General features: G+C 49.3%; 58 protein-coding genes, 6 pseudogenes and 1 riboswitch (1 of these 65 running past the window's edge). Of the genes and pseudogenes, 54 read left to right on the forward strand and 10 right to left on the reverse strand.

The features are described from left to right. Window positions 1-528: 528 nt before the first annotated feature. The 6 genes and pseudogenes from ACGCCZ_RS07430 to ACGCCZ_RS07455 all read left to right on the forward strand — a co-directional run bounded on the left by ACGCCZ_RS07430 (window position 529) and on the right by ACGCCZ_RS07455 (window position 4548). Window positions 529-998: pseudogene (locus ACGCCZ_RS07430) on the forward strand (CNNM domain-containing protein). Then, window positions 991-1788 carry a hemolysin family protein gene (locus ACGCCZ_RS07435; protein WP_411655692.1) on the forward strand — a complete coding sequence of 266 codons (798 nt, stop codon included), beginning with the start codon at window positions 991-993 and terminating at the stop codon, window positions 1786-1788. The pseudogene ACGCCZ_RS07430 and the gene ACGCCZ_RS07435 overlap by 8 nt, the downstream one beginning before the upstream one ends. Before the next feature lie 107 nt (window positions 1789-1895). Further along, window positions 1896-2201: a glycosyltransferase family A protein gene (locus tag ACGCCZ_RS07440; RefSeq protein ID WP_411655693.1), complete on the forward strand. Its 306-nt coding sequence runs from the start codon at window positions 1896-1898 to the stop codon at window positions 2199-2201. A gap of 75 nt (window positions 2202-2276) precedes the next feature. Then, the gene (locus tag ACGCCZ_RS07445; RefSeq protein ID WP_411655694.1) at window positions 2277-2831 is read left to right on the forward strand and encodes a hypothetical protein; all 555 of its coding nucleotides are present in this window, start codon (window positions 2277-2279) and stop codon (window positions 2829-2831) included. 119 nt (window positions 2832-2950) lie between these two features. Then, window positions 2951-3322 carry a PadR family transcriptional regulator gene (locus ACGCCZ_RS07450; RefSeq protein WP_411655695.1) on the forward strand — a complete coding sequence of 124 codons (372 nt, stop codon included), beginning with the start codon at window positions 2951-2953 and terminating at the stop codon, window positions 3320-3322. Then, window positions 3319-4548, forward strand: a complete 1230-nt coding sequence (locus ACGCCZ_RS07455; protein WP_411655696.1) for a DUF4097 family beta strand repeat-containing protein — start codon at window positions 3319-3321, stop codon at window positions 4546-4548. Before ACGCCZ_RS07450 ends, ACGCCZ_RS07455 begins: the two co-directional genes overlap by 4 nt. Window positions 4549-4599: 51 nt before the next feature. Here the strand turns inward: ACGCCZ_RS07455 and ACGCCZ_RS07460 are convergent, their stop codons facing one another. Both ACGCCZ_RS07460 and ACGCCZ_RS07465 read right to left on the reverse strand, forming a co-directional pair. Continuing rightward, the gene (locus tag ACGCCZ_RS07460) at window positions 4600-4962 is read right to left on the reverse strand and encodes a papain-like cysteine protease family protein (protein WP_411655697.1); all 363 of its coding nucleotides are present in this window, start codon (window positions 4960-4962) and stop codon (window positions 4600-4602) included. An 88-nt stretch (window positions 4963-5050) separates the two neighbouring features. Continuing rightward, window positions 5051-5440, reverse strand: coding sequence for a hypothetical protein (locus ACGCCZ_RS07465; protein ID WP_411655698.1), 390 nt, complete (start codon window positions 5438-5440; stop codon window positions 5051-5053). A 226-nt stretch (window positions 5441-5666) separates the two neighbouring features. Here ACGCCZ_RS07465 and miaB point away from each other — a divergent pair, with 226 nt between their 5' ends. The 16 genes and pseudogenes from miaB to ACGCCZ_RS07545 all read left to right on the forward strand — a co-directional run bounded on the left by miaB (window position 5667) and on the right by ACGCCZ_RS07545 (window position 23006). Further along, on the forward strand, window positions 5667-7058 hold the full coding sequence (gene miaB, locus ACGCCZ_RS07470) for a tRNA (N6-isopentenyl adenosine(37)-C2)-methylthiotransferase MiaB (protein WP_411655699.1): 1392 nt from the start codon (window positions 5667-5669) through the stop codon (window positions 7056-7058). Window positions 7059-7131: 73 nt separating this feature from the next. Next, window positions 7132-7536 (forward strand): YlbF family regulator, encoded by a 405-nt coding sequence (locus ACGCCZ_RS07475; RefSeq protein WP_054323077.1) that lies wholly within the window; start codon window positions 7132-7134, stop codon window positions 7534-7536. Window positions 7537-7640: 104 nt separating this feature from the next. After that, a pseudogene (mutS, locus tag ACGCCZ_RS07480) lies at window positions 7641-10249 on the forward strand (DNA mismatch repair protein MutS). 18 nt (window positions 10250-10267) lie between these two features. Next, complete coding sequence (gene mutL / locus ACGCCZ_RS07485) at window positions 10268-11467, forward strand: DNA mismatch repair endonuclease MutL (RefSeq protein ID WP_411655700.1); 1200 nt, start codon at window positions 10268-10270, stop codon at window positions 11465-11467. A 23-nt stretch (window positions 11468-11490) separates the two neighbouring features. Further along, window positions 11491-12384, forward strand: coding sequence for a hypothetical protein (locus ACGCCZ_RS07490; protein ID WP_411655701.1), 894 nt, complete (start codon window positions 11491-11493; stop codon window positions 12382-12384). Further along, window positions 12275-13240, forward strand: coding sequence for a tRNA (adenosine(37)-N6)-dimethylallyltransferase MiaA (gene miaA / locus ACGCCZ_RS07495; protein WP_054323074.1), 966 nt, complete (start codon window positions 12275-12277; stop codon window positions 13238-13240). Before ACGCCZ_RS07490 ends, miaA begins: the two co-directional genes overlap by 110 nt. A gap of 27 nt (window positions 13241-13267) precedes the next feature. After that, window positions 13268-14656 carry an HlyD family efflux transporter periplasmic adaptor subunit gene (locus tag ACGCCZ_RS07500; protein WP_054323073.1) on the forward strand — a complete coding sequence of 463 codons (1389 nt, stop codon included), beginning with the start codon at window positions 13268-13270 and terminating at the stop codon, window positions 14654-14656. Continuing rightward, window positions 14637-15377, forward strand: coding sequence for a YggS family pyridoxal phosphate-dependent enzyme (locus ACGCCZ_RS07505; RefSeq protein ID WP_054323072.1), 741 nt, complete (start codon window positions 14637-14639; stop codon window positions 15375-15377). Before ACGCCZ_RS07500 ends, ACGCCZ_RS07505 begins: the two co-directional genes overlap by 20 nt. 97 nt (window positions 15378-15474) lie before the next feature. Then, on the forward strand, window positions 15475-15954 hold the full coding sequence (locus ACGCCZ_RS07510) for a cell division protein SepF (RefSeq protein ID WP_054323071.1): 480 nt from the start codon (window positions 15475-15477) through the stop codon (window positions 15952-15954). Then, window positions 15954-16712, forward strand: coding sequence for a YlmH/Sll1252 family protein (locus ACGCCZ_RS07515; protein ID WP_411655702.1), 759 nt, complete (start codon window positions 15954-15956; stop codon window positions 16710-16712). Before ACGCCZ_RS07510 ends, ACGCCZ_RS07515 begins: the two co-directional genes overlap by 1 nt. 16 nt (window positions 16713-16728) lie before the next feature. Further along, window positions 16729-17430: a DivIVA domain-containing protein gene (locus ACGCCZ_RS07520; RefSeq protein ID WP_082402065.1), complete on the forward strand. Its 702-nt coding sequence runs from the start codon at window positions 16729-16731 to the stop codon at window positions 17428-17430. A 21-nt stretch (window positions 17431-17451) separates the two neighbouring features. Then, window positions 17452-20241 (forward strand): isoleucine--tRNA ligase, encoded by a 2790-nt coding sequence (ileS, locus tag ACGCCZ_RS07525; RefSeq protein WP_411655703.1) that lies wholly within the window; start codon window positions 17452-17454, stop codon window positions 20239-20241. A gap of 52 nt (window positions 20242-20293) precedes the next feature. Then, complete coding sequence (gene lspA, locus ACGCCZ_RS07530; RefSeq protein ID WP_411655704.1) at window positions 20294-20845, forward strand: signal peptidase II; 552 nt, start codon at window positions 20294-20296, stop codon at window positions 20843-20845. Further along, a complete protein-coding gene (locus ACGCCZ_RS07535; RefSeq protein ID WP_411655705.1) occupies window positions 20838-21800 on the forward strand; it encodes an RluA family pseudouridine synthase in 963 nt (320 codons plus the stop codon). The genes lspA and ACGCCZ_RS07535 overlap by 8 nt, the downstream gene beginning before the upstream one ends. Beyond that, entirely contained in the window at window positions 21797-22606 is an 810-nt protein-coding gene (locus ACGCCZ_RS07540; RefSeq protein WP_054323068.1) for a Cof-type HAD-IIB family hydrolase, read from the forward strand. The genes ACGCCZ_RS07535 and ACGCCZ_RS07540 overlap by 4 nt, the downstream gene beginning before the upstream one ends. Window positions 22607-22628: 22 nt before the next feature. Beyond that, window positions 22629-23006 (forward strand): ComEA family DNA-binding protein, encoded by a 378-nt coding sequence (locus ACGCCZ_RS07545; protein WP_152918281.1) that lies wholly within the window; start codon window positions 22629-22631, stop codon window positions 23004-23006. A 241-nt stretch (window positions 23007-23247) separates the two neighbouring features. Here ACGCCZ_RS07545 and ACGCCZ_RS07550 read toward each other — a convergent pair whose 3' ends face one another. The 4 genes and pseudogenes from ACGCCZ_RS07550 to ACGCCZ_RS07565 all read right to left on the reverse strand — a co-directional run bounded on the left by ACGCCZ_RS07550 (window position 23248) and on the right by ACGCCZ_RS07565 (window position 28499). Beyond that, window positions 23248-23496, reverse strand: a complete 249-nt coding sequence (locus ACGCCZ_RS07550; RefSeq protein WP_054323066.1) for a hypothetical protein — start codon at window positions 23494-23496, stop codon at window positions 23248-23250. A 20-nt stretch (window positions 23497-23516) separates the two neighbouring features. After that, window positions 23517-24592, reverse strand: a pseudogene (locus tag ACGCCZ_RS07555) (6-phosphofructokinase). Between the two features lie 170 nt (window positions 24593-24762). Beyond that, window positions 24763-26889, reverse strand: a complete 2127-nt coding sequence (locus ACGCCZ_RS07560) for an RNA degradosome polyphosphate kinase (RefSeq protein ID WP_242967264.1) — start codon at window positions 26887-26889, stop codon at window positions 24763-24765. Window positions 26890-26945: 56 nt separating this feature from the next. Beyond that, entirely contained in the window at window positions 26946-28499 is a 1554-nt protein-coding gene (locus ACGCCZ_RS07565; RefSeq protein WP_085532331.1) for an HD domain-containing protein, read from the reverse strand. A gap of 427 nt (window positions 28500-28926) precedes the next feature. On the opposite strand from ACGCCZ_RS07565, the gene ACGCCZ_RS07570 reads away from it, so the two are divergent. From ACGCCZ_RS07570 to ACGCCZ_RS07605, 8 genes and pseudogenes are all read left to right on the forward strand, one after another. Then, window positions 28927-29379 carry a M20/M25/M40 family metallo-hydrolase gene (locus ACGCCZ_RS07570; protein WP_411655706.1) on the forward strand — a complete coding sequence of 151 codons (453 nt, stop codon included), beginning with the start codon at window positions 28927-28929 and terminating at the stop codon, window positions 29377-29379. Beyond that, the gene (locus ACGCCZ_RS07575) at window positions 29376-30164 is read left to right on the forward strand and encodes a peptidase dimerization domain-containing protein (protein ID WP_411655707.1); all 789 of its coding nucleotides are present in this window, start codon (window positions 29376-29378) and stop codon (window positions 30162-30164) included. Before ACGCCZ_RS07570 ends, ACGCCZ_RS07575 begins: the two co-directional genes overlap by 4 nt. 52 nt (window positions 30165-30216) lie before the next feature. Then, the gene (locus tag ACGCCZ_RS07580; protein ID WP_054323064.1) at window positions 30217-30891 is read left to right on the forward strand and encodes an HD domain-containing protein; all 675 of its coding nucleotides are present in this window, start codon (window positions 30217-30219) and stop codon (window positions 30889-30891) included. A 155-nt stretch (window positions 30892-31046) separates the two neighbouring features. Further along, window positions 31047-32171: a PD-(D/E)XK nuclease family protein gene (locus ACGCCZ_RS07585; RefSeq protein ID WP_411655708.1), complete on the forward strand. Its 1125-nt coding sequence runs from the start codon at window positions 31047-31049 to the stop codon at window positions 32169-32171. Between the two features lie 127 nt (window positions 32172-32298). After that, window positions 32299-32880, forward strand: a complete 582-nt coding sequence (locus ACGCCZ_RS07590; RefSeq protein WP_411655709.1) for a hypothetical protein — start codon at window positions 32299-32301, stop codon at window positions 32878-32880. Further along, window positions 32877-33383, forward strand: coding sequence for a helicase C-terminal domain-containing protein (locus ACGCCZ_RS07595; protein WP_411655710.1), 507 nt, complete (start codon window positions 32877-32879; stop codon window positions 33381-33383). Before ACGCCZ_RS07590 ends, ACGCCZ_RS07595 begins: the two co-directional genes overlap by 4 nt. Before the next feature lie 101 nt (window positions 33384-33484). Further along, window positions 33485-34970, forward strand: a pseudogene (locus ACGCCZ_RS07600) (DUF1846 domain-containing protein). Between the two features lie 20 nt (window positions 34971-34990). Then, window positions 34991-35410, forward strand: coding sequence for a DUF3842 family protein (locus ACGCCZ_RS07605; protein ID WP_054323062.1), 420 nt, complete (start codon window positions 34991-34993; stop codon window positions 35408-35410). A gap of 287 nt (window positions 35411-35697) precedes the next feature. Here the strand turns inward: ACGCCZ_RS07605 and ACGCCZ_RS07610 are convergent, their stop codons facing one another. Beyond that, on the reverse strand, window positions 35698-36228 hold the full coding sequence (locus ACGCCZ_RS07610) for a phosphoribosyltransferase (protein WP_411655711.1): 531 nt from the start codon (window positions 36226-36228) through the stop codon (window positions 35698-35700). Between ACGCCZ_RS07610 and ACGCCZ_RS07615 the strand changes: the two genes are divergently transcribed. The 23 genes and pseudogenes from ACGCCZ_RS07615 (at window position 36205) to ACGCCZ_RS07725 (ending at window position 53568) form a co-directional block, all read left to right on the forward strand. Then, on the forward strand, window positions 36205-36705 hold the full coding sequence (locus ACGCCZ_RS07615; protein ID WP_411655712.1) for a hypothetical protein: 501 nt from the start codon (window positions 36205-36207) through the stop codon (window positions 36703-36705). The two genes, ACGCCZ_RS07610 and ACGCCZ_RS07615, sit on opposite strands and share 24 nt — an antisense overlap. Then, window positions 36678-37463 carry a mechanosensitive ion channel family protein gene (locus ACGCCZ_RS07620; RefSeq protein ID WP_411655713.1) on the forward strand — a complete coding sequence of 262 codons (786 nt, stop codon included), beginning with the start codon at window positions 36678-36680 and terminating at the stop codon, window positions 37461-37463. Before ACGCCZ_RS07615 ends, ACGCCZ_RS07620 begins: the two co-directional genes overlap by 28 nt. Further along, window positions 37464-37649, forward strand: a riboswitch (cobalamin riboswitch). It abuts the gene before it with no gap. A gap of 139 nt (window positions 37650-37788) precedes the next feature. Next, window positions 37789-38931 (forward strand): cobalt-precorrin-5B (C(1))-methyltransferase CbiD, encoded by a 1143-nt coding sequence (cbiD, locus tag ACGCCZ_RS07625; protein WP_411655714.1) that lies wholly within the window; start codon window positions 37789-37791, stop codon window positions 38929-38931. Beyond that, window positions 38928-39707, forward strand: a complete 780-nt coding sequence (gene cobM / locus ACGCCZ_RS07630) for a precorrin-4 C(11)-methyltransferase (protein ID WP_411655715.1) — start codon at window positions 38928-38930, stop codon at window positions 39705-39707. The genes cbiD and cobM overlap by 4 nt, the downstream gene beginning before the upstream one ends. Continuing rightward, window positions 39697-40722, forward strand: coding sequence for a cobalt-precorrin 5A hydrolase (locus ACGCCZ_RS07635; RefSeq protein WP_411655716.1), 1026 nt, complete (start codon window positions 39697-39699; stop codon window positions 40720-40722). Before cobM ends, ACGCCZ_RS07635 begins: the two co-directional genes overlap by 11 nt. Before the next feature lie 79 nt (window positions 40723-40801). Next, window positions 40802-41319, forward strand: a pseudogene (locus tag ACGCCZ_RS07640) (precorrin-3B C(17)-methyltransferase); the annotation flags it as partial. A 177-nt stretch (window positions 41320-41496) separates the two neighbouring features. Beyond that, window positions 41497-42261: a precorrin-6A reductase gene (cobK, locus tag ACGCCZ_RS07645; RefSeq protein WP_054323055.1), complete on the forward strand. Its 765-nt coding sequence runs from the start codon at window positions 41497-41499 to the stop codon at window positions 42259-42261. Window positions 42262-42273: 12 nt separating this feature from the next. Beyond that, the gene (locus ACGCCZ_RS07650; protein ID WP_411655717.1) at window positions 42274-42666 is read left to right on the forward strand and encodes a cobalt-precorrin-7 (C(5))-methyltransferase; all 393 of its coding nucleotides are present in this window, start codon (window positions 42274-42276) and stop codon (window positions 42664-42666) included. A 306-nt stretch (window positions 42667-42972) separates the two neighbouring features. Continuing rightward, on the forward strand, window positions 42973-43479 hold the full coding sequence (cbiT, locus tag ACGCCZ_RS07655; RefSeq protein ID WP_411655718.1) for a precorrin-6Y C5,15-methyltransferase (decarboxylating) subunit CbiT: 507 nt from the start codon (window positions 42973-42975) through the stop codon (window positions 43477-43479). Next, complete coding sequence (locus ACGCCZ_RS07660) at window positions 43476-43706, forward strand: hypothetical protein (RefSeq protein ID WP_411655719.1); 231 nt, start codon at window positions 43476-43478, stop codon at window positions 43704-43706. Before cbiT ends, ACGCCZ_RS07660 begins: the two co-directional genes overlap by 4 nt. Continuing rightward, window positions 43706-44419 carry a hypothetical protein gene (locus ACGCCZ_RS07665; protein WP_411655720.1) on the forward strand — a complete coding sequence of 238 codons (714 nt, stop codon included), beginning with the start codon at window positions 43706-43708 and terminating at the stop codon, window positions 44417-44419. Before ACGCCZ_RS07660 ends, ACGCCZ_RS07665 begins: the two co-directional genes overlap by 1 nt. Then, window positions 44362-44844 (forward strand): hypothetical protein, encoded by a 483-nt coding sequence (locus ACGCCZ_RS07670; RefSeq protein WP_411655721.1) that lies wholly within the window; start codon window positions 44362-44364, stop codon window positions 44842-44844. The genes ACGCCZ_RS07665 and ACGCCZ_RS07670 overlap by 58 nt, the downstream gene beginning before the upstream one ends. 5 nt (window positions 44845-44849) lie before the next feature. After that, complete coding sequence (cobT, locus tag ACGCCZ_RS07675; protein WP_411655722.1) at window positions 44850-45908, forward strand: nicotinate-nucleotide--dimethylbenzimidazole phosphoribosyltransferase; 1059 nt, start codon at window positions 44850-44852, stop codon at window positions 45906-45908. A 13-nt stretch (window positions 45909-45921) separates the two neighbouring features. After that, a complete protein-coding gene (locus ACGCCZ_RS07680; protein WP_411655723.1) occupies window positions 45922-46059 on the forward strand; it encodes a hypothetical protein in 138 nt (45 codons plus the stop codon). Next, window positions 46056-46454 (forward strand): bifunctional adenosylcobinamide kinase/adenosylcobinamide-phosphate guanylyltransferase, encoded by a 399-nt coding sequence (locus tag ACGCCZ_RS07685; RefSeq protein ID WP_411655724.1) that lies wholly within the window; start codon window positions 46056-46058, stop codon window positions 46452-46454. Before ACGCCZ_RS07680 ends, ACGCCZ_RS07685 begins: the two co-directional genes overlap by 4 nt. A 45-nt stretch (window positions 46455-46499) precedes the next feature. Continuing rightward, window positions 46500-47213 carry an adenosylcobinamide-GDP ribazoletransferase gene (locus tag ACGCCZ_RS07690; RefSeq protein ID WP_411655725.1) on the forward strand — a complete coding sequence of 238 codons (714 nt, stop codon included), beginning with the start codon at window positions 46500-46502 and terminating at the stop codon, window positions 47211-47213. Window positions 47214-47228: 15 nt separating this feature from the next. Then, complete coding sequence (locus ACGCCZ_RS07695; protein ID WP_054323051.1) at window positions 47229-47612, forward strand: bifunctional adenosylcobinamide kinase/adenosylcobinamide-phosphate guanylyltransferase; 384 nt, start codon at window positions 47229-47231, stop codon at window positions 47610-47612. Then, window positions 47609-48593: pseudogene (cbiB, locus tag ACGCCZ_RS07700) on the forward strand (adenosylcobinamide-phosphate synthase CbiB). The gene ACGCCZ_RS07695 and the pseudogene cbiB overlap by 4 nt, the downstream one beginning before the upstream one ends. Beyond that, window positions 48590-49651, forward strand: coding sequence for a threonine-phosphate decarboxylase CobD (gene cobD, locus ACGCCZ_RS07705; RefSeq protein ID WP_054323049.1), 1062 nt, complete (start codon window positions 48590-48592; stop codon window positions 49649-49651). The pseudogene cbiB and the gene cobD overlap by 4 nt, the downstream one beginning before the upstream one ends. Window positions 49652-49653: 2 nt before the next feature. Next, window positions 49654-51180, forward strand: a complete 1527-nt coding sequence (locus ACGCCZ_RS07710) for a cobyric acid synthase (protein ID WP_411655726.1) — start codon at window positions 49654-49656, stop codon at window positions 51178-51180. Continuing rightward, window positions 51173-51805, forward strand: a complete 633-nt coding sequence (locus ACGCCZ_RS07715) for a precorrin-8X methylmutase (protein ID WP_411655727.1) — start codon at window positions 51173-51175, stop codon at window positions 51803-51805. The genes ACGCCZ_RS07710 and ACGCCZ_RS07715 overlap by 8 nt, the downstream gene beginning before the upstream one ends. Next, window positions 51802-52644 (forward strand): sirohydrochlorin cobaltochelatase, encoded by an 843-nt coding sequence (locus ACGCCZ_RS07720; RefSeq protein ID WP_411655728.1) that lies wholly within the window; start codon window positions 51802-51804, stop codon window positions 52642-52644. Before ACGCCZ_RS07715 ends, ACGCCZ_RS07720 begins: the two co-directional genes overlap by 4 nt. A gap of 141 nt (window positions 52645-52785) precedes the next feature. Then, complete coding sequence (locus ACGCCZ_RS07725; RefSeq protein ID WP_054323048.1) at window positions 52786-53568, forward strand: alpha/beta hydrolase; 783 nt, start codon at window positions 52786-52788, stop codon at window positions 53566-53568. A gap of 267 nt (window positions 53569-53835) precedes the next feature. Here the strand turns inward: ACGCCZ_RS07725 and ACGCCZ_RS07730 are convergent, their stop codons facing one another. Then, window positions 53836-54558, reverse strand: coding sequence for an MBL fold metallo-hydrolase (locus ACGCCZ_RS07730; RefSeq protein WP_054323047.1), 723 nt, complete (start codon window positions 54556-54558; stop codon window positions 53836-53838). A 139-nt stretch (window positions 54559-54697) separates the two neighbouring features. Here ACGCCZ_RS07730 and ACGCCZ_RS07735 point away from each other — a divergent pair, with 139 nt between their 5' ends. After that, on the forward strand, window positions 54698-55426 hold the full coding sequence (locus ACGCCZ_RS07735) for a M48 family metallopeptidase (RefSeq protein ID WP_054323046.1): 729 nt from the start codon (window positions 54698-54700) through the stop codon (window positions 55424-55426). On the opposite strand, the gene ACGCCZ_RS07740 is transcribed toward ACGCCZ_RS07735, so the two are convergent. Both ACGCCZ_RS07740 and ACGCCZ_RS07745 read right to left on the reverse strand, forming a co-directional pair. After that, window positions 55404-56729 carry an MATE family efflux transporter gene (locus ACGCCZ_RS07740; RefSeq protein WP_054323045.1) on the reverse strand — a complete coding sequence of 442 codons (1326 nt, stop codon included), beginning with the start codon at window positions 56727-56729 and terminating at the stop codon, window positions 55404-55406. The genes ACGCCZ_RS07735 and ACGCCZ_RS07740 overlap by 23 nt on opposite strands. After that, on the reverse strand, window positions 56716-56768 hold the 3' end of the coding sequence (locus ACGCCZ_RS07745; protein WP_054323171.1) for a MarR family winged helix-turn-helix transcriptional regulator. Its footprint extends 397 nt past the window's final position; only the last 53 of its 450 coding nucleotides appear in the window; the start codon falls outside the window, past its right edge — the gene reads right to left on this strand; it ends in the stop codon at window positions 56716-56718. The genes ACGCCZ_RS07740 and ACGCCZ_RS07745 overlap by 14 nt, the downstream gene beginning before the upstream one ends.

Genomic DNA, 56768 nt, shown 5'->3' on the forward strand with positions numbered 1-56768 from the left:
TGTGATCTGTACTTGGTTCGGTTATTGAAGGTAATATAACGAAACGACTTCCATACTCGTGTCAGTTTTCGCATTTATCGTGAAACGCTTTCGCGTTTTTTCATAGCTAACGGTACTTCTCTTTAACGAGACAACTGTCGTAAACAGCTTTTTTATATTGACGTACTTCTATGCCCAATGCAAGAGGTTTTGACAAAAAATATTTTGAACTCGCTGGAACTATTCGAATTTTTGACAAGCCATTGCAATGATTTTGGAATAAAACGAGATAAAAACAGCAGGGCACAGGATCTTCTGTTCGGAATCTCAAGAAAAATGGAATGATTTTTCCGGACCGGATAAAGGTTTTCCTATAAAAAGACCGAGGCAGGCAGCAAATCGATAAAAGCGCTCGATGTGGTTACCTGCAACCGAAAATAGCTGCCTTTCCGGGCCAGGCGCAGAAACTAGCGGTTTGAAAATAGAAGAGGAATCTGTTAAAATTGTCCCAATATCATTTTATTTTTATGAAAAAGAGGATAGAAAACCATGGTAGGTGCCGACTTTGGCATTGTAATAGGAATTGTTATCTGTGTGTTATTTTCTGGTTATTTTTCTGCATCGGAGACAGCATTCACTACATTGAACCGAATTCGTATGAAAACGGCGGCAGAGTCAGGGGATTCCCGTGCTGCGCTTACGCTTGCTGTTTCAGAGGATTATGATAAAATGTTGTCCACGATTCTGATCGGCAACAATATTGTAAATATTGCAAGTGCGTCCCTGTCGACGATCTATTTACACGAATGTTAGGGGAAGCTGGCGTATCTCTGTCCACCGCGGTTATGACAGTGGTAGTTTTGATTTTTGGCGAGATCTCACCGAAAAGTTTGGCAAAAGAACACCCAGAGGCGTTTGCGCGTTTTAGTGCACCCTTTTTGAAGCTTTTGATGACCATCCTGACGCCGATTAATTTCATTTTTTCCCAGTGGAAAAAGTTGCTCAGTACTGGTGTTTAAGAAGAAATCGGACAATCGAATGACGCAGGAGGAACTCAAAACCATCGTCGATGAGGCACAGAATGAGGGCGGTATTGACGAAGAAAAGGGAGAACTGATCCGCTCGGCGATTGAGTTCGATGATTTGACAGCCGACGATATTTTGACCCCTCGTGTTGATATTGTTGGCATTGATGAAGAATGCCCATTCCAGGAGATTTCGGATGTTTTCCTGAACAATACGTATTCCCGACTGCCGGTTTATTCGGATTCCATTGACAACATCATCGGTATGGTCCATGAAAAGGATTATTTCAGCGCGCAAAAGAATGGCGTTACGGATATCAAACAGGTGATGAAAAAGGTTCTTTATATCAGCCGGACTGTCAAGATCTCGGATTTGTTGCGTACTCTACAAAAATCAAAGTCGCATATGGCCATTGTGGTCGACGAATTCGGCGGTACAGAAGGGCTCGTTACCATGGAGGACATCATCGAGGAATTGGTGGGTGATATTTGGGATGAGCATGACGTCGTAATCGACTATTTTAAACAGGTTGATGATCATACGTATTTGGTCAATTGCAGTGCGGATTTGCACGATCTATTTGAGGAGTTCGACTTGGGCGATTCGGACGACTATGAGTCGTCCTCTGTTGGTGGCTGGGCAATGGAGTTGCTTGGAAAAATCCCAGCGGTAGGAGATACATTCGACTTTGAAGGGTGGCATATTACGGTCACCAAGGCGACAACCCATCATGCGACACAATTGACGATGGTTTCACCAGAAGAAACGACCGAGGATGAATAAAGTTTGGGACAATTAGCGCTTTTATCTTGGAGAATTTGTGCTATACTGAGAAAAAGCGTTCGGTTTGCAAACCTGCGTTCGGATTCGCTTGGGCAAGGGGTGAGTGTATGCAAGCGATGAGCCTTTCTGTCATTCTTCCGGTGAGGAATGTTGAACAGGAGATTTCTGGGATTTTGCGCTCTGTAGTCCGTCAGACGAATGGAATAGAAACGGAGTTTATTTTGGTGGATATGGGTTCGGACGATGGAACGCCTTTGGAATGTGTGCAGCTCATTAAAAATGAACGGCTACATGGCTTTGTGGTTCAAAATGGTGACAGTGATGTAGCAGCCGCTCTCAATACCGGTATTCAGAAGGCAAGTGGAACCTATATTTCCTTGTTTTTGCCCGAAGATTGTATGCCGATTTTCTGAGGGGCTTTTTTTGAAACCGCAGAACGCACAGGAGCGGATTGCGTATTTGGAAGCTCCTGTGAAGAGGACGCACGTTTGGCGGAGCGCCGTTCACTCAGCAAGGCTGTTCAGCAGCAGTCCGGCGTAGCATATATGAAGGAGGTCATCCGTGGAACGCTACAGATCGACCTCTCAGCGGTTCTCTTACGTCGAGATTTTCTGCGAGAGCAGGGATTGCGTTTCACAGAGGGCTGCCGGTATGGATATGCACAGGAATTTCTGTTCCTTTGCCTCTTGCATGCGCAAAATATTGTGCAGTCTCCGACGCTTTTAAAACGAAATTCGGTATTTGAGCTGAAACGTGGAAAAATGAAACCCATCGGCAAAGATATTTTTCAGGCTGTGGAGGCGCTTCAGCGGGTCGAATTCTTGTTGCAGACCAGTTTTAAACAAGAGTCTGAATTGGAAGTTCTGTTTACACAGGAGTTGCTTCCCCGTGCCGTGATGAACGGCGTGGATATTATGCTGCATGAGGGCAACGGGTATAATGCGGTGCGCGGTATATTGCGAGTTTTAGGGTACGATAAACTGCTTAGAGTTGGGCGGCGTACAGAAAAGAATCTCAAGCGCCAATTCGTACATGGAACTTAATCCCCTGGATGTATAAGACGAAATGAAATAGTGCTGTGTAGATAAGCCTTTTCTGCACAGCCTTTTCTTGACAACGAATACTATGTAATATATAATATAATTTGATAGGAGGTATCGATTTGGACATACAATTGAAGAAGGGATTGTTGGAGGTCTGTGTTCTGGCGGTCATCGATCGTGAGGACTCCTACGGTTATCAGATTATGAAGGATCTCTCTGCCTGTGTGGAAATGTCAGAATCGACCTTGTACCCTATTTTGCGCCGTTTGGAGGCAGGGGGCTATCTGACGACCTATTCCATTGCACACAATGGACGTCTTCGCAAATATTATGGCACAACGGCACAGGGAAAGAGAAGGCTATATGATTTTTGGGATGAATGGAAGGAATTGGAGCGAATCCATGCCTTTGTTCAAAAGGCCGTATACGGAAGTGAAAATCTGAATCATCATGCGGGAGATCAAACGGACAAGGAGGAAACCATGCTGTGAAAAAGGAGACCTATTTCCAAAAACTGTACCAGCTCTTACGAGCGCTTCCAGATTGTGATCGGAATACAATTGTAGCATTTTATCAAGAAATCGTAGAAGATAAAATGGAGAGTGGGCTGTCAGAAGAAGAGGCTGTTGCCAGTCTAGGGGATGTCAATCAACTGGCACAAAAAATCTTGCTCGAAAATCCACAGCGGCGTCCTAGTTTAAAACCGATTTGGATTGCATTAGGGGTAGTCGTTGCAATACTGGTGGTATTGGGCGTGTGGACGGCGCTCGGAATAGTGACCTATCAAGAATTACGGACTAATTCCGTAGCAGAGCAGGTTTTACCCTCAAAAGGACATTCAGAATCTTTTTCTTCGATGTCTGAAGAAATATTGCAGGGGGATGAAAGAGAGACTTCATCGAAGAAGGATACCGTTGGAAAGCATATGGAAGAATACCGTGCGCCGGTACATGAAGTGGATGCGATGAAATTTGAAGCCGAAAACAAATCCATCACCTTTGAAGCTGCTGATACAGAAGAGATTGTGATTTCTTATGAGACGGATAGCACACAACTTTATACAGTGGGACAAAAAGGAAGCACGATCTATTTGGAAAATAAGGACCAGAGAGAGCAGGAACAGAAAAAGGGTACCTATCGTATTGTGGTGCAGCGTCCTACATCCTACTTGGGAGGGCTTGATGTAAAAATCGACAATGGGAAAATTGAGGCAAAGGATTTACAACAACTTACGTCATTTTCCTGTGAAACGCAAAACGCAACCATTGACTTCGACCATCTAGGCGTGGAGAACCTATGTACAAAAACGAGAAACGGGAAATTAATCCTTCGTGCGATACAGGCCGATCAACAGATTGAGCTTAGCACAAGCAACGGAGCCATCCACTTGGAAGACTGTATTTCCGAGGTGATGAACCTTGAATCGAAGAATGGATTCATTGCGTTACACGCTGTTCAAGCAACGCAGGCAATCCAGGCGGAAACCACCAATGGTGCGATTTCTTTGGAAGGACTGCAGTCGCCGGATATTCAGCTAAAAACCGTAAATGGGGAAGTTGCCGGAACGATCTATGGAAACCAGGAGGATTACCAAATTATCACGGAGCAGAGACTTGGGAAAAAGAACCTGGAGAATAAATCCACAGGGACCAAAAAGTTACAAGTAACCACCGATCTGGGCCGTATTCAGATCACTTTTGATACCAATAACGCATAAAAAGAGCAGAAGCCAGTTTTTTCTCAAACCGGCTTCTGCTTTATTTTGTCTTTATTCTTCTACTGGTTTTGCAGCAAGGAACAACTTATCGTTGGGGTCATTTTCAAAGAAATCATACATGGTCCAATTGTAGAAAAAGCGTTCCGCTGGGTAAACCCCATAGCCATCCTGGTTATGGTCGGTTGTATCGTATGGATCTGCCACAATGATGACATCGTCCGCGAGCGTTTCTGTCCCCATTGTGTCATAGCCGATGATTACTTGCCAGTGTCCACCCCAATCGTTCCACGCGATCATTACCGGAACGCCGTCCTTGAGGTAGTCTTGGATCATGGTCAAATCGATCTGTTCCAAGTCTTCGAAATCGTAGGTGGTTGTATATGTAAATCCACCAACACCATCAAAAATATCCATCGCCTGCCGCAATGTAGTAGCACTGGGCGTGTTATCCCGACGTAGTTCGGCCAGCGATGCTTCATTCCAATCGCCAAGTTTTCCGTAGTCAGTTCAGGACCATCATTGCACTGGTAACGCCACAGCTCCATTCCGACGTTTGTTGGATCGTTTGGAATTTTGGAAGAATGGTTAAGGTGTCCGTGGAGGTCATGTTATAATAGTCATTGCTTGTAAAATAGGGGGAATTCTTTACATCCGCCTGCCGTTCCACGGAATCCGCTCCATCGTCAGGCGAAAGGTCGGCAGCATAAGCCATTTTCATTTCATCTGTAAAGTTCCCGGTGGAAGTCTCCGCTTCCATGCTGCTCTGAGAGCTGGTCTGGTTGGCATCCTTCGAGGATGGGTCTGTCCCCACAGGCGCGCCTGCCGTACTGCATCCTGTTAGTAAATTCATAGCCAATAGCAGGGAAAGCGCCAGAGTTACAGTTTTTTTCATTTCTCGATCTCCATTTCTACATTCAATTTTATGCCGTTTTTTGGCATAATGGGTTTAGTATAACGAGAGTAGGGGCCTGCGTCAAGAGCATTTTTGTTTATTTTTGACTTTTATAATTTTTCGGAATAAAAACATATTTTTTGTAAAAACAAGAGAGACCTTGCGAGAGTATGTACAATATGGTATAATGACACGAAAACCATACAACATGGGGAGGGCTAACCTTTTGGCAGAATTTTCCCAAAAACAATATATAGAGGATGTTGCACAGATTATGGCAATCCGTGCGCGTGGTCCCCAGCCAATGGCATTTGTACACACCTATGGTTGCCAGCAAAATGTGGCGGACGGCGAAAAAATCAAAGGCCAGTTGGAACAGATGGGATTTGATTTTACGGACGACGTCAATGAAGCGGATTTTATTCTGTTCAACACATGTGCAATTCGTGAACACGCCGAAGATCGTGTATTTGGAAATGTGGGCGCTTTGAAAAATATCAAACGCCGGCATCCGTCTGTTTTAATTGCCCTATGTGGATGCATGATGGAGCAGGAACATGTGGCAGAGCGCATTCGAAAGAGCTTTCCTTATGTGAATTTGGTATTTGGTACCCATGTGATTCATCGTTTCCCGGAACTGATGTTCCGGATGTTGACAGATGGGCGCCGTATCTTTGAGCGTGGCGACGACAGTGAAGATCAGCAGATTGTGGAAGGGTTGCCCATCCACCGCGACGGGAATATCCGCGCTTGGTGCACAGTGATGTATGGCTGTGACAATTTCTGTTCCTATTGCATTGTTCCATATGTGCGGGGAAGAGAGCGGAGCCGGTCTCCCCAGGCGATCTTGGAAGAGTTCACCGGGCTGGTTCGGTCCGGCTATAAGGACATTACACTGTTGGGGCAGAATGTAAATTCCTACGGCAAGCATCGGGAGGAAGGGGTTAACTTCTCTGCGTTGTTGCGTATGCTCGATGCTGTGGAGGGGGACTATCGCATTCGTTTTATGACATCCCATCCCAAGGATGCAACGCACGAGCTGATCGATACCATTGCCCAAGGGACGCACATCAGCCATCATTTGCATCTTCCGTTCCAGTCTGGCAACAACCGTGTTCTGCGGGAGATGAACCGCGGATATACGCGGGAAAAATATTTGGATCTGATTGCCTATGCAAAGAAACAGATCCCAGATCTATCGCTAACCTCCGATATTATTGTCGGGTTCCCCGGGGAAACCTATGCAGAGTTTCAAGACACGGTGGATCTGATTCGGCAGGTGGAGTTTACCTCTCTTTATACGTTCATCTATTCTCCTCGCGTCGGGACACGCGCTGCAAAAATGGACGATCCTATTCCTGCTGAGGAAAAAACCAGATGGTTTCAAGAACTCTGCGCGGAACAGGAACGGATTGCGGCAAGCCGTTGCGCGGCCACGGTGGGAACTATACAGCGGGTTTTGGTAGAAGAACAAAATGAAAAGACAGGGCTGTTGACCGGCAGGACGGACGGCAATGTTGTAGTGGACTTTCCCGGGGCCCCGTCGCTGATCGGGTCGTTTGCCGATGTTCGGGTAACTGCTGCACGCAATTGGATTTTGCGAGGGGAACTTGTATAGAGGGTTCGATCGGTTTTGAAACCGTTTTAGATAGAAATGAATGATTGATATTTAGAAACAGGAGAGATTTAACATGGATATGATTGAGTTAGCAAGAGAAATCGGCCGTCAGTTGCAGAAGGATGAGCGTTATTTGAATATGCGCGCGGTCAGCGCCCAGTGCGATAAAGATGAAGAGTTGCAGGAACTGATTGGGGAGTTTAACCTCAAGCGTATTGCGATCAGCAATGAGACACAGAGCGACACGCGCGATGATGAGAAATTACGGCGCTTGAATGGCGAGATGCGCCATATTTATGCGCGCATTATGCAAAATGAGAATATGACCGCTTACAATCGCGCCAAAGAGGAGATGGATCATCTTTTGCAGCGTATCAGTGCGATTATTAGCCAGAGTGCGGATGGAGAAGATCCAAACACAGCGGATTATGTGGAGTCCTGCGGTGGGAATTGTTCTGCTTGCGGCGGATGCCACTGATCCTGCCGGCGACAGAAGGACTTGAATTGAACCAAGAGACAAAGCTCCCGCCGGGTGAACCCCGGCGGGGATTGTTTCTTTTGTGAAGGAGGAAGGGCGCAAGCATGGCGAATTTATCCCCCATGATGCAGCAGTATTTTCAAATAAAAGAGCAATACCCCGACACGCTTCTGTTTTTCCGTCTGGGCGATTTTTATGAGATGTTCTTCGACGACGCAAAGCTTGCGTCCCGGGAACTGGAGTTGACGCTCACCGGGCGCGATTGTGGGCAGGAAGAGCGCGCTCCCATGTGCGGCGTTCCATTCCACAGTGCGGAGACTTATATTGCGCGCCTGGTTGCCAAGGGGTATAAGGTGGCCATCTGTCAGCAGATGGAGGACCCTGCACTTGCAAAAGGGCTTGTTAAACGCGATATTGTGCGTGTCATTACGCCCGGTACCGTACTGGAGAGCAGTATGCTGGACGAGACGCGCAACAATTTTATTTGCTCGCTTTGTGCAGAAGGGGCGCAGGCGGGAGTTTGTTTTGCGGATATTTCTACCGGAGAGTTACATGCCACCACGCTGGCGGGCGAGGATTTGGAGGAACAACTCTTCAATGAACTTTCCCGCTATTCGCCGCGTGAGATTTTGGTGAATCCAGACATACTGGAATACAAGGCGCTTCCGGCTTTTATCAAGGAACGGCTGTCTGCCAGCTTAGAGTTGCTGGATTCGTCGGAATATGAGGTGGAAATATGTGAACCGCTTGTTTTGGAGCAATTCCAAAAGGAGACGTTGGATGCGTTAGGATTGGAGCAAAATCCGCTGGTAGTACGGGCAATCGGCGCTCTACTGCGTTATTTGAAGCGAACGCAACGAACAGGCTTGGAACGCATGACAGAGGTAGAACTCTACAGCGGCGCCCAATTCATGCGTTTGGATCTCAATGCTCGGCGGAATTTGGAACTGCTCGAAACCATGCGAAACAAGGAAAAGCGAGGGTCTTTGCTTTGGGTATTAGACAAAACCCGTACGGCAATGGGGAAGCGTCTGATTCGTTCCTGGATTGAGCAGCCGCTTCTCAGCCCCGCGCAGATCAGCCGCCGCTTAAATGCGGTAGAGGAGCTTTCTGGGGATGCAATTCTGCGGGATAACCTTTCAGAGCAGCTCACCGGTATTTATGATTTGGAACGCTTGATGTCCCGTATTGTGTACGGCTCTGCCAACGGGCGGGAATTGCGCTCGCTTGCCGCGACTGCGGCCAAGCTTCCGGGATTGAAACATCTCTTGATGGATAGAACATCTGCGATGCTGGCGGGAGTCCAGCAGGATCTGGACCCATTGGACGACGTATTGGATCTGATTGATCGCGCAATTGTCGAGGAACCGCCATTTACGATTCGAGAGGGTGGGATCATAAAGCCAGGGTATAGTGCAGAGTTGGATGAACTCAAAGGGGATATGAGCGACGGGAAGGGAATTATCGCTCAGATTGAAGCGAAGGAACGCGACCGCACAGGTATCCCAAAGCTGAAAGTGGGTTATAACCGTGTGTTTGGCTATTATATCGAGATCACCAATGCATATAAGGATCAGGCCCCTCCGGAGTACATACGCAAGCAGACTTTGACCAATTGTAAGCGCTATATTACGCCGGAACTCAAGGAGTTGGAAGGGCGGATTCTTGGCGCGCATGACCGCTCGGTTCAGCTGGAGCACCAGCTTTTGATGAGGTCCGTAAAACGGTTGCCGCTCAATTGAACCGTATTCAAAAGACGGCACGGGCAGTTGCGCGTTTGGATGTTTTGCTCTCTTTTGCACAGGTGTCTGTGAACAATGGATATACACGTCCGGTAGTGGACCTCAATGGAAAGATTCTGCTAAAGGAAAGCCGTCACCCGGTGGTGGAGGCGTTGCTGGATGCGCCTTTTGTGCCGAATGATGTCCTGTTGGATAAAGGGGAAAACCGTGTAGCGATTATTACAGGCCCAAACATGGCAGGTAAATCGACCTATATGCGCCAGATTGCGCTGATTGTAGTAATGGCGCAGATTGGTTGTTTTGTTCCGGCCTCCTATGCAGAAGTTGGCATTGTAGATAGCATTTTTACGCGTGTGGGGGCATCGGACGATCTGGCTTCTGGGCAATCTACTTTCATGGTCGAAATGACCGAGGTGGCGGATATTGTAAAAAATGCGACCGACAGGAGTCTGTTGATTTTGGATGAGATCGGCCGGGGAACTTCTACCTACGATGGGATGAGCATTGCGCGCGCAGTTTTGGAGTATGCTGCGGACAAAAAGACACTGGGGGCAAAAACCCTCTTTGCCACACATTACCACGAGTTGACCGAATTGGAATCGCTGATTGAGGGAGTCAAAAACTACAACATCGCGGTTAAAAAGCGCGGGGACGACATCACATTTTTGCGCCGAATCGTGCGCGGCGGAGCGGATGACAGCTTTGGAATTGAGGTGGCAAAGTTGGCAGGCGTTCCGGAGAAGGTGGTCGCACGCGCGAAACAGATTTTAGCGGAGCTGGAACAGGGACAGCAGGTTTCTATGCCAAAGGCGCGTGGGAAAAAGCGCCAGGAAGAGGCAGAAGCGCAGTTAGCTCTGATTCCACCAAATGAAACAGAAGTGATGGGGCGTTTGCGGCAGTTGGATGTCAATACGTTGACGCCAATTGAGTGCATGAACACCTTGTTTGAACTTTGTCGGCTTGCGAAATAGAGATAAAGGAGGTGCCGCATGAGCAAAATTAATGTATTGGATAAGCACGTGGCAGAGCTGATCGCTGCTGGCGAGGTAGTGGAGCGTCCCAGTTCTGTGATTAAGGAACTTGTAGAAAATGCAGTGGATGCTGGCGCCACCATTTTGACAGTGGAAATCAAAAACGGCGGCACCACTTTTATGCGTGTCACCGACAACGGCAGTGGAATCGTGCGGGAGGATGTGCCAGTCGCTTTCCTGCGCCATGCGACCAGTAAAGTAAAGGTCCAGGACGATTTGGAAAATATCGCTACGCTTGGTTTTCGGGGGGAAGCATTGGCGTCCATCGCGGCGGTGGCGCGGGTGGAATTGCTCACCCGCACTGCGGATGAGTTAGCCGGAACACGATATGTGATCTCGGGTGGAGAAGAAGAGTGTTGTGAAGATGCAGGGTGTGCACAGGGAACCACTTTTGTGGTGCGCGATCTCTTTTACAACACGCCCGCCCGCATGAAATTTCTAAAAAAAGATGTAACGGAGGCCAATGCGGTTGCAGCCGTAATGGATCGCCTTGCACTTTCGCATCCGGAGGTTTCTGTGCGCTTTATACGGGATGGGAAAGAGACGCTGCATACGCCGGGAGACGGCAAACTGAAGTCTGCCATCTATGCGGTATTCGGCAAAGAATTTACAGCTGGACTGATGCCTGTAGAGTATGACTATAATGGGATAGAGGTATCTGGATTTGTCAGTAAGCCTGCCAATGCCCGCCCCAATCGGAGCATGCAGCACTTTTTTCTGAATGGCCGCTATGTGAAGAGCAGGACGGCGATGGTAGCTTTGGAGGAGGCTTTTAAGGGGTCCCTCATGGTGGGGAAGGTGCCGGCGTGCGTTTTGCATTTGCGCATGGCCTATGGGTCCGTGGATGTCAATGTGCATCCAGCGAAGATCGAGGTGCGTTTTTTGAACGAGCGTCCCATTTTTGATGCAGTGTATCACGGCGTTAAAACCGCATTAAATCAATGGGATAGCCCAAATGTGATGAAACTAGAACGTCCAGCACCTGCTCCCTTCCCGAAAACAAGTACCGCAGAGCAGCTTCCTCTGCGGATGGTTGAGCCGGTGGCTCAAACGTCTACACCGCTGGAGCCGCTTGTGCGAGAGGCGGTCCATACGCCTAAACCGGCGGTTCCTGCCCGAAGATCCAACCTGCGGAACCGCTTCCAGGGCTTTCGGTAAACGACAGTGGCGTCCCTTCAGGGTTGACACGTACTTTTGGCGCAGACATGCGTTTTGTGGATGTTGCAGGACCGGAAGACGAAGAAACTACTGCTCTGAATACGCCTTCGCAGGAAAAAGGGGAGGCGTTAGAGGAGGAAAAAACGCAGGAACCTGTACAGCCGGTGGTTCCGGCTGAGGAGCCTACTTCTAAGCAAAAGGTAGAACCCCTTCCTGCACGGCTGGTGGGAGAAGCTTTCGGAACATACATCCTTTTGGAACGCGGGGATGAATTGATTTTGATTGATAAGCATGCGGCACATGAACGGATGCTGTATGAGGAATTAAAGGCAAATCGGGGGACTGTCGCCCATCAGATGTTATTGCAGCCTGTAACCGTCACTCTGGAAAAAAATGAATACGCCGCGGTTCTGAATGCATTGGAGCTCTATGAGCAGGCAGGATTTGAGCTGGAGGACTTTGGAGCAGGTACCATATTGGTGCGCAGCGCCCCCTTGATTCTGGGGGGTGAAGGGGTGGCCGATGCCGTGATGGAGATGGCCGGCTACCTTGCGAATAGTAAAAATGACCTCACGACTGAGCGGCTCGACTGGCTTTATCACAATGTCGCCTGCCGGGCGGCTGTCAAGGCGGGGGATGGAGTCGGCCGGAAGAATTGCTCGCCTTGGCGGACCGATTGGAGCAAAATCCGCAGATTCGCTACTGCCCGCATGGACGCCCAGTTTCGATTCTACTCAAAAAACGCGATTTGGAAAAGCAATTCGGCCGGGTTTGACAAATTCTTTACCAGATGGAGTTATAATAGAAATGATCTCGAAAGCAGAAAAAGTGGATGCACAGATACCTGTGGCTGCTGTGGTGGGGCCTACGGCATCTGGAAAAAGTGGACTGGCAGTGGAACTGGCCCTTCGGTGTGAAGGGGAAGTCGTATCGGCGGACTCTATGCAGATTTATACGGGAATGTCGATCGGAACAGCCAAGCCGACGGTGGACGAGATGCGTGGAGTACCGCATCATCTGATTGACTTTGTGGCCCCCCAGGCGTCGTTCAGTGTGGCGGATTATGTGAAACTGGCGGCACAGTGTGTAGCAGATATTCATGCGCGCGGAAAGCTTCCCATACTGGCTGGAGGAACCGGGTTGTATGTCCGTTCTTTCCTACAAAACTTGCAATTCACAGAGGAAGACCGCGACGACGCCCTGCGCGCCTCTCTCAAAAAGCGTGCGGAAGAGGAAGGGACGCAGGCCTTGATGGACGAGCTACGGCGGATAGATCCGGAATCGGCAGCGCGCCTCCATCCGAATAATCTGGGAAGGGTGATTCGGGCACTCGAGATCTATTATACAACAGGTTCGACCATGACTCAGCAGATCGAGCGATCCCGCACGAAACCATCTCCTTATCATGTCTGTATGATCGGTTTGGACTTTCTCGACCGGGAAAATCTCTATGCGAGGATCAATGCGCGGGTTGACAAAATGATGGCAGATGGTTTGGAGGAGGAGGCCCGTCAGGTACTGGGGCAACGTGCTTCTACGGCACGACAAGCGATCGGCTATAAGGAGTGGGCGCCCTATTTTCAGGGGGAGATTTCCCGGGAGGAGGTTGCGGAGAACATCAAACGAGAGACACGCCGCTACGCCAAACGGCAGTTGACTTGGTTTCGCCGGGAGGAGAATATTCATTGGTTACACGTGGATGCATATCCCGACAGCTTGGGGCTCGTTTCGGCGGCACAGTCGATTTTGGACACATGGCGGTGTAAAGACTGACCGCCGGCGCTACAAAGGGGGATGTGAATGAACAATTCCATATTGAAGCGGCTGCTCTCTATTTTTATTGCGCTACTGCTGTTTTTCTATATCGGTTATCAGATCTACAGTGCCAATTACAGCACCGTGCGGACGGAAACTGCGCTGAGCAAAACAGAAGCGGATACCATCGAGACCACCGGAATTGCCATTCGGAAAGAAAGCCTGATTGAACAGCCGGCAAATGGCGTTTTGACATACGCTGTTGAAGACGGCGGCCATATTCACAAAGGCGGCACTGTCGCAGTCACCTATGCCAACGAAGCAGATGCCACAGCGCAGAGGCAGTTGCAGGAATTGGACAGCGAGATTGCAAGGCTGCAAAAGTTGAATACGCCCGGCGATACATATGCGGCGAATCCCGATTCTCTGAACAAGCAGATCAATCAGGAGTTGACGGACTTGCTCATTGCTTCCCGAAAGGAAGGGTTGAGCGACCTTTCGGAGTACCGAGAGGAATTCCTCTATCTGTTGAATGAAAAACAGATCGTTACAGAAAAGGTTACGGATTTCAATGCGCGGATCAGTACGCTCCAAGCGGAACGGCAGTCCATCGCTTCTACCCATGGTTCACAAACAGGGACGATTGCATCCCCGGACTCCGGGTACTTCATCAGCTATGTGGATGGGTATGAAGGCGTATTCGATTACGATCAGGTTGAGGACATCACACCGGATCAGATTCGTGAGATGGCTGCTATGCAGGTGACACCCTCGGCTTCGATTGGAAAGGTATGTGCAGACTTTAACTGGTATTTTGTCTGTATTGTAGATGCAGACACCGCGCTGAAATTTCAGGAGAAGGCAAATCAGACTCGGTATGAAGCCCGTTGTGTCACATTGACGTTCCCTTTTGCTTCGGCGGCTCCTCTCCCGGCAGAGGTCGTTAAGATCAATCAAAAGGATAAGGAATCCGAGGCCGCCGTGGTGATGCGCTGTAACAATATGAATGCATCTCTGGCCCGCCTACGCAATGAGACGGTGCAGATTGAAATTGAAGAGTACAGTGGCATCCGTGTCAGTCAAAAATCCGTGCATTTTGAAACAATTACCAAGGAGACGTATGATAAGGATGGCAATGTCAATGGAACCGTAACCAAGGAGGTCAAGGGCGTTTATGTGATGCACGGCAGCGAGATTCAGTTCTGTCAGATATTCCCCTTGTATAGCACCAATAGCTATGTGATCTGTGAAGCGCTGACAGAGGAAGAAGAAAAGACGCGGTCCTACGATCCTTTTGTGCAGGATGAAGCGGAAGGAGAAGAGGCGCAACAGGAGGATCCCATGGAGGGACTCTTTACGGATCGAACCGTGCAACTTTATGATGAAGTGGTTGTAGAAGGGACGGATTTGTACGATGGAAAAGTGGTCGAGTGATGAGCTGGCACAGCGTTGCCGCGCTCTGGAAGAGAACATGAAACGGATTCAGGCCGAAATCGCAGAAGCGGCCATCCGCTCGGGGCGCAGGCCAGAGGATATTACGCTCTTGGCCGCAACAAAGACGGTCCCGGTCGAGGTCATCAATTATGGAATTGAACGGGGCTTGGACCATATTGGAGAAAATCGTGTGCAGGAATTGTGCGATAAGTATGATGCTTTGGAGCGTGAAAAGACCGATGTGCAATTTATTGGGCATTTACAGACCAATAAAGTGAAATATTTGATCGGAAAGGTCAGCATGATTCAATCGGTAGATAGCATGAAATTGGCACAGGAGATTTCCCGGCTGAGTATACGGGGAAATCAGACGATGAATATTCTGATAGAGGTCAATATCGGGCGAGAGGAAAATAAGTCGGGGGTTTTGCCAGAGCATTTGGAGACGCTCATAAAAGAAATTTCCACTTTACCGGCCCTTCGAGTGCGCGGTTTGATGGCGATTCCGCCGGCAGATGCCGATTCTGTGGCGACACAGCACTATTTTTCAAAGATGTTCGAATATTTTATTGACACGAAACACAAAAAATTAGATAATGTTTCTATGGATGTTTTGTCCATGGGGATGTCTGCGGATTATGCACAGGCAATCCTGGCTGGCGCAAATATGGTGCGCGTTGGTTCAGCGCTCTTTGGCGCCCGGAATTATAACATCCGTTGAGAGGAAAGGCTCCTTTGGAGCGGCAAAAGGGTCTGCGCCGCAGGTTTGACCCGCTGATCTGTAAGGAGAGCAGAAGAATTTTAGGAGGCTTTGTATTATGGCAGGACTGGTACAGAAATTTAAAAATATGTGGAATCCGCCAGATGACGAGTACGATTATGACTACGATTACGACGAGACGGCACAGGAAGAGGAGAAACCCTTGGAGCACGAGACAATTTCAGAGCCGCGCGATAGTATTCGCCGTGCGCCTTCCAGTTCTACCGGGAATAAAGTGGTAAATATACATGCAACCGCCCAGTTGCAAGTGGTGCTGTTTAAGCCCGAACATTATGGGGAAGAGGTACGCGCCATTGCAGATGAGCTTTTGAAGCGCCATACGGTGGTGCTCAATCTGGAGAATACGGAAAAGAATATCTCTCGCCGTATCTTGGATTTCCTCAGTGGCGTGGCTTATGCTCAGAATGGAAAGATTAAGCCTGTGGCGACGCGTACCTTTATTATTACACCCTATAATGTCGATTTGACCGGCGACGACGTATTGGATGAGCTGGAAAACAACGGCGTATATTTCTAATGGACAAGCGTACAGGAATGGATGATGCCGTTTTAGAGGCCAAACTCCGGGACGCTGTGCGAATCGCAGAGCGCGGCCGGGCGCATTTTGTCGGTTTTTTGGATGAACGTCAGGCGGGTGTGGCGCAGAGTTTCATGCGCCACACCGGCTTTTCCAATTTTTTGTTCTGGGGTGGATATCCAGAGGCAGAACGTGTTTTGTTTGGCGCCTTTCCGGATTATCAGGAAGCGTGTCCAGAGGATTTTCCGTTGGAAACTTTTACGGTTTCCTACCGGATGTGTGATTCTTTGACCCATCGTGATTTTTTGGGAGCGCTGCTTTCCAAGGGGGTCGTGCGTGAGACGCTGGGGGACATCTTGGTGGAGCCTGGCCGTGCAGTTTTGTTCTCTCGTGCGGAGGTTGCCGAGTTCCTTTTACAACAGACCGATAAGATCGGCCGTGTGGGGGTTACGCTGTCACGAGGCGCGCAAGAACCACTGCCTGTGCCGCATACGTTTGCGCCATTTTCCGGTGTAGTGGCCTCTGCCCGGCTGGACTGTATTGTTGCGTTGGCCGCAGGTGTCAGCAGGGAAAAGGCGGCGGGGCTGGTTTCGGCTGGAGTGGTAATGCTCAATCACGAGGTAGTCACTTCGGTTTCCACACAGGTTACGGAAGAGGCAAAGTTGTCGATCCGGGGAAAAGGGCGGTATATTTTGGACCGAATCGGCCCCGTGACCAAAAAAGGACGGCTCAGCATTGCCGGCAGAAAATATATTTGATTGGGAGGCTTCCTATATGCTTACGCTCAACGACATCATCAATGTCAGTTTTCGAAAGTCACGGTTCTCCGGGTATAATACTGAGGACGTGGACAACTTCATCGACCAAGTAAAGGAGTCCTACGACGAACTGTTGAAGAAAAATATTGAACTCAAGGAAGAGATGGAGAAGCAGAATGCGGAGAAAGAGCAGCTTCTCAAGAAGTTAGAGGTTTTGGCAGGGAAGATCGAGGATTACCGGCAGGAAGAGGATGAAATAAAAAATGCCCTTGTGAGTGCGCAGAAGTTGGGGGATGCTTCCATCCGAGAAGCGCGCCATAAGGCGGAGATTATTGTGAAGGATGCTACCCTCAAAGCTGGCCATATCGCCAGTACGGCGGAAGAGAGTATTCAAGAGCAAAAGCGCGAGTTGGAGCGCTTGAAAAAAGAAGTTTCGGACTTCCGTGCACAGCTTTTGGAGACCTATAAAAAGCATTTAACCTTGATTGACGCAATTCCGACCTATAAGCCACAGCCGGAACAGGAAATTAAGCCGCAGCCGGTCAAGCAGACAGAGGAGCCGCCGGTGGCAGAAGAACCCACCATGGAGCTTCCAGCGGATTTTCATGTGACTATTGCGAATTTTGACGATGATCCGGACATCTCGCCGCAAGAATCCTTTTCACACGGCGACGATGGCCTGAATATACCGACGGATGTGTTTACGCCGGGCAAATAAAACCAAGGAGAGTAGAGACCAATGGATTATAAAAGCACGCTGAACCTTCCCAAGACCGACTTCCCGATGCAAGCTAGCTTGCCGAAACGGGAGCCGGAAATGCTGAAGACTTGGGAAGAAAAGCATATCTATGAAAAGGTGTTGGAGAAAAACGAGGGAAAACCGCTTTTTGTACTGCATGACGGCCCTCCTTATGCCAACGGCGACATTCATCTGGGGACTGCTTTAAATAAAACGCTCAAAGATATTATTGTCCGTTATCGCAATATGGCAGGTTACAAGGCGCCGTATGTGCCCGGTTGGGATACACATGGTCTGCCTACGGAACTCAAGGCGCGCAAAAAGGCGGGCGTTGAGAACTCCACGACCATTTCCGACGTAGAGCTACGGAAGCTCTGCCGCGAATTTGCCCTCGGGTATCTGGACGACCAGCGCAATGAATTTAAACGCTTGGGCGGCATCGGGGATTGGGCAAATCCATACATTACCCTGACACACGATTTTGAGGCGGAACAGATCAAGATTTTCGCAGAGATGGCGACACAGGGATATATCTATAAGGGGTTAAAGCCGGTCTACTGGTGCCCGGAATGTGAGACTGCCTTGGCAGAGGCTGAGATTGAATACGCCGAAGATCCCTGCAATTCGATTTATGTGAAATTCCGTGTGACAGATGACAAGGGGTTGTTTACAGAAAAAGGGGCAGATCTTTCCAAGACCTATTTTGTGATCTGGACCACGACCACTTGGACATTGCCCGGCAATGTGGCGATTTGCTTGGGACCGGAATTTGAGTATTCTCTGGTCAAATGGGAAGAGGAATATTATGTGATGGCTTCTGCGTTAATGGAAGGCGCGATGAAAGAAGCTGAAAAAACAGATTATGAAGTGATTGCTACGTTTAAGGGCAGCGATCTTGAATATATGAAGGCGCAACATCCATTTTTGGACCGCACCTCTTTGGTCATCTTAGGAGATCATGTCACTCTGGAAAGCGGTACCGGCTGTGTCCATACTGCGCCTGGACATGGCGTAGAAGACTTTGAAGTCTGCCGCGACCATTACCCGGAGCTGCCCGTTGTTGTCCCAGTGGACAGCCATGGAAAACTCACCGAAGAGGCGGGCCAGTTTGCCGGCTTGACCACCGAGGCGGCCAACAAGGTGATCGCCAAGCACTTGCAGGAAACTGGCGCAATGTTTGCGATGGAGCACATCATTCACCAATATCCGCATTGCTGGCGCTGCAAAAATCCGGTTTTGTTCCGGGCTACCGAGCAGTGGTTCTGTTCGGTGGATTCCTTTAAGAAACAGGCGGTTGAAGCCATCAATGAGGTGGAATGGATTCCAGGATGGGGAAAAGACCGCATCACATCCATGGTAATGGATCGCAAGGATTGGTGTATTTCCCGTCAGCGCCGGTGGGGTGTGCCGATTCCGATCTTCTATTGTAAGGAATGCGGCGAGCCGCTGATTGACAAGGACGTTATGCTGCATATTTCAGAGATCTTCCGGGACAAGGGTTCGGATGCATGGTATGCCATGGAAGAAAAGGACCTCCTGCCAGCGGGCGTGAAATGTCAGAAATGTGGCTGTACGGACTTCAAAAAAGAGCATGACATTATGGACGTCTGGTTTGACTCCGGCTCCACACATGCGGCTGTTTTGCAGCAGCGTCCGGAGCTCAAGTGGCCGGCGGACCTTTATTTGGAGGGGGCGGACCAGTACCGCGGTTGGTTCCAATCCTCTTTGTTGACCAGCGTGGCAACGCGCGGGACTGCACCGTATAAAGCGGTTGTCACCCACGGCTGGGTGGTGGACGGCGAAGGCCGTAAAATGAGTAAATCTTTGGGAAATGGTATTCTTCCGCAGGAAATCATCGACCAGTATGGCGCGGATATTCTGCGCCTGTGGGTGGCGTCTTCGGATTATCATGCGGACATTCGCATTTCCAAGGAAATCCTGAAACAACTTTCGGACGCTTATCGGAAGATTCGGAACACAGCGCGCTTTATCCTGGGCAATCTTTCGGACTTTGACCCGGACAAGGATCAGGTAGAGTTGGAACAGTTGCAGCCGCTTGATCGTTGGGCCTTGACAAAGCTGGATGCGTTGTCTGCAAAGTGTAAAGAAGCGTATGATACATATGAATTCCACAATGCCTACCACGCAATTCATAATTTCTGCGTAGTAGACATGTCGAACTTCTATCTGGATGTATTGAAAAATCGTCTCTATGTGGAAAAGCCGGACAGTCAGAGCCGCAGAGCCGCACAGACTGCAATGTATATCATTTTAGATGGTATGACGCGCCTGATTTCGCCCATTTTAGCATACACTTCGGATGAGATTTGGCAGGCTATGCCGCATGACAGCAAAGCAGATCGAGAATGTGTGCTGTTCAATGAGATGCCCCAGGCAACCGGTGTGGATGTGGACAATGCGTTCACCGCTCGTTGGGATCGTATCCATCAGCTGCGCGACGATGTAAAAAAAGCGCTGGAGTTGGCGCGCAAGAATAAAGTGATCGGCGCCTCCCTGGATGCAAAGGTTCAGCTGTTCTGTGAAGGCGAGCTGTATGATTTTGTAAAGTCGGTTGAGGATGAGTTGGCCGAGGTCTTTATTGTCTCTCAGATTGAGGTATCAAACAGCAGCGAGGGCGAATTTACGGGTGAAGAAGTTCCGGAACTTTCGGTCACAGTCAGCCATGCAGAGGGCGAAAAATGTGCCCGTTGTTGGAGTTTCAGCCACACGGTGGGGAGCGATCCTGCACATCTGGATGTGTGTGAACACTGTGCAGAGGCTTTGCGCTGATTCGCTGCGGCGATGTATGGAAGACCCGATACATGGGAGAATACAAGTATGGTTGGAAAGGGCGGGCGGAAGTTCGCCCTTTTTTCATCCGATCCGAAACCGCGCGAAGGCGCAAAGGAGGATTTACATTGGCAATTCTTTCTCAGCCCTGGCGGTCGTGGCTGCTTTGGTGGATCAATTGATTAAGCGTTTAGTTGTGGTACAATTGAAGCCGGTGGGGAGTATGACTGCCATTCCAGGCCTTTTAGATTTTACTTATTTAGAGAATCGTGGTGCAGCATTTGGAATGTTGCAGGATCAGCGTTGGTTTTTTATTGTTACCACAGGTTTCATTACGATTCTATTGATTGCAGGTTTGTTTGTCTATAAAAAGCACAGTGCCTGCTCGATTGCAGCTTCTATCTTGATTATTGGCGGCGGTATTGGGAACCTGATCGACCGTATCTTTTTGGGCTATGTAGTCGATTATATTCATGTGTCATTTTTCCCGCCGATCTTTAATTTTGCAGATTGTTGTGTGACGGTGGGGACCGTTCTTTTGATGATACACATCCTGTTCTTCCTGGAACGGAAGAATGAAAAGCGGTTGGATAGCCATGAATAATCTGGAAATGCGCATGGGGGAGCCGCTTTGCGTTGTAGCGGAGTCTGAGGATGAAGGACTGCGTCTGGACAAATTCCTCTCCATTCGAATGGAGGAACTCACACGTTCAGCAGCGGAACGCCTCGCTGAGCAGGGAAAGGTTTCCTGTGAGGGAAAAATCTTGGGTAAAAAATACCGTCTGCATCGGGGTGATAAAATCGAAGTGATTTTGCCGGAACCGGTCGGATTGGATGTCTTACCGGAAGCGATCCCCTTGGATATTCGATATGAGGATGCCGATCTCTTGGTGGTCAATAAGCCGAAGGGAATGGTGGTACATCCGGCGGCTGGCCATGCAAATGGAACATTGGTCAATGCATTGCTGGCGCATTGTGGAGATTCCCTCTCTGGAATCAATGGGGTGATTCGCCCGGGGATCGTCCATCGCATTGACAAGGATACCAGTGGGTTATTGATCGTCGCCAAGAATGACTTCGCGCATCAACATTTGGCAGAACAGATTAAAGAGCATCACTTTACACGTGTGTATGAAGCGGTAGTCCATGGTAACCTCAAAGAGGATACCGGCACCGTGGATGCACCGATCGGCCGTCATCCCACGGATCGCAAGCGTATGGCGGTTACAGAAAAGAATGCTCGCAATGCCGTGACGCACTTTGAAGTTTTAGCGCGGTATAAGGGATTTACACATGTGCGGCTGAAATTGGAGACAGGGCGTACACATCAGATTCGTGTACACATGGCATACATTGGACATCCGGTGGCGGGTGACCCGGTGTACGGGCCCAAAAAGCCGGTTCCCAATCTTGACGGCCAATGCCTGCATGCGCGGGTCGTCGGCTTTATTCATCCGCGTACGGGAAACTATTTGGAAATCACAAGCGAACTGCCGCCCTATTTTATGACACTATTGGAAAAGTTAAGAAAACAGACCGCAGGGAGTGATGGGACTTGAACTTACAGGGAATCTTACTGGTGAGTGATCTGGATGGGACCTTAATTGGGGAAAACTTTGTAGTTCCCCAGCGCAATTTGGATGCCATTGCGCGTTTCCAGGAAGCGGGCGGGAGTTTTGCCATTGCCACAGGGCGTTCGATACGATCTGGTGCACGTTATGCAGCGCTTACCCATCCCAAAGGCCCTTGTATTTGCCTCAATGGGACGATTTTGTATGATTATCTTCAGGAGAGAATGCTCTGGAATTGTTCTTTGGAGCAGACGAGCGCCGCGGGATATATCCAGACACTGTACGACCAGTTTCCGACTGCGGGAATTGAATACTTTTGTCAGGAAACCATCCACATATTGCGCCGCAATGCCTACGTGACGGAACACCTCAACCATGAGCATGTTTCTTGGCAGGATGGGCCGCCGATGGATCCAACGCAGCCATGGTATAAAGCACTCTTTGCAGACGATGCGGATAAAAAAGATGCCATGGAAGCTTTTACCCACACATTTTTACATCCAGGGGTGCGGTTTGTGTCCTCCTCTGAGAATTATTTAGAGATGTTGCCAGAGCAGGCAAGCAAAGGGAAGGCACTGATGAGAGCGGCTGAATTCGCTGGTTTTTGTATGCAAAATGTCTATGCCATCGGTGATTACTACAACGATGTGGAATTGTTGGACGCTGCTGGTGTGGCGGTTGTGCCGGAAAACGCGCCGGACGACCTAAAGGAACGGGCGGATTTGGTAGTGGGGCACTGCTATCACGGGGCAGTTGCGGATTTGATTGAGGAGATTGAGCGGCAATACGGTTGAATCGGGAAGAGGTGACCCAGAAGTGGAAGAGGAAAAGCGGCAGACACGGGTTTTGATTGCCATAGCGTTGGTGTTTTGTGCGCTTTTGATCGGATACAATGCGTTTTATGTTCCGGATGCTTCTTTAGAAAGCTTTGTAGAAACCGACCAGCTTTCAGGGAATGGCGAGTATTCCATGGAAGCGGAGGAATCTTCTGAGAAAATCCATTTGAATACCGCTTCCCTGGAGGATTTGGATACGTTACAAGGTATTGGGCCGGCTCTGGCACAGCGAATCATCGATTATCGGGAAGAATATGGCGGCTTTTCCCGTGTCGAGGAACTAAAGGAAGTGAAAGGAATCGGAGAGGTTCTTTTTGAGCAGATTCGAGACAGTGTGACAGTGGAGCCGGCTGAATAAAAAGAGGGTGCCCCCAAACTACGAATCTTTGGATTCATAGGAAAGGGGCAATCTCTTTCTGTTTGAAAAAATATCTGGGTTTCTAAAAAACGAGGGTATCCTTAGGCCGTGAAATGGCTTAAGGATACCCTCATTTCCGTTGTAGTTCTTTTGGCTATACTTTTCAAGTTTATTGAAAGAATTCGCAACTTACAAATTTTTGTATGGGATGCGATTCTCATGCTTAGAAAAATTTTAGACTTTAAAAGGGGATACAGTCGCTATCGTCGGTGCAATATTCATCGTCCAGCTCCTTTTCGTGCCTTTCAATATATAAAGCAGACGCTTTTTTTATAGTAGGTAAGGATTTCTGTACGGTATCCATGCAGCGGACCCATTTCCAAATCACCCAACCGCTTACCGCAGTGAGTAGAACCCCTAATGCAGCAGCTGTCATTCCGATTGCACCGAGAATCTTTAAAAACTTATGGTGTTTTTCCAAATCAAACAAGATGAAAACCTCCTCTGCGATCAGTCGCCAAAGCAGATGCCAATATCCCGTCCGGTCTGGATGACGTCGCAGTCCTTTGGAACGGTTTTGAGCTTGCCAGCGACCTCCGACAGCGGCACGGGACAATCTGTCCATTTTGCAATGCGACCATGTTGCCATACTGCTTTTGTACAATCAGCTTTGCCGCTGCAGCGCCGAAACGTGTGGAAAGTACACGGTCATAGGGGCATGGACTGCCGCCGCGCTGAAAATGTCCGGGTACTGTTACACGGATTTCTTGCCCGGTCTTATCGCCAATCTCTTTGGCCAGACGGTAAGAAATCGAGGGGTATGCCATATTTGCGCGTACAGCTTTGAATTCCTTCTTGCTGAGTTTGGCTTCCTCCTTGGACATAACCCCTTCCGCTACAGCAAGAATGGAAAAACGCTTGCCAGATTCATTCCGCTGCCGGATGGTTTTGACCACACTGTCGATGTCGTACGGAATTTCTGGAAGGAGGATGACGTCGGCGCCGCCGGCGATTCCTGCATATAGGGTGAGCCAGCCGACTTTATGACCCATAATCTCCACAATGAATACACGCCCGTGTGAAGTAGCGGTGGTATGGATGCAGTCCAATACGTTTGCGGCAATATTCATGGCGCTGTAAAAGCCAAAGGTCATGTCGGTTCCCCAGACATCGTTGTCGATGGTTTTTGGAAGCGTCACAACATTCAGACCCTCTTCGCTGAGCAGATTGGCAGTCTTATGCGTGCCGTTGCCACCCAAAATGACCAAACAATCCAACTTCATTTTTTTATAGTTGTCTTTCATATTTTTGACCTTATCGCCGCTGTTCTCGTCAATGACGCGCATCAGCTTAAATGGCTGGCGGGAAGTGCCTAAAATTGTGCCGCCGAGCGTCAGGATGCCGGAGAAATTCTCCGGTTTCATGCGCTTGTAATTGCCTTCGATCAAGCCGCGGTAACCGTCGTTAATGCCATAGATTTCCACATTATCGCCAAACTCTTCATACAGCGCTTTTGCAACGCCGCGGATGGAGGCGTTGAGGCCCTGACAGTCTCCGCCGCTCGTCAAAATACCAATTCTTTTCATGAAAGCCACATCCTTTTTTACATCATTTTTTATTACGCCGAAATTCCGAAGGAAAAATGTCTCTGCTGACATTGCAAATCCCAAGAGGAATAGCAGAGTACAAAGATTTTTCCATACCCTCCACAGAAAGAGGGATGCATTTTGTCTCCCGTTCAAGGGAAAAGGCTATCTTATTCTGCCGTACTGCGAATGGGCTTATACGGCTTGGAAGCATCCGGCACCTGCAAGGCCTTCACAGCCTTTTGTGCCATGGCAGAGAATTCTACTTGACAATTGTGGGACGTCTTTCCACGTCGATCAATATGTTCGTAGGTGGTATCGGAACGAAGCATCCGCGCGTTGAGGTTGTCGTTCCACATGGTCTCCAAAATGTCAAAAGCACGTTCTTTTAAATCCTCATCCTCAATGGGGAACACTAGCTCGACACGACGGTCTAAATTGCGGGGCATCCAGTCGGCGCTGCCCATATAAATTTTAGGATTCCCGGCATTTTCGAATTTAAAAATACGGCTGTGCTCTAAGAGCTGCCCCACGATGCTAATCACTGTAATGTTTTCGCTGATGCCCGGAAGCCCTGGCACCAAGCAACAAATCCCGCGCACAATTAGACGAATCGGAACATTGGCCTGGGAAGCCTGATAGAGCAATTCAATCATTTCCGGGTCCACCAGGGAGTTGACCTTGGCGGTAATCCCACAGGGAAGGCCGGCCAAAGAGTTGTCGATCTCTTTTTGAATCATCCGCACGAAGAATTCCCGCAAACCGTGGGGAGCAACTGCAAATTTGTTGTATTCCGGCGGAAGGGAATACCCGGTCAACACATTAAACAGGGAAGAGGCATCCCGCCCGAATGGTTCTTTGCAAGTGAAAACGCCGATGTCCGTGTAGATTTTAGCGGTTGAATCATTATAGTTTCCGGTAGCCATGTGGAGATACCGCCGGATTCCATCTTCGTCTCGGCGTACCACCAGAAGAATTTTGCAGTGTGTCTTTAAACCTGCCAAACCGTAGATGACATGGCAACCGGCTTCTTCCAATTTTTTCGCCCAAAGAATGTTGTTCTCCTCGTCAAAACGCGCTTTGAGCTCAACCAGGACGGTGACCTGTTTGCCATTTTCTGCGGCCCGGATCAATGCGGCAACAATCGGAGAGTGTCCGCTTACGCGGTAAAGCGTCTGTTTGATTGCCAACACATTTTCGTCTTCGGCCGCCTGCCGGACAAAATCCACTACACATTCAAAGCTTTCATAGGGATGATGCACCATGCGGTCCTTGTCACGAATGGCCTCAAACATGTCGTCATAACCCCAGAATGCTGCCGGCGGATAGACCGGTTTAATCGGTTTGAAGCAAAGCTGCTCGCATCCCGGAAGGTTTGCAAATTTTGAAAGGAAGGTCAAATCCAACGGACCGGGGACTTCGTAGATTTCACTCTTTTGGATTTCCAACATTTCGATTAAGAATTCTTTGGTTTCCTTGTCACAGCGCTGGAGCAGCTCCAGGCGCACAGGCTTGCCGCGCTTACGCCGCTTGATCGACTTTTTGATTTCGCTGAGAAGATCTTCCGCCTCCTCGTCGATCTCCAAATCGGAGTTACGGGTGATGCGGAAAGGACAGCTTGCTTGGATTTCGTTGAGTTCAAACAACGATTCCAGCTTATAGGTAATCACATCTTCGAGAAGAACGAACATGCGCCCTTCCGCGCAGGGGATTTCCAAGAAGCGAGAGAGGATGCTTGGAACCTGCACCACTGCAAAATAGGATTCCTCCGATTTTTTGCTTTTTAAGCGGACTGCCAAATTCAGGCTTTTATTTGCCAGGAAGGGAAAGGGACGGCTGCGGTCCACAGCCAGTGGCGTAAGCACAGGAAATAGGACTTTGTCAAAATAATCGGAGATGAAGGCGGTCTGTTTTTCGTTCATCTCGTCCGGCGTTACGAAGAGGATGCCATTCTTCTTGAGTGCAGGGACAATGGACCGATGCAGGCAGGAATACTGCCGCTCGGAGAAACCATAGATTTTTGTATTCAGTTGTGGCAACAGTTTTGCAGGCGTCAGCCCGGAAAAATCGGGCTTGTTATAGCCGGATTCCACCTGCTCTTTCACACCGGCCACACGCACCATGAAAAATTCGTCCAGATTGGAAGCAGTGATCGAGAGAAAGCGGATTCGCTCCATAACTGGATTTTCCTTTTCAAAGGCCTCTTCCAGGACACGGGCATTGAAATCCATCCAGCTCAATTCCCGATTGATAAAGGGAAGCCGCTGCTTATCCATTTTTTCATTTTTTTCGTTCATAAAACCACGCAGCCTTTTTTATAGTATTCACCCCTGCGTAACCAGGGGAAGATCGCTCAGATCATCGTGGACTTGATGGTCAATTCCGGCTTGATACCGAACACTTCCTTGAAGAAGGGGGCCGTCTGCTCAAATGCCCATTTTTCAAGATAGAGGTTTTCGTTGCTTTCTCCTGTAATCAACAGGCGGTCCTTATCCAGGCGCACTTTAATATCGTCGAGTTTTTGTTTCTGCGATTTGTCCAATGCATTTGCCAAGCGGAAAATCGCCACCAACTTGGAAATGACCAGCCTCGTAGATTCCCGAAGCCGAATGAACTCGAGTCCGTCATAATTGGGTACATCGTATTCGTTGTACCGTGCGATATATGCGATGATGCGCATTTCTTCGGCGGTCATTCCATAGAGATCGATATTCTTTAAGAGGTCAAAAGAGCTGGAAAGATGTTCCTTCGCGTTGACATAGTGACCGCAGTCGTGCATAATGGCGGCGAGCTCTAAAAGCAACCTCTTGCGCCGGTCCAGACCGTGCGTTCCTTTCATCTTGTCAAAAATCTTACATGCAAATTTACAGATGTTCTCTGTGTGACGTTCGTTGACATTGTAAATGCGGGCCATCGCCCTGGCACAGGAGAGGGCGTTGATGCGCACATGCTCTGCGTATTCATTTGCACTCTTGGGAATCAGCATTTGTTTCATGAGGGCAAACCAGAGGTCTACCTTTGGTGCAATGATATAATCCGCTTTGACAAACTGCATCAACCGGACATAGATAGCCAACGCCGAATAGAGCAGCTCGGCAACCTCTTCCTCAATGCCGAACCGGTCGCTGATTTTCTCCTTGGAAAGGGAACGGACCTCCTTGAACAGGTTTTTGATCTGTTTTGCTTTGATGATATACCGGCCATTTTCGGGTTCAATTCCGCAGATTTTGGCGATCAATTCGATCTCATTGCCGGTGAGCACCAAGCTTTCGAACCCCCCCTCCGGTTGGGGGAGGCGGATGCGTCCGATGATAGAATCCAGATATTCTTCAACTACGACGTAAAATGAGTCGGTTTCCTCCTGGATGCTTCCGAGCATGTCGTGAAGCTTTAACGCCCCCATAGGGACGTTCTGCGAAAAGACCATGTTCTGGCCGTCGAAGACGGACAGCCCAATGGTGCCCGCACCGATGTAAGAGATCAGCGCATTGCCAATCTTTTGCGGAGCCATCGTTCGCAGGCTGGCGAGAATTTCCGAATAGATCAGTGTCTTTTCCTGACCATCCTCTAAAATCTCAACCGTCATATCGTTTTGAATCTTCAGTTGATCCAAAACGTAGGCACTGTTTTTTGCCTCTCGCAGGGCTGTAGTAGCGACCACTTTATATTGATCTGTACCGTATTCTGCCATGATTTCGCTGTATCCCTGCAAAATACTGGAAAGCTCACGCAAGCTTTCAAAACTGATTTTTCCTCCGGTAAAGACTTCATGGCCCAGACAGAGGGGATACTGCAGGCGGTCAAGGCTGATGATCTCTCCTTTTCGGAGCTGGCAAATCCGCATTTTCAACAGATTGGAACCAATGTCGATCACAGCGGCAATTTTTCCGCCCTTCTTTTTGTTCATTTGTACACCACCTACTCATAGTTTCAAACATAGGAATATGCCATTCCGATGGAGAAGGATTGAACAGGAATGACGCCGTGGTATGCATAGAAGTTTCCGGCGTCTTGCTATGGTAATATGAAAAACTTATCGGTAATTTATAGTTAATTATACCAAATATTTGTCTGTTCAGCAATATAGGATTCCAAGTTTCTTCGCAAAGATCGGCCTCTTTAGACAAGATTTTTAAAGAAATGCGGGATAGAAAATCCATTTTCTCCTGATTTTGGGAATGCTTTATGGTATAATGGATGCAAATGGAATGAAGGAGCGAGTAATTTGCATTTTGGAAATAAGATTTTAAAATATCAAGATGAGATTTTTGCTGATTTGGCCCGTTTGATTGCGGTTCCTTCCGTGCGTGGGGAAGCGGAACCTGGAAAGCCTTTTGGAACTGCGCCGGCGCAGGCACTTTCAGTGCATTTTAGAGATTGCGGAGAAATTGGGATTTCCGACTCGGAATGTCGGAAACTATGCTGGCCACGCAGAGTACGGAGAGGGCGAGGAGATCGCGGCAGTACTCTCCCATGTGGATGTAGTTCCGGCGGGCGATGGATGGGATACCGATCCCTTTACAATGACTAAGATCGGCAATCAGTACTTTGGCCGCGGTGTGGCGGATGATAAAGGGGCTGCTGTAGTATCCCTGTACTGCTTGAAGGTTTTACAGGATGAACAGGTAGTGACAAAGCGCCGTATCCGTACGATCTTTGGCGCCGGCGAGGAGACCGGGAGCGACGATCTGGAGCGCTATTTTGAGAAGGAACCTATGCCGGTGATGGGATTTACGCCGGATTCAGAATATGGAGTTTGTAACCGGAAAAGGGCATTTTGCGCATGAATTTTTCTGCACCGAACGACTCGACGGTGTTAAAGAGTTTTACTGCCGGAACGGTGGTCAATGCGGTACCGGCCGGTGCATGTGCGGAAGTAGCGTGTACACGGGACGACCGGGAACGTTTGCGCGCTGCAATCGGGATTGTAGAGGGACGTTTTACAATGGAAGAGACGGATGAAGGGGCGCGTATTACTTCGGCAGGGACTGCTTCTCATGCGATGCAGCCACAAGAAGGGTTTAATGCCGCTACCCATTTGCTGGCATTGCTCTTTGAAGTGTTTACGCAGGAACAATTGGGCACTCTTCCGGCCTTCTTACAGAAACATATTGGGGTCGAATTGGATGGCTCGTCCATGGGGATTCAACAGCAGGATGCAGAATCCGGTCCCTTGACGCTGAATCTAGGGCTTGTGCATGCGGATGCGTCTTTGTGTACGGCTGCAATCGATATTCGTTATCCCGTGACAACGGATGGCGCTGCTCTGATTGAGACCATTCAAAAAACGGCACGCGCTGAGGATGTGTTCTCAGAAGAAGGCGGGCATATGAAACCGCTGTTTCTTCCGGAGGACCGTCCGTTTATTGCACTTTTACAAAATGCATATAAAGCATTTATGGGCGAACCTGCACCGCTTTATTCCACAGGCGGCGGGACCTATGCACGCGAACTTGGAGGGAAAGGCGTCGCCTTCGGCCCCTTTTCCCGGATGAGCCGGACCGCCGGCTCCACAATACGAATGAAAACATTGACATCGACCGGTTTATGTTGCATGCACAGATCTGTTTAGAAGCAATGTACCACATGGCGGTGGATGACTGAAGGCCAAAGGGAGGCTTTTGATGGAACCCTATCGGATAGTAACCTTTGAAGAAATTTGGAAAAGTGAAGAAGTCAACGCTTATATCCAAAATGGAAACCAGAATCTCGGCGTCATTGGCTTTACAGAGCATGGTTTGGCCCATGCAAAGCGCAGTTCCGATGTAGCGAGGCAAATCTTGCAAAGCCTTGGTTACGATGACCGAACCTGTGAATTGGCGGCGATTGCCGGTTATATGCACGACATCGGCAATGTGGTCAATCGTTCCGATCACGCACAGAGCGGCGCCTTGATGGCGTTTACTATTTTAAACAAAATGCAGATGCATCCAGCGGAGATCGCCTTGGTAGTGGCTGCAATCGGCAATCACGATGAGGGGACGGCCTCCGCGGTGAATCCTATTGCGGCAGCGCTGATTCTCTCAGATAAAAGCGATGTACGGCGTTCGCGTGTACGTGACAAAGAGACCGTAGCTGCGGACATACATGACCGCGTCAATTATGCGGTAGAGAGATCTGAACTTGAAATCCATCTGGAAAATCGTACGGTGGTATTGAATATTGTCATTGATACAACCATCTGCCCCGTGATGGAGTACTTCGAAATTTTCCTGACACGTATGGTGCTCTGCCGAAAAGCGGCACAATTCTTGGATCTACAGTTTGAACTGATGATTAACGATACGCGCTTGCTATAAAGAGCGCATTCTTGTTAAATTCTGGAGAGGGTGTCCCAAAACTACGAATTTTTCGATTCATAGGAAAGGGGCGTCCTCTTTCTGTCTGGAAAAATATTTGAGTTTCTAAAAAACGGGGGTATCCTTGTTGCGCGGGAGGAAGGAGGGAAGAAACAATGCCCTATGAAATCCGCATATCGGTCAAGAAATTGGCGGAGTTTTTGTTGCAGAGCGGAAGCCTGGATAACCGCTTTGGTGGAGTTGACCGCGCCAGCGAAGGGGCGCGCATCCATCGCCGCTTGCAAAAAGAGGGTGGAGAGTCCTATCAGGCAGAGGTCTTTTTGTCCCAGCAGACGGAACGCAATGGCTTTCTTTACCGGGTGGAAGGACGTGCGGATGGGGTTATTACAAGTGCTGGAGGGATGACCATAGATGAGATTAAAACAACGGCGGCGCCGTTCTCCATGCTCACCGAGGACTTTAACCATGCCCATTGGGGCCAAGCCATGTGCTATGCTCATTTTTATTGCAAGCAGCAAGGGATAACACAAATTTCGGTTCAACTTACCTACTTTCAGGTGGATACAGAAGAAATTCGCCGGTTCCGGCGGTTATATACCGCTGAAGAGTTGGAAACGTTTTACCTACATTTGTTGGATCAATACGAGAAATGGGCGGTGATTCAGAGGGATTGGGGACGGATGCGCGATGCAACCATTCGTGCAATGCCGTTCCCTTTTGCTGAATACCGCTCTGGCCAACGAAAGCTGGCGGCTGCGGTTTATCGCACCATTGTGGCAAAGGGACGGCTTTTTTGTCAAGCTCCCACAGGGATTGGCAAAACGATTTCAACATTATTTCCAGCGGTGAAAGCGATGGGGGAGGGAAAAGCCGAGCGTATCTTTTATCTGACAGCGAAGACTGTCACTCGGAAAGCGGCCGAAGATGCGTTCTGCCAAATGCGTGAAAAGGGCCTGCATCTCAAAACCATCACCTTGACGGCAAAGGATTCCATTTGCTTTTTGGAAGAGCGAAATTGCAATCCGGACGCATGCCCCTACGCGGCTGGATACTATGATCGCATCAAACAAGCATTGTACGAATTGGTCCATGATGTCGAAGCGGTGTCCAGACAAGCAGTAGAGGACTGCGCAAAAAAATACTGCGTCTGTCCCTTTGAGCTCTCCTTGGATGCGGCTCTTTGGTGCGACGCGATTGTCGGCGATTACAACTATCTGTTTGATCCGGTGGTATATCTAAAACGTTTCTTTGGAGAATCCCCGGGGAATACGTTTTTTTAGTGGATGAAGCACATAACCTGGTGGACCGTGCACGTGCAATGTATTCTGCAACTCTGTATAAAACGGCAGTTTTACAAGGAAGAAGACGATCGGTAAAGAACAGCGCAGGCTGTACCGAGCACTCAGTTTGGTAAATGCAGAGATACTCACTTTAAGAAAGACTTGTGGAGAACAATCAACTTATACGCAGACGGAATTGCCTCAGGAGCTTTTGCATGCCCTAAATGGATTTGTTGGTTGTTGGGAGGAGTGGGCGGAGGAACACCGTTCGGTCCGGATAGACCCGCAACTTTTGCAACTTTATTTTGATATACGGTTTTTTCTACGGATTGCAGATCTCTATGATGACCATTTTGTCACCTATGTGACTGTAAACCGGCGAGAAGTGGTTGTCAAACTTCTCTGCTTATATCCATCCCTTTTGCTGGACAAAGCGATGCAACGTGGGCGTTCGTCCATCCTGTTCTCTGCGACGCTTTCCCCTTTGGACTATTTTACTGCCATCTTGGGCGGCAACGAGGCGACAAAAAAGTATGCGCTACCCTCACCTTTTGATTCCACCAATCTGGGCCTTTTTGTTGCCGATTGGGTCAGTACCAAGTACCGGGATCGGGAGCGAAGTCTACGACCTGTAGCAGAATTATTAAAAGCCCTGTTGCAGGGGAAAGGGGAAATTATTTGGCCTATTTTCCCTCCTATTCCTATATGAATGAGGTTTACCGCGTTTTTCGGGAGCTTTATCCGCAGGTAGACACCTTGCTCCAGACTTCTGGAATGACTGAGGAGGCAAGGGGAGAATTCTTGGAGCAGTTTGATGTGGCCCGCCCGCAAACTTTGCTGGGGTTCTGTGTATTGGGCGGAATTTATGCGGAAGGAATAGACCTGCGCGGAGAGCGGTTGATTGGTACGGCAATTGTCGGGGTGGGGTTGCCCCAAGTAAACGCAGAGCAAGAAATCTTGCGCACTTACTATGACCGGATAAATGGTGCAGGATTTCCCTTTGCCTATCAATATCCGGGGATGAATAAAGTCCTACAGGCAGCCGGCCGTGTCATCCGCAGTGAACAGGACCGCGGGATAGTTCTGCTGATCGACAGCCGTTTTTCAACTGCATCCTACCGCGAACTGTTCCCACTGCACTGGCAACATGCCCGTACGGTCCGATCGGTAAAAGAATTGGAACAGGTTGTAACCACATTCTGGCAGAGTTAAAATTTGAGAATCTTCCTACAGAAAGTTGCAATCTCTCCCTGCTTTTACTATAATATTACTGTTATTGTGGTTTTAAAGGGAAATGATGAAAGAGGTAGAACATGAAAGCAGTAGGGTTTGACAACGACAAGTATTTGCAGACACAATCGCAGCACATTTCGGAGCGCATTTCTATGTTTGATAACAAGCTGTACCTGGAAATGGGAGGGAAATTGTTTGATGACTTTCACGCTTCGCGTGTACTTCCTGGTTTTCAGCCGGACAGTAAGATGAAAATGCTTTTACATCTTTCCGATCAGGTGGAAATCATTATTGTCATCAATGCAGCAGATATTGAAAAAAGCAAAATGCGTGGAGACATCGGAATCACTTATGATGCAGATGTACTGCGCCTCATCGATGCATTTCGGGATATTGGCTTGTATGTGGGCAGCGTGGTGATCGCGCAATACGCGGGGCAGGCTGTGGCAGATGCATTTAAAAACCACCTGGAAAAGCTGGGAGTAAAGGTGTATTTGCATTATCCGATTGAAGGGTATCCTTCAAATATCGCTTACATAGTCAGCGATGAAGGCTTTGGAAAAAATGAGTATGTGGAAACCACGCGTCCGCTGGTGGTTGTGACTGCGCCGGGGCCGGGCAGCGGTAAAATGGCCACCTGCCTTTCTCAGCTTTACCATGAATATAAACATGGAATCAAAGCTGGATATGCAAAGTTCGAGACATTTCCCATTTGGAATCTTCCGCTGAAACATCCGGTGAATTTGGCGTACGAGGCGGCAACAGCAGATCTCAATGATGTCAACATGATCGATCGCATTCCATTTGGAGGCATACGGTCAGACAACGGTCAATTATAACCGCGATGTGGAAGTGTTTCCGGTTTTAAATGCGATCTTAGAAAAGATTGCCGGGAGCAGCCCTTACAAGTCGCCGACGGATATGGGCGTCAATATGGTTGGGAATTGTATCTTTGACGATGAAGTTTGTCGGGAAGCATCCAAGCAGGAGATCATCCGCCGTTACTATCACGCTATGTGCGATCAGAGGCAAGGCCGTCTCTCTGAGGATGTGGTTTACAAACTGGAACTTGTAATGAATCAGGCGGGGGTCACTGTGGAGGATCGTCGGGTAGTGCGCCCTGCGTTGGAGCGTGCGGAACAAACCGGCATGCCTGCTGCGGCAATCGAACTGGAGAATGGGGAGATTATCACGGGAAAGACCTCCTCCCTGTTGGGCGCTTCTGCCGCGGTTTTGTTGAATGCGCTTAAACACCTAGGGGGGCTCAGCCACGCGATGCCGCTAATTTCTCCCATTGTGATTGAGCCTATCCAGAATTTAAAAACGAGACATTTGGGTAACCAAAACCCTCGCCTTCATACGGATGAAATCTTAGTTGCGCTTTCCATCTGTGCGGCTACGAATCCGGCCGCAGAGTTGGCTCTCCGTCAGTTGCCGAAGCTGCGTGGATGCGAGGCGCATTCGTCGGTCATCCTTTCCCAGGTCGATGAGACAACATTCCGGAAACTCGGTGTAAATCTGACCTGTGAGCCAAAATATCAAACCAAAAAGCTCTATCATAAATAATCACAGAGAAGAGGAAGGTTATGCAGATTGTTGTGATTGATGGACAGGGCGGTGGAATCGGGAAGAACCTGGTAGAGCGCCTTCGTGCAGAGTTGCCGGAGACACAGATTGTTGCAGTTGGTGCGAACTCTATTGCAACCTCTGCTATGCTTAAGGCGGGGGCGAATGTCGGCGCTACAGGGGAAAATGCGGTGCAGTACAATGTACGTACAGCCGATGTGGTTGCGGGACCCATTGGCATTCTGGTAGCGAATGCGATGTGGGGAGAGATCACCCCGGCAATGGCGGCGGCGGTTTCAGCTAGCCCAGCGCAGAAGGTGCTGATTCCTGTGGAACAATGTCGGGTGCATGTGGCAGGAGTCGTTGAAAAGGCATTATCCCGATACATTGAAGATGCAGTAGAGGTGATTCGTTCTTATCAGTCAACCCCCGCCGGTTAGTCTCAGAGGCTGAAGAAGCCCTATAGGGGCCTACTACCGCATCGCAAGACGCACAGAACTCGATTTCGATTGCATCACAGTTGTAAACAGGCAATCATCGTTTTAACGGAACCTCCGATCATCGAAAGATTGTTGTTAGCAGTTTGCTTCTCTTGATACGAAAGCTTTTTATGTGGCGCTTCCCACCCGCGCTGCCGGGGAGCTTAACGAATAAAAACCCGCTGGCATGCCAGCGGGTTTTCTTACATATTGAATTCATTCCCATGAACATCGACCCATTGAATCCGTTAAATCTTGGAATAACCATAGCTGTTGACAATGGCGTCGATCTTGCGCTTTTGTTGACAGTCCGGGCAATCTTTAAACGAGTATGTCTGATAGTTCGGCACATCCTCAGGCGTAAAAATCGTGTCAATGTGTACGCCACCCATCTCGGTGATCGCGCTGAAGATAGCGGAAATGCCAACGACATTGCCCCCGTAATATTTGATACACTCCAAAGAGCGATTGATGGTTTTGCCGGTAGTTGCCGATGCCACCAAAAGCAGGATGTTCTTCTGCCAGATCATCTGCTGAATATTGTCGCGGAAGATCATCTGTCCGTTGGTATTGAACTCCGGAGTGATGATGCTGATGTCGCTTTTGTCATTCATGGACATAATGCCGGATTTAGAGAGGTAATGTGCCAGGAAAGCGGCGATGACCTCGCAACCATCCATACAGACAATGGTATCGATCATGGTATTATTCTCATATTTCATCGCCATAGTTGCTGCAGCCTCATAGGCCATTGCGTGGCGGTGTTTAATGCTGGTCATATCGATATAATAGTTGATGTGCGAGTGATTTGTGGCAAAATGCCCTGGGATTACTTTAATCGAGATCTTACTATTTTTGGGGATTTGATTTTAATCGCTCTGCTTTCCATAATTGCCTCCATTCTCCATTGCTGGAATCAATTTCAAGCCGCAGCCATCCGAAAGCCGGCCAATGCAGGCTGTTCATTTGCGTTGTTTGGATGTGTTACAAATACGAATTGCTGTGGATTTATCTATACTATACCATTTATTTATAAAAAACGCAATATATTTGAAAAATATATACAGAACATACAAATTTCCGTAACAATTTTTCCGCAATGCCTTGTATCGATCCTGATTTTTCGTTATATTAGTAAACAATGGATGGAATGCTATCTTGGAGGTGCACAGTGGAACTTTCGTTTGAATTATTATGGGAAAAATTCCTTGTTTGGCTCGAAGGAATATTGCCAAATGTCGTTGGCGCGATATTGATCTTTGTAGTTGGATGGTGGCTGAGCAATGTGATCATCCGCCTGATGAAGCGCGCAATGCTGCGTGTTCGAACAGAGGTTGGTATTATCACGTTTATTTGTTCTTTGGCAAATGCGGCGATAAAAATCATCATCAGTATCACCGCCTTGGCGCAACTGGGAGTGGAAGTTGGGTCCATCATAGCTGCCATCGGTGCGGCAGGTGTGACCGTAGGACTTGCACTTAAAGAAAATATGGCGAACGTTGCCAGCGGTGCGCAGATCATTTTTACAAAGCCTTTTACGGTTGGAGATTATTTACTACTGGACAATGTAGAGGGCGTTGTGGAACGGATTGAAATCATGTTTACCACCCTTCGGACCTTTGATAATAAAGAAATTGTCATTCCAAATTCCAAAGTTACGGTCAGTACCATTACAAATTATACGGCGATGAAAACGCGCCGCCTGGATTTGCACTACTCGATTAGTTATAACGATGACCTTGCAAAAGTAAAGGCGGTCCTGGGAGAACTGGTCGAAAAAAATCCGCTGGTAGAAAAGACGCCGGAACCATTGGTCGCTGTAGAAGAACATAAAGATAGCTGTATTCAGATGCTGGTGCGCGTATGGTGCAAGACCGATGATTACTGGCCACTGTATTATCAGATGCAGGAGGAAGTTAAGCTTGCTTTTGACCGTGCCGGTATTCATATTCCATTTCCGCAGATGGATGTGCATGTAGACCGGCCGGTTGACAAACTACAGAAATCTGTTTAAAATAAAGCACAGGATATAGGTGCTCCTTTGCGTAAAGGGGGCTGAAAAAGGGAAGCGGGTGTGATTCCCGCGCAAGTCCGTTGCTGTGAATACCGAGCACATTCCAAAATACCACTGGGAAACTGGGAAGGGGGAGTGTTGCGCAGACGTATGAGCCAGAATACCTGCCTATCGTCCTTCATGCGACTCCACGGTACTGGAGCGCGCGTGGCTGAAGGAACCCGAGGCGGGCGCAGAAGCTTCTTCTGGGCCTGTTATTCCGCCATTCACGCCATTCGGTAATGCGAGTTACTGAATGGCGTTTTTTATATCGCGGGAGGCTTTTATGAAGCTGGAAGAATACGTTTACCAGGATCAAAAACGCTTGCGGTGTGGGTATACCACGGGCAGTTGCGCAGCGGCAGCGGCAAAGGCTGCCGCACAAATGCTTCTTACAAACAAATGGGTAAACGAAGTGGAACTCTGTACGCCAAAAGGGATTCGGCTCTTATTGCCCATATGCCGTACACAGCGTTCGGAGGCATCCGTCTCCTGTGCAGTTCAAAAAGACAGCGGCGACGATCCCGATGTGACCGACGGCATTTTGGTGTTTGCAGAGGTTTCCCAGTTAGCAGAGGGGATTGTTATTGAAGGTGGGGAAGGTATTGGCCGTGTGACGCGGCCGGGCCTTGCCTGTGCCGTTGGAGAGGCTGCCATCAATCCTGGACCGCGCAACATGATCGCCAGTAGCTTACAGGAAGTCAGTATGGCATATGGCTATAGTGGCGGCTGGCATGTGATCCTGTCGGTTCCAGAGGGTAAACCCATTGCAGAGAGGACGTTTAATCCAAGATTGGGAATTGTGGGAGGAATCTCTATATTGGGGACTACAGGGATTGTGGAACCGATGAGCGAGCGCGCTTTGATCGAAACAATCCGCACAGAGTTGTGCCAGCTTCGTGCTTCCGGGGTACAGGTCGTTGTAGCTGTTCCGGGAAATTATGGAGAAACGTTTCTCCGAGAGCGCATGCAGCTTTCCTGCCGTACGGTGATCTGTAGCAATTATATCGGAGAGCTGTTGGATATGGCCGTGGAATTCCAATTTGAAGGCCTTTTGTTGGTTGGACATGTGGGAAAACTGGTTAAATTGGCTGGAGGCGTGATGAATACCCACTCACGCTATGCAGATGCCCGAATGGAGATCCTGACTGCACATGCGGCTCTTTGCGGCGCTTCCCGCAATTTGGCGAACCGTCTGATGGAGTGTGTCACAACGGATGAGGCATTTGATTTATTAAAGGATGCCTCCCTGTTACAGTCTGTCATGGACGGTTTGATGGAGAAAATTCAATTTCACATGAATGCCCGGGTCCATCGAAAGCTGATGGTTGGGGCGGTGTTATTTTCCAATGTATATGGTCTGTTAGGACGGACTACCGATGCGTCCATACTGTTGGGACGTTTGAAAGGAGAGAAGAGGGTCGAATGATTCATATCGTAGGGGCAGGGTCCGGTGCGGTGGATTTGATTACTGTGCGCGGCGCCCGCCTTTTGGGAGAAGCGGATACCATCGTTTATGCTGGTTCTCTGGTCAATCCGGATATTCTCACGACCTACACAAAGCCGGACTGTGAGATTTATGACAGTGCTCGTATGACCTTGGAAGAGGTATTGCAGGTGCTCATCACTGCAGAGCGCGCAGGAAAAAACGTCGTACGGCTGCATACCGGTGATCCTTGTTTGTACGGTGCTATACGGGAACAGATGGATGCTTTGGATTCCGCTGGGGTGTCCTATGAAGTAGTGCCGGGGGTTAGCTCATTTTGTGGTGCAGCAGCAGCTTTGCAGGCAGAGTATACGCTTCCTGGGGTATCGCAGTCCGTTGTGATTACACGCATGGCGGGGAGAACTCCGGTTCCGGAGAAGGAGTCCATCTCCAGCTTTGCTTCACATGGAGCGACAATGGTTGTATTTCTCAGCACCTCCTATCTGGAAGCCCTGCGCACTCAGCTTTTGGAAGGTGGATATTCTGAGGAAACCCCTGCAGCAATTGTCTATAAAGCAACATGGCCGGATGAGAAGGTGGTTCACGGGACAGTGGGGATACTTCCGGAGATGGCTGCAAAAAATGGAATCACAAAGACAGCTTTGATTCTAATTGGCAACTTCCTCGGAAAGGCTTATGAACGCTCAAAGCTGTACGCACCGGATTTTTCCCACGGATACCGTACTGCCCAAAAGAAGGGTCCTTCCAATGCGGATTGAATGTGTGGCTTTTACTTCCAATGGCGTTCAATTGGGGCTCCGCTTGATTTCCTTTTTGCAGCAAGAAGGAAATTTATGCCGTCTCAGTGCACCTTTAAAATATGTGAAGAAAGATGTCGATCCGTTGGATTCCCTTGCCGAGTGGACCGCATCCGCTTTTGAAAAAGCGGATGCGCTCATCTTTATTGGGGCCTGTGGTATAGCGGTCCGAAGTATCGCTCCCTATTTAAAGAGCAAGTTTCACGATCCGGCAGTTGTTGCGATCGATGATTGCAACCGGTTTGCTGTGCCGTTGGTATCCGGCCATATAGGAGGAGCCAATTCCCTGGCAGAAAAAATTGCTTTTGCCGTCGGAGCGCAAGCTGTGGTAACAACCGCGACTGACCGGAATGGTGTATTTGCGGTGGATACATGGGCGGCCAAGCAGGATTTTTGCGTAATGCGCCCGGAAGCGGCGAAAGCTGTTTCAGCGGCACTTCTCAATAGAGATCCAGTCGGGTTATATTGCGATTTTCCCATAGAAGGAGAATTGCCCGCAGGAGTGGTAAAAAAGAGCAAAGGAGCTGTGGGAATTCGTATCGCACTCTCCTATGAAGCAAATTTTGAACAGACCTGTTGGCTGCTACCGCGAATCCTTACCCTGGGAATTGGATGTAAAAGAGGGACTTCGAGAGAGACCATTGAAAAGGCGGTCCGTTATTCTATGCAAGGTAAATCCCTTTACATGGAAAGTGTACGAAATGTTGCTTCGATCGACAAAAAAGGGGATGAAATCGGGATTTTTGAGTACTGTAAAGCAAATAGACTTTTCAGCCGTTTCTTTACAGCAGAACAACTTTTGCAGGTAAAAGGAGCCTTCACAAGCTCGGTGTTCGTACAGAATACAGTCGGCGTCGGCAATGTATGCGAACGAGCAGCCGTGCTGGCCAGCGGAGGAACTCTGCTGGTGCGAAAGACTGCATTCTCCGGGATAACAGTCGCGGTGGCAGCGTCCCCACTGGTTGTTCGGTTTTGAAGAAATAGAGAGGACGCAGAAAGAGGGGACAGATATGAAGCTCTATATTGTTGGAATCGGACCGGGGGAAGCGGCACAGATGACGCAGCGGGCGCAAACGGCCTTGGATTGCAGTGAGGTGATTGTGGGATATACGGCTTATGTCGATTTGGTTCGGCCCTTTTTTCCGGATAAAACGTTCTTAACCACTTCAATGCGTGGGGAAGTGGAGCGCTGCGAGATGGCGGTAAAATATGCGCTTGCAGGCCGGACGGTTGCTCTAATTTGTAGCGGAGATGCAGGCGTTTATGGAATGGCCAGCCCTGCACTCGAGGCTGCACAGAGGTTTCCTCAGTTGGACATCGAGGTAGTGCCGGGCGTGACCGCTGCATGCAGTGGGGCAGCGCTTCTGGGCGCCCCTCTTCCCACGACTTTGCGGTCGTGAGTCTGAGCGATCTTTTAACCCCTTGGTCTTTGATCGAAAAGCGATTGGCCTGTGCAGCGGAAGCGGACTTTGTGCTCTGCCTATATAATCCTTCCAGTAAAAAGCGTGCAGACTATCTTTGCAAGGCCTGTGCGATTGTCCGGCAATTCCGTCCGGCAGAGACGCCCGTGGGAGTGGTCCGTTCGATTGGCCGCGAAGGGGAATCCTGGACCGTGATGACGTTGGAGGAACTCCGGGACTATCAGGCGGATATGTTCACCACAGTATTTATTGGAAACTCCCAGACGCATGTTATCAATGGACGTCTAGTGACGCCGCGTGGATACATACACCAGTAAGGAGGCAAAGCGATGGCGCAGATTTTGCTGTTTGCAGGAACGAGCGAGGGCAGACAGCTGGCCGAACATCTTTCTGCGTGCGGCGTTTCCCTTTTTGTCAGTGTGGCAACCGCGTATGGAGAATTGCTTTTAAACCATGCACATGCCTCGGTTCTCCAGGGCCGGATGGATCGAGAGGAGATGGTTTCGTTTTTACGTATGCATCCCGTCGATTGTGTCGTGGATGCAACGCACCCGTATGCTGTTTTGGCTACAGAAAACATCCTCGCCGCTTGCCAGGAGACCGGTACGGATTATTTTCGTCTACTGCGGGAGGAAGCCACACCAAAATGGCAGGGGGACTGCTTCTATGTTGCAACCGCACAAGAGGCGGCCGAGGCGCTCGCGGAATTGCCGGGGAATGTTTTACTGACTACGGGGTCAAAAGAGCTTTCTGCGTTTGTGAATGTTCCGCATTATCAAGACCGGCTGTTTGTGCGGATGCTTCCAACAGAGGAGGCAATCTGCAAGGGAAATTCGCTCGGTTTTGCGCCGGGGCATTTGATCTGCATGCAGGGACCGTTTTCCGAGGAACTGAACCTTGCTTTGTTTCACCAGTTTCAGATTCAGATCTTAGTGACAAAGGAATCTGGTAAAGCGGGCGGTTTTTGGGAAAAGCTCCGTGCAGCACAGAAGGCGGGCGTGCGTACCGTGGTGATTGGCCGCCCTCCACAAGTGTCCGGCGACTCTTATATGGAACTTTGGAAAAAGTTGTGCGTAAGATTTCATTTGTCTTAGGGAGGGACTGACATGGCAAAGACAATCTGGCTGGTGGGCATCGGAATGGGAAACCGGGACACCTTGACCATCGGCGCCTGGAACGTTCTAAAAAGCTGTGATTGTCTGATTGGCGCGCAGCGTATGTTGGATGCCTTTCCAGATCTCACCTGTGAAAAGTGGGCGGCAACCGTTCCGGAAAAAATAGCTGCTTTTGTAGAGGCTCATCCGGAGTTTCTATGTGTAGGCGTGGTACTCTCCGGGGATGTCGGCTTTTATAGCGGCGCCAAGAAACTGCGCAGCCTTTTTCAGCACGTGGAAGTGCGGGAGTGCTGTGGTATCAGCACGGTGGCGTATCTTTGTGCCAAGTTGCATATTCCTTGGGAAGATGCGTGTCTACGTGAGCGCGCATGGACAGGCGTGTAACTTACCGGGAGAAGTAAGAATCCATGAAAAGGTCTTTGCGTTGACCGGGATCGTTTCCGTTCAAGATCTATGTAAAGAACTCCGCAGAGAAGGCTTGGGGCATGTAACCGTCTCGGTGGGAGAGTATTTATCTTACCCCGATGAGCGGATCTCCACCGGGTCTGCCCTCGAATTTGCAAATCGGTCGTTTGCACCTCTAAGTGCACTTTTGATTCAAAATCCTGCACCATTGTGTCCGGGCGGTTTCGGATTGCCCGATGATTGTTTTATTCGGGGAAATACGCCGATGACAAAATCGGAAGTACGATGTGTTTCGCTTTCTCGCTTGGGGCTGAATGGGGGAGTACCGCTTGGGACGTCGGGGCAGGAACCGGGTCGGTATCCGTGGAGATGGCGTTGCAAGCGCCCTGTGGGGCGGTTTATGCGGTGGAGCGTGACGAAGATGCTTGCCGGTTAATCGAACAGAATCGCGAAAAATTTGGCCTATCCAATATGCGGATTGTCCGCGGCACAGCGCCAGGGGTGCTACAAGATCTGCCTGCACCGGACAGTGTGTTCCTTGGCGGCAGCGGTGGAATGGTAGAGGAGATTCTACAATTGGCCCTGCAAAAGAATCCATATGTGCGGGTAGTAATCAATGCAATTACGTTGGAAACGGTTGCCGCGGCGACACAGGCCCTGAACACACTCGGTTTTGTGGATGTCATGATTTCACAGATAGCGGTTTCCCGAGCAAAGCGCGCAGGAAAGGTTCATATGATGTTGGGGCAAAACCCAGTCTACATTCTCAGCGGACAGGGGGCGGGGATATGACGGTTTCTTTGCCGCGGGTTCTGCTGGCTGCACCATCCAGCGGTGCGGGAAAAACGACGGTGGCTTGCGCGATTTTGCGTGCGCTGCACCGGCGTGGGAGGAAGCTTTCCGCTTTTAAATGTGGCCCGGATTATATTGATCCGATGTTTCATCGAGAGGTCCTTGGGATACCATCCTACAATCTGGACCTTTTTTATTGGGACAAAGAACGGTCCGTCGGCTATTGATGGAAGACGCACAGGGGGCGGATTTGGCCCTGATGGAAGGGGTCATGGGATACTACGATGGAATTGGTCTTACGGAACGGGCCGGAAGTTACGATTTGGCCTGTGCAACTCACTCGCCGGCTGTCTTGGTGTTGGATGGGCGTGGAGCAGCACAATCGTTGCTGGCCCAGATCAAGGGATTTCTTACATATCGCTCAGATAGCCGGATAGCCGGAGTTCTTTGGAATCGTTTATCTCCCAGCCAGTATCCCGCGCTTCATGAACGGGTGGAACAGGAATTTGGAATTCGATCCCTTGGGTATTTGCCGAAACTAGAGGCGGTTACCTTAGAAAGCCGCCATTTGGGTTTGATAACAGCAGAAGAAGTACTCCAACTTCAGACAAAGCTGGACCTTTTGGCTGACCAAGCGGAATGTACGATCGATTTGGATGGTATTCAGTCTCTTGCAGAACGGGCCGAACCGCTACAAGAGGAGCCTTATACGCCTCCTGATAGGGGGGATTTCTGCCGTCCGCGCATTGCAGTGGCGCGTGATCGGGCCTTTTGTTTTTATTATGCAGATTCCTTGCGTTTGTTGGAGCATCTGGGGGCAGAACTTTGTTATTTCAGTCCACTGGTGGATTCCACACTCCCGCAGGGTGTAACGGTGTCCTGTTGGGCGGCGGTTATCCAGAACTCTATGGCGAGGACCTGGAGAAGAACCATTCGATAAGAGAAAATTTGTATACCTCCATACAGAAGGGAATGCCCTGTATTGCAGAATGTGGGGGCTTTCTCTACCTGCATCGGACCTTGGAGGATTCCTATGGAACCCCTCGCCGGATGGTGGGGACCATTTTGGCGGATGGGATACGGACCGAGAAGTTACAGCGGTTCGGTTATGCGACGTTGACCGCGCAAAGGGATAATCTTCTTTGTCGGGCCGGAGAGAAGCTTCCTGTCCATGAATTCCACTATTGGACCAGTACGGACAATGGGGATGGCTGCTTGGCGGAGAAGGCTTCCACAGGAAAGACCTGGCCTTGTATCCATGTATCGGAATCCCTGTTTGCGGGGTTCCCCCATTTTCATTTTGCATCGAATCCACGTTGGGCGCAGCATTTTCTGGAGAAGTGCGCGCAATTTGAGGGGGTATAAAACGGATGACCTTGGAAGAAACCATTTGCCAAATCCATCCCGCAGACCGGGCAACGGAGGAACGTGCCTGGCAACGGTGGGATTGTATTGCCAAACCGTTGCGCGGATTGGGCTTGCTGGAAGAGGCGATTGCACGGATTGCGGGGATGACCCGTACGGTAGAGGTGGATCTCAGCCGCCGTGCAGTGGTTGTATTCTGTGCAGACAACGGTGTTGTAGAGGAGGGGGTCACACAGACGGGGCAGGAGGTGACCGCAGTTGTGACGGAAAACCTCTCCAAAGGGGATACCAGTGTTTGTAAGATGGCGAGGGTCGCTCATGCAGAGGTTTTCCCCGTGGATATTGGTGTTGCGAGGGAAGTTTCAGGAGAACGAATCATCCGGCGAAAAATTGCCTATGGAACGAAGAATATGACAAAAGGTCCGGCAATGACTAAGGAAGAAGCGGTACGGGCCTTGGAGGTTGGTATCGAGCTGGCGCAGAATTTGAAACAACAGGGTTATCGAATCCTTGCGACAGGGGAGATGGGAATCGGCAACACAACTACCAGCAGTGCTGTGGCCTCGGTCCTGCTTGGTTTGCCCCCGGAAAAGGTTGCCGGTCGTGGCGCGGGCCTTTCATCAGCCGGTTTGGTGCGCAAACGAGAGGCCATTCGCCGCGCCATCGCGAGGAATTCGCCGGACCCAACAGATGCCCTCGATGTTTTGCAAAAGGTAGGCGGGCTGGATACTGGCCGGGATGGCCGGAACATTTTGGGGGCAGCCGCGGTGCAAATGCCCGTGCTGATCGATGGCTTTATTTCAGCCTCTGCGGCTTTACTCGCTGCTCGCATCTGTCCAGCAGCAAGGGAGTATATGGTGGCCAGTCACGTGTCCGGGGAACCGGCTGCCCATTGGATTCTTCAGGAGTTGGAGCTGAAACCCTTTTTGACGGCGGACATGACCTTAGGGGAGGGAACCGGCGCAGTGGCGGCTTTACCACTTCTGGATATGGCCTGTGCGGTTTACGGCAGCATGCGGACATTTGAACAAATCTCCATAGAACCCTACCGGCCGCTGCACTGAGGAGGGGGATTCGGTGGTTACTTTGATTATCGGAGGAGCGGCGAGCGGAAAGTCTGCCTATGCGGAGGAATTGGCGATGCAGTCCCCGGAGTTCCGCGCCTCTATGTCGCAACTATGTTGGCGCAGGACGCGGAAAGCCGGGCGCGAGTGAAACGGCATCGCGCCCTTCGCAGGGGCAAGGGATTTTTTACAGTGGAATGCCCTCTAGCGTTGGAAAAGCTGGCTGTTCCAACGGGGGCGGCTGTGCTGTTGGAATGTCTTTCAAACCTTTTGGCAAATGAGTGCTATTGCCCAGAGGGAGCAGGGGAACATGCCGAGGCCTCTATCCTACGGGGGATGGACCGGCTTTTTACGACCGCGGCGGACGTCATTGTAGTCTCGAATGCGATTTTTTCCGATGGAATCCAATATGATTCTTCCACGCAGGGCTACCTTGCGCAATTGGGCTGCCTAAATGAGGCGTTAGCCAACAGGGCGGATCGTGTAGTCGAAGTTGTCTGTGGAATTCCAATTGTGCAGAAAGGGAGGGGCATTTCATGCGTTTAATACATTCTTGCCTGATTGCTTTTTCTATGTATTCGCGACATTCCTATGCCAAGAACCGAATGGAAAAAAGAGGATATGCGTTATGTGATGTGTTTCTTCCCTCTGGTTGGCTTGGTGATCGGTCTAGTGCTTTGTGGATGGGGCTGGCTGGCAGGCTATCTGCGAATCGGGGCTGGCCTTTTTGCCGGCGGAATGACCGTTCTCCCCGTCTTGCTGACGGGGGGAATCCATTTGGACGGATTTTGTGATACTTTGGATGCATTGGGGTCCCGTCAATCGATGGAACGCAAATTGGAGATTTTGAAGGATTCCAATTGCGGCGCTTTTGCAGTGATCGGCTGTTGCCTTTTTTTCCTTATCACCTTTTGTTTGTGGACGGAATGGAAACCGGATAGAACGACCCTGTGCCTGTTGGCGTTAGGTTTTGTATGGTCCAGGGCATTGAGCGGCCTTTCCGTTGTACAATTCCCTTGTGCCAAAACCAGTGGATTGTTGGCGATGTTTTCCAATGCGGCGGCAAAACAGCGGACTGCATGGATTTTGATGGGATACCTGTTTCTGTTCGGGGGGCTGATGCTTCTGCTTCAACCCGTTGTGGGAGGTGCGGTCCTTGGAACGTCTCTGGGAATGTTTGGCTTCTATTACCATGTTTCCCGCAAGGAATTCGCAGGAATAACCGGGGATTTGGCGGGATGGTTTTTGCAACTGTGCGAGCTAGTCGAGCTGGCAGCGGTAGTACTTGTACAAAAATGGATTTGAAAGGATGCGAACGGCATGCGATTAATCATTGGCGGAGCTCATCAGGGGAAACTGCGGTGGATTTTACAGCAGACCGGTTATACAGAATCCGATGTAGCTGTTTCCTTGGATGAGGCGCGCCATCTTCCCATCCTCAATTCCTTACATCAGCTTGTCCGGGATCTACTGGAAAAAGGAATCTCCCCGCAGGCAGAGATCGAGGCTCTTTTGCGCGACCATTCGGAATTGATTGTCCTCTGTGATGAGATCGGGTGCGGAGTAGTTCCAATGGATGCTTTTGAGCGGTCTTGGCGGGAAGAGACAGGGCGAATTTGCTGCTGGCTGGCGGAACGCGCCGTACGTGTGGACCGCGTCTTTTGCGGAATTGCTACCTGTATCAAGCGGGAGGTGGAGACATGACTGAGGTGTTGTTTTTGTTGCCTCTGCCTTTGGGGTTCCTGTTGGATCTCTGTTTTGGAGATCCACATTGGATGCCGCATCCTGTACGTGCGATTGGGTGGCTCATAACCCATTTGGAAAAGTTTCTACGGACGGTCTTTCCCAAAACGCCGCAGGGAGAACGAATAGCGGGAATATTTTTGGCGGTTGGAGTACCTCTTATATCCTGTGGAGTGGGCTGTTTGCTCTTATGGGGGGCCTATCTGTTGCATCCTGGCCTCTGGCTTGCGCTGGAAACGCTCTTATGCTATCAGATGCTGGCGGCAAAGGCGCTTCGGGTAGAAAGCGGCAAGGTCTATGACCGTTTGTGTGCCCACGACTTAGCGGGAGCACGACATGCCGTTTCGATGATTGTAGGGAGGGATACACAGGCGCTAACAGAGGAAGGGGTGACAAAAGCAGCGGTTGAGACAGTGGCGGAAAACACATCGGATGGCGAGATTGCTCCTCTTTTGTTTTTGGCCTTGGGGGGCGCGCCGCTGGGATTGTTTTATAAAGCGGTCAATACCATGGATTCTATGGTTGGATATAAAAACGACACGTATCTCTATTTTGGATGGGCAGCGGCCAAGTTGGATGATGTGCTTAATTGGATTCCCGCGCGTTTATCGGCCTGGCTGATGATTGTGTCCGCTTTTTTTCTCGGCCTGGATGTAACGAAATGCGGTCCGCATTTATAAAAGGGATTGCCGCAAGCACGCCAGCCCGAATAGTGCCCATACAGAGGCGGCTTGTGCCGGAGCGCTGCGCGTGGAACTGGCTGGCGATGCCTATTATTTTGGAAAACTGTATAAAAAACCGGCCATCGGTGATCGGTTGCGTCCGATTTGCTCGGAGGACATTCGGCGGGCAAATCGGATGCTTTATGCCTCATCCGTTTTGGCCTTGGCAATCGGTATGGGAATCCGCATAGGACTCGGTGGGCTGGGAGGTTGGATATGAATATCGTACACGGCGGGGACATCTACTCCGTCCGCCAGAAAGTGGGAGAAGAACCGCTTGACTTTTCTGCAAACATCAACCCTTTGGGAATGCCGCCGAAGGCCGTTCGGGCGGCGATGGATGCGATGCAGCAGTGTACGCATTATCCAGATCCTCTTTGCAGGGACTTGCGTAAGGCGCTTTCCCAGTATGAAGGGATTCCTGAAGGACAGATCGTCTGTGGGAATGGGGCCGCAGATCTCATTTTTCGAATTGTGACAGCTTTTAATCCGCAAAAGGCGCTACTTTTGGCGCCTACATTTGCAGAATATGAGCAAGCTCTCCGCGCGGGAAATTGTTCCATAGCGTTTTTTCCGTTGCAAGAAGAAGAGCAATTTGTTTTAAACAATACGTTTTTGCAGAGTTTGACGCCTGACATCGATCTACTGTTTCTCTGTAATCCCAACAATCCAACAGGACGTACAATCCCCCAAAGATTGCTGGATTCCATTTGGAGGCGCTGTGATGAATTGGGAATTCTTTTGGTTGTAGATGAATGCTTCAATGACTTTTTGGAATACCCAGAACAGCATACTCTCAAAGGAGCCGTCCGAGAAGGGGGAACTCTGATTTTGCTCAAAGCGTTTACAAAGAGTTTCGCTATGCCCGGATTGCGCTTGGGATATTGTTTGTGCGGTGACAGCCAGTTGGCAGAGCAGCTTTTTTCCAGTGGACAACCTTGGGGCGTATCCATTCCAGCACAGGCGGCAGGGATCGCAGCCTTGCAGGAAACAGGATATTTGGAACGGACGCGTTCTATGATCTGCAGGGAACGACAATGGCTTTCCCAACAGCTTGCCGCACGAGGATTGCAGGTGTTTCCAGGGGAGGCCAATTATCTGCTCTTTCGAACGAAAGGAGAATTGCCGTTACAGCAGCGTATGGAGCGGCGGGGAGTACTTCTCCGTCCCTGCGGCAATTATCGGGGGCTGGACAACCGTTTTTATCGAATTGCAGTGCGCAGCCGTGAGGAAAATGGGCGGCTGCTTACCGCACTGACAGGTGCTTTGGAGGAATAGAGATGGCAAAAGCGATTATGGTACAGGGGACCATGTCCAATGCGGGAAAGAGCTTTTTAGTGGCGGGGTTATGCCGGATTTTCCGGCAGGACGGCTACCGGGTAGCACCTTTTAAATCACAGAACATGGCGCTCAATTCCTATATTACAACCGAGGGGTTGGAGATGGGACGGGCGCAGGTGATGCAAGCGGAAGCGGCCGGCATAGAACCAAGCGTGCGGATGAATCCCATTCTACTCAAGCCCACGAATGATACGGGCTCCCAAGTGATTGTCAACGGCGTACCCATTGGCAATATGGATGCATCGGCCTATTACCAATACAAAAGGCAGTTGGTTCGGCCCATCCTGGATGCCTACCATTCTCTGGAAAAAGAAAACGATATTATCGTATTGGAAGGGGCGGGCAGCCCTGCGGAGATCAACCTCAAACAGGAGGACATTGTCAACATGGGGATGGCAAAACTGGCGCATGCCCCCGTCCTTTTGGCAGGGGATATTGACCGTGGCGGCGTTTTTGCTTCTTTATATGGAACGATGGCACTGCTGGAAGAATCGGAGCGCGCAATGGTCAAGGGAATGGTTATCAATAAGTTCCGCGGCGATGTAGAATTATTAAAACCTGGTCTCCGGATGCTGGAGGAAAAAACTCATGTGCCATTTGTAGGGGTGGTTCCCTACCTCTCTGTTGAACTGGATGATGAGGATAGCCTGTCGGAATCCTTATCCCGTACGCCGCGCGAAGGATTGTTGGATTTGGCAGTCATCCGTTGGCCCAAAGTTTCCAATTTTACCGATTTTCAGCCGCTGGCACGGGTTCCCGGCGTCACCTTGCGGTATGTGGGGCGGCCGGAGCAGTTTGGAAAGCCCGATCTTGTGTTGTTGCCCGGAACAAAGAATGTAATGGGCGATCTTGCTTGGATGCGAGACAATGGCTTGGAGGCGTGCATCCAGCGATATGCCGCGGAGGGTGGCCCTGTGTTGGGAATCTGTGGGGGCTATCAGATGCTTGGGATGACCATACGTGACCCAGAAGGGGTGGAGGGCGGTGGCGCCATGGAAGGCATGGGGCTGTTGCCGGTGGATACTGTATATGCTACAGAAAAGGTGCGGACTCGTGTTCGGGGGATGGTTCAACCCGTGGAAGGCGCTTTGAGAGAGCTAGCGGGGGTACCATTTATCGGATATGAGATTCATATGGGGCGCACTATCCGCCGGGATGGTATTTCCCCTTTTGCGGTTCTTACCGAGTTAAATGGCATGGAGAAAGAGGACGGTGCGGTATTCGGCAATATTTACGGTACATATGCGCACGGCTTTTTTGATGCAGAGTCGGCCAGCGCCTTGATACGGATTCTGCTCCGCCGAAAGGGAATCAAGGGGGATATTTTGCAATCAATCGATCTACATGCTTTTAAAGAGCAACAGTATAACCTCCTGGCGGATGCACTGCGAGAACATTTGGATATGAATCGAATCTACTCTATTTTGGAACAGGGTCTGTCGGAAGGAGGGCGAGCAGATGTTTGAGACGGTTTTACCAGAAGAAATCGAAAAGCGCAGTTTTTCGATCATAGAGAAGGAGCTGGGTACACGGCGCCTTGATCCAGAGCAAGCCCCGGTCATCAAACGAGTGATCCATACTACAGCGGACTTCGACTATGTAGATAATCTGTGTTTTTCGCCGGATGCGGTACAAAAGGGCGTCGAAGCTTTACAGAAAGGCGCCTATATTGTGACCGATACAGAAATGGTTCGTTCCGGCATTCATAAAAAAAGCCTCGCTCCTTTTGGCGGGGAGGCTATTTGTTTTATGTCGGATGAACTTGTCGCGCGTGAGGCTAAAGCGCGAGGAGTGACCCGGGCCTATGTCAGTATGGAGCGTGCAGCTGCTTTGGATAGGCCGCTGTTGTTTGCTATTGGCAATGCGCCTACAGCTTTGGTTCGTTTGTATGAATTGATCGGCGAAGGAATTCTTCATCCAGAGTTGGTGATCGGCGTTCCGGTTGGATTTGTCAATGTGGTAGAGGCAAAAGAGTTGTTTTTGCACAGTGATATTCCCCATATTGTAGCGCGCGGCCGAAAGGGCGGCAGCAATGTAGCTGCTGCAATTTGTAACGCTATGCTTTATTTGGCGGAGGGGCGAAGCTTATGAGCGTTTTCAATACAGTCACAACAATCGATGCAGCAACCGTTGAAAGGAGCGATACCATGAGCAGAAATGCGATTTTGGCAGTAAGCTTTGGTACTATTTATGCAGAAACCCGTGAGAAGACCATCGGTGCGATTGAACAGACGATGCGGGAAACATTTCCCGGATGGGACGTAAAACGCGCTCTTACAAGTCCAACCATTTTGCGAAAACTGGCAGCGGCAGGGGAACCGATGCAGAATGTCTGGCAAGCATTGGGGCAGCTTCGAGAGGAAGGGGTTTCTCGCGTAGTGTGTCAGTCTACCTATGTGGTTAATGGCGAAGAACAAGAGGCCATGGTACGTGAAACGGAAAAATATGCGCATTGGTTTGACCAGATTGTCTGTGGCGCCCCCCTTTTGACTGCGCAGGAAGACTTTGAGGCAGTCGCTGATGCCATTGAAACGGAGTTTACCACGCTTTCCCCCGAAGAAGTGTTGGTTTTGATGGGACATGGAACTAAGCACAGTGCCAATACCGCCTATGCGGCGTTGGATTATGTCTTTAAGGACCATGGTGCACACAATATTTTTGTAGGTACGGTGGATACTTATCCAAGTATTCTATCGGTACTCCGGCGAGTAGAGTCCATTCAGCCTAAGAAAATAATTCTTGCACCGCTGATGGTAGTAGCGGGCGATCATGCCCGGAACGACATGGCGGGGGATAAAAATTCCTGGAGGGCTGCATTTGAGGAGCGGGGATACCCTGTACAGACGGTTTTAAAAGGTTTGGGTGAGTATCCTGGAATTCGTGCTGTTTATGCAGCACATGCACAGCGTGCAGCGGAACGTCTCATTTAAAGAGAGCCATAAGCTGGACATTTCGCTAGGATGGACCGCGTCTTTTTCTACCGCTGGGCCGCTTTTATACCTGAAATACATTTTCAAATGAAAACATTTTTCTCCCTTCTTTGGTGAGAGTTCATGAAGGAGTGAGTTCCATTGATTTTACGGGGAACGGTTTTTTCCAAAACTCTGGAAAAGGATACAGGAATTACGATTGTAACCCCCAGTGATTTGAAACAGGATGGACCATATCGAGTGGCCTATCTTTTGCATGGACTGTGTGGAGATAGTGCGACCTGGGTGGACAATTCGATGCTTCCGGTCTATGCACGAGAAGGGCATACGATTTATATCCTTCCCGATGCAGTACGGAGTTTTTATACCGATATGCGGTATGGCTCGCGCTATTTTACATATGTGACAGAAGAATTGCCGGTGCTCTGCAAACAGGTTTTTCAGATTTCTGCCCGGCGAGAGGATACGGCGGTTCTAGGGGCTTCAATGGGCGGCTATGGCGCTTTGAAATGTGCATTGTCCCGCCCAGAACAGTATGGAATGTGCGGTGCGTTTTCTTCCGCTTGTTTGGATATCAAAGAGGGGCTGGAAGAACTGCGGAAGAATGGAAAGACAAAATCGTTTGTCGACCACTATGGCGAACAGCTATTCCACGATTTTCTTTCCATTTTTGGAGAGGACTTGGAATGGAAGCCGGAGTATGATCTTTTAGAATTAGCGAGAGGCTTACAAAAGGCCACTGTCAAACCAGCAATCTATATGACTTGTGGCAGTTATGATGCGTTCCGTTCCTCCCACATCCAATTTCAGGAGCAAATCGAATCGTTCGGTTTTGCCTTCCAATATGAAGAGTGGCAGGGAGGGCATGACTTTTTCTTTTTTGATCGATCGCTACAACGTGCGATTCGCCATTTTAACCTGTGATAGAAAAAGGCCACTTCGTGTGGAATCCTTAGAGAACACAGACGGAAGGATTTATTCACCCGTTTGTGACGGTGCGCCATAGGGAAAATGGAATTGACACCGAAACGGTAAAAATGAGGAAGAGGATGTCCTAAAACTACGAATTTTTCGATTCATAGGAAAGGGACATCCTCTTTCTATTTGGAAAAATATTTGAGTTTCGAAAAAACAAGGGTATCCCTTCCGTCATTTTATGACTTTTGGGACACCCTCTTTATATTGGACGGTTTATTCAGAAATTTGTAAAAGCTGTCCACGGTGGGAAATATGCAAAACTCGGTTGCGATAGGGAAACGTGCGGGGATCGTGATCCATTCGGTCAAAAATGGTATACTGTGAACCGAAGTGCATGGGGACAATCCAACGAGCGCCTACTTTTTTCATAAAGTATTCCAATCCCAAAAGCGAATTCTCTTCTTGGCGTGGGTCCACAGGGATAAAAGCGCAGTCTATGGATTCTCCCTGCAAAGAATCAATCTGTTCTTGGTAACGGCGGGCCATATCTTGATTGGCCTGTTCCGGTTCATCGTTCCAATGCCACCAGTTGAGATCGCCTGCGTGATAAAGACAGAGTCCATCTGTTTTTATGAGAAACGCGACCCCCAGATCGGTAGAATCCAACGTGCGGACCTGAAGATCACCCAAATCATATGTCCGAGAGGGGTGAACCGAGAGAACCTCCTCTTTTGTTGGTATTTCCTCTGCAAGAATGTAGCGAATGTTCGAATGACCCTTACGCCACTCAAAAATGACGGGATTATAATGATCCGCATGGCTGTGGGATACAAAAACAACCACATTGTGCTCTTGCAGCATGGAGGGATCAATTACCCCTTGTTCGGGACTGCCACCATGCGGCGTGTCCAAATAATAATCAAAGATCAAAAAATGTGAGGCGGTTTCCACCGCAAAACCGCTGTTGTAAAGATACCGAATGGAAATGGGCTGCATGGACAATCTCTCCTATTCTTTTCTCAAATATACTCTGTATGCATTTCCTACGAATGTTCCGCTTTGATTGCATCTGCGAGTGCGTTTGATTATAATAGCTTCAAAAAGAACTGTCAATAAAAGGATGAGATATTGTAACATGGAGCGAACTGTCCTATGGAACGGAGAATCCGTACCATATCAATTGCATTATAAAAAAGTAAAAAATGTGAATATTCGAATCACCGCAGGAGGAATCGTACATGTCTCTGCAAACCGCGGTGTAAAAGCAGAGGAAGTAGATCACATCATTCAAAAGAAAGCTGCCTGGATTGTTCGGGCAAAGGCGGCCTATATTGCATGTCAGAAGGAAACACAAATGCCCCGCACCTATGTTACAGGAGAACCCGTTTGCTTTTTAGGACACATCTATCATCTCTATGTGGAAATGTCCGACCGAGAACAAGTTTCCATTCAGGAACAAAATGTTGTCCTTCAACTCAGGGCTCCTGCAGATGAAACAAAGCGAAAGAAGCTGTTTGATACTTGGTACCATTCTCTATGTTATGACATGTTTGAAAGGATGATCAAACGGGTATTTCCACTTTTTAAAGCATATCGGATTCCTTTGCCGTCATTTCGAATTCGTAAAATGAAAACCCGCTGGGGAAGCTGCTCCCCACAAAAATGTGCCATTACCTTGAATCTATATTTGGCGCAAGCGCCTGCAGCTTGTGTCGAATATGTGATTGCACATGAATTGGCTCATCTGGTCCAACCTAACCACTCGTGGAAATTTTACAAAGTGCTGGACGACGTCATGCCAACCCATCGAGAGCGAAAACAACTTTTGCGAGAACAGAAAATCAATTGTTATGAGATTCCATAACGGGTGTGACCTGCGCCATTTGGCGATCCTTCCAAACCATAAAAAGGCCTAGGAGGGATAGGGCAATCTGAGAAATGGGGATGGCAAGCCAAGTTCCTAGGATTCCGATGGTTTGTGGGAGGATCAGCAACAGAAGCAATAAGAGGAGAGGTTCTCCATAAATGAGCAGATATGCCTGTAGGTTTTCGCTGATGGCATAGAAAAAGGCAGTTGTGACTCTGGAAATGCTGATAAATAAATAGCCACAAAGGAAAATCGGCAGAATTTTTGCAACTTCTTGTGTGACTTGCGGAGAGGCCCCGAACAATTCTGCTGCATGTCCTCGTACAGCAAATAAGACAGCCACACAAATTGCCGATATTAGAACCGAAAACTGATAAGCGAAGTTGCGAATTGCCTTTGCACGTGGAATATTCCCTTCTCCATAGGCGAGACTGACCAGCGGTTGGCTGCCATCGCTGATTCCCTGTAGCAACAGTATTACCACAGAGGAAACATAACTGATGGATGCATAGCAGGTTACCGCCATTGTACCGCCAAACAACGCTGCGCTTTTGTTCACGAGAATCAATGTGATATTCGGAGAAAAGGTCAAGCCAAAGGGGGACAGGGCAACCCCTAAAATATGCTTTATGAAAAACCCCCTCTTCGCTTGAAATGCAAAGGACGGTTTTTGCTTTTTAGCGGCAAAGAAAGCAACACATACCAGAAAGGTCATCGCCTGACCAATTACGGTTGCGATGGCCGCGCCCATCATTCCCCAAGGTAAAACCCAAACAAACCAATAATCAAGGACAATATTTGTTAAGAATCCAGTGACCATAGCAACCATAGCGATGACAGAGCCGCCCATGTTTCGAATGAAGGGAACCAGGCCGGTACCCAACACTTGGAAAAGAGCTCCATAGCTGATATAGAGCAAATATTCTTCTCCCAACAGTTGAATTTTTCCGGAAGCGCCAAAAAGATGCAGGATGGACGGCGCTCCCCATAGAAACAGACCGGTCAAAAGAATACCAGAAAACATCAAAAGAAGGAGAGACATTCCAAAATACTGTTGTCCAAGGTGATCGTTTTGGTTTCCTTTACTGATTGCGTAGCGGATAGCACCGCCCATGCCAATTCCGGTTCCAACCGCCTGTAAAAAAGCGGTCAAAGGATAGGCCACATTGATTGCGGCAAGGGCATTATCTCCCAGGGCGTTTCCTACAAAGAAACCATCCGCAATGGCGTAGATCCCGGATAGAGCAAACGCCAACATGGAAGGAATGACATAGTGAAAAAAGTCCTTATGTATTCTCATCAATTCCTGCCTCCCGGAAGAATTGATTATAGCGCTTGG

Origin of the sequence: Anaeromassilibacillus sp. SJQ-1 (assembly GCF_046693725.1) — a bacterium.
Classification (GTDB): Bacteria; Bacillota; Clostridia; order Oscillospirales; family Acutalibacteraceae; genus Anaeromassilibacillus.

Coding starts and splice junctions, on each gene's coding strand:
- ACGCCZ_RS07575 (WP_411655707.1), top strand. CDS start 29,376: ATGAATTTTTCTGCACCGAACGACTCGACGGTGTTAAAGAGTTTTACT.
- ACGCCZ_RS07650 (WP_411655717.1), top strand. CDS start 42,274: ATGGCAAAGACAATCTGGCTGGTGGGCATCGGAATGGGAAACCGGGAC.
- ACGCCZ_RS07535 (WP_411655705.1), top strand. CDS start 20,838: ATGAATAATCTGGAAATGCGCATGGGGGAGCCGCTTTGCGTTGTAGCG.
- ACGCCZ_RS07515 (WP_411655702.1), top strand. CDS start 15,954: ATGGACAAGCGTACAGGAATGGATGATGCCGTTTTAGAGGCCAAACTC.
- ACGCCZ_RS07710 (WP_411655726.1), top strand. CDS start 49,654: ATGGCAAAAGCGATTATGGTACAGGGGACCATGTCCAATGCGGGAAAG.
- cobD (WP_054323049.1), top strand. CDS start 48,590: ATGAATATCGTACACGGCGGGGACATCTACTCCGTCCGCCAGAAAGTG.
- ACGCCZ_RS07735 (WP_054323046.1), top strand. CDS start 54,698: ATGGAGCGAACTGTCCTATGGAACGGAGAATCCGTACCATATCAATTG.
- ACGCCZ_RS07520 (WP_082402065.1), top strand. CDS start 16,729: ATGCTTACGCTCAACGACATCATCAATGTCAGTTTTCGAAAGTCACGG.
- cobK (WP_054323055.1), top strand. CDS start 41,497: ATGGCGCAGATTTTGCTGTTTGCAGGAACGAGCGAGGGCAGACAGCTG.
- ACGCCZ_RS07720 (WP_411655728.1), top strand. CDS start 51,802: ATGAGCGTTTTCAATACAGTCACAACAATCGATGCAGCAACCGTTGAA.
- ACGCCZ_RS07605 (WP_054323062.1), top strand. CDS start 34,991: ATGCAGATTGTTGTGATTGATGGACAGGGCGGTGGAATCGGGAAGAAC.
- ACGCCZ_RS07715 (WP_411655727.1), top strand. CDS start 51,173: ATGTTTGAGACGGTTTTACCAGAAGAAATCGAAAAGCGCAGTTTTTCG.
- ileS (WP_411655703.1), top strand. CDS start 17,452: ATGGATTATAAAAGCACGCTGAACCTTCCCAAGACCGACTTCCCGATG.
- ACGCCZ_RS07560 (WP_242967264.1), bottom strand. CDS start 26,889: ATGAACGAAAAAAATGAAAAAATGGATAAGCAGCGGCTTCCCTTTATC.
- ACGCCZ_RS07665 (WP_411655720.1), top strand. CDS start 43,706: ATGGAAGACGCACAGGGGGCGGATTTGGCCCTGATGGAAGGGGTCATG.
- cbiT (WP_411655718.1), top strand. CDS start 42,973: ATGTGTTTCGCTTTCTCGCTTGGGGCTGAATGGGGGAGTACCGCTTGG.
- ACGCCZ_RS07690 (WP_411655725.1), top strand. CDS start 46,500: ATGCCAAGAACCGAATGGAAAAAAGAGGATATGCGTTATGTGATGTGT.
- ACGCCZ_RS07465 (WP_411655698.1), bottom strand. CDS start 5,440: ATGAAAAAAACTGTAACTCTGGCGCTTTCCCTGCTATTGGCTATGAAT.
- ACGCCZ_RS07660 (WP_411655719.1), top strand. CDS start 43,476: ATGACGGTTTCTTTGCCGCGGGTTCTGCTGGCTGCACCATCCAGCGGT.
- ACGCCZ_RS07635 (WP_411655716.1), top strand. CDS start 39,697: ATGCGGATTGAATGTGTGGCTTTTACTTCCAATGGCGTTCAATTGGGG.
- ACGCCZ_RS07475 (WP_054323077.1), top strand. CDS start 7,132: ATGGATATGATTGAGTTAGCAAGAGAAATCGGCCGTCAGTTGCAGAAG.
- miaA (WP_054323074.1), top strand. CDS start 12,275: ATGATCTCGAAAGCAGAAAAAGTGGATGCACAGATACCTGTGGCTGCT.
- ACGCCZ_RS07585 (WP_411655708.1), top strand. CDS start 31,047: ATGCCCTATGAAATCCGCATATCGGTCAAGAAATTGGCGGAGTTTTTG.
- ACGCCZ_RS07510 (WP_054323071.1), top strand. CDS start 15,475: ATGGCAGGACTGGTACAGAAATTTAAAAATATGTGGAATCCGCCAGAT.
- ACGCCZ_RS07610 (WP_411655711.1), bottom strand. CDS start 36,228: ATGACCAGCATTAAACACCGCCACGCAATGGCCTATGAGGCTGCAGCA.
- ACGCCZ_RS07500 (WP_054323073.1), top strand. CDS start 13,268: ATGAACAATTCCATATTGAAGCGGCTGCTCTCTATTTTTATTGCGCTA.
- ACGCCZ_RS07695 (WP_054323051.1), top strand. CDS start 47,229: ATGCGATTAATCATTGGCGGAGCTCATCAGGGGAAACTGCGGTGGATT.
- cobM (WP_411655715.1), top strand. CDS start 38,928: ATGATTCATATCGTAGGGGCAGGGTCCGGTGCGGTGGATTTGATTACT.
- ACGCCZ_RS07740 (WP_054323045.1), bottom strand. CDS start 56,729: ATGAGAATACATAAGGACTTTTTTCACTATGTCATTCCTTCCATGTTG.
- cbiD (WP_411655714.1), top strand. CDS start 37,789: ATGAAGCTGGAAGAATACGTTTACCAGGATCAAAAACGCTTGCGGTGT.
- mutL (WP_411655700.1), top strand. CDS start 10,268: ATGAGCAAAATTAATGTATTGGATAAGCACGTGGCAGAGCTGATCGCT.
- ACGCCZ_RS07565 (WP_085532331.1), bottom strand. CDS start 28,499: ATGAACAAAAAGAAGGGCGGAAAAATTGCCGCTGTGATCGACATTGGT.
- ACGCCZ_RS07580 (WP_054323064.1), top strand. CDS start 30,217: ATGGAACCCTATCGGATAGTAACCTTTGAAGAAATTTGGAAAAGTGAA.
- ACGCCZ_RS07505 (WP_054323072.1), top strand. CDS start 14,637: ATGGAAAAGTGGTCGAGTGATGAGCTGGCACAGCGTTGCCGCGCTCTG.
- ACGCCZ_RS07460 (WP_411655697.1), bottom strand. CDS start 4,962: ATGGATATTTTTGATGGTGTTGGTGGATTTACATATACAACCACCTAC.
- ACGCCZ_RS07595 (WP_411655710.1), top strand. CDS start 32,877: ATGAATGAGGTTTACCGCGTTTTTCGGGAGCTTTATCCGCAGGTAGAC.
- cobT (WP_411655722.1), top strand. CDS start 44,850: ATGACCTTGGAAGAAACCATTTGCCAAATCCATCCCGCAGACCGGGCA.
- ACGCCZ_RS07730 (WP_054323047.1), bottom strand. CDS start 54,558: ATGCAGCCCATTTCCATTCGGTATCTTTACAACAGCGGTTTTGCGGTG.
- ACGCCZ_RS07440 (WP_411655693.1), top strand. CDS start 1,896: ATGCAAGCGATGAGCCTTTCTGTCATTCTTCCGGTGAGGAATGTTGAA.